Annotated in this window: 41 protein-coding genes (1 of these 41 running past the window's edge); 17 read left to right on the plus strand and 24 right to left on the minus strand. The window is 63.6% G+C overall.

The window, feature by feature from the left end; genetic code table 11:
- The coding region (locus tag AB6809_RS23135) for an integrase arm-type DNA-binding domain-containing protein (RefSeq protein ID WP_371027346.1) at nt 1-1105 on the minus strand (1105 nt) is incomplete at its 3' end.
- A 402-nt stretch (nt 1106-1507) separates the two neighbouring features.
- Between AB6809_RS23135 and AB6809_RS23140 the strand changes: the two genes are divergently transcribed.
- Nucleotides 1508-1960, plus strand: a complete 453-nt coding sequence (locus AB6809_RS23140; RefSeq protein WP_344676324.1) for a restriction endonuclease — start codon at nt 1508-1510, stop codon at nt 1958-1960.
- A 189-nt stretch (nt 1961-2149) separates the two neighbouring features.
- Here AB6809_RS23140 and AB6809_RS23145 read toward each other — a convergent pair whose 3' ends face one another.
- Entirely contained in the window at nt 2150-3904 is a 1755-nt protein-coding gene (locus AB6809_RS23145) for a methyl-accepting chemotaxis protein (RefSeq protein WP_029969531.1), read from the minus strand.
- 402 nt (nt 3905-4306) lie between these two features.
- Between AB6809_RS23145 and AB6809_RS23150 the strand changes: the two genes are divergently transcribed.
- The 4 genes from AB6809_RS23150 (at nt 4307) to AB6809_RS23165 (ending at nt 9963) form a co-directional block, all read left to right on the plus strand.
- On the plus strand, nt 4307-5836 hold the full coding sequence (locus tag AB6809_RS23150; protein WP_029969532.1) for a sensor domain-containing diguanylate cyclase: 1530 nt from the start codon (nt 4307-4309) through the stop codon (nt 5834-5836).
- 87 nt (nt 5837-5923) lie between these two features.
- The gene (locus AB6809_RS23155) at nt 5924-6547 is read left to right on the plus strand and encodes a DUF2239 family protein (protein ID WP_029969533.1); all 624 of its coding nucleotides are present in this window, start codon (nt 5924-5926) and stop codon (nt 6545-6547) included.
- A 375-nt stretch (nt 6548-6922) separates the two neighbouring features.
- The gene (locus tag AB6809_RS23160) at nt 6923-8488 is read left to right on the plus strand and encodes a methyl-accepting chemotaxis protein (RefSeq protein ID WP_310030093.1); all 1566 of its coding nucleotides are present in this window, start codon (nt 6923-6925) and stop codon (nt 8486-8488) included.
- A 167-nt stretch (nt 8489-8655) separates the two neighbouring features.
- A complete protein-coding gene (locus AB6809_RS23165) occupies nt 8656-9963 on the plus strand; it encodes a solute carrier family 23 protein (protein WP_029969535.1) in 1308 nt (435 codons plus the stop codon).
- Between the two features lie 19 nt (nt 9964-9982).
- Here the strand turns inward: AB6809_RS23165 and AB6809_RS23170 are convergent, their stop codons facing one another.
- Nucleotides 9983-11632: a Na+/H+ antiporter gene (locus tag AB6809_RS23170; protein WP_029969537.1), complete on the minus strand. Its 1650-nt coding sequence runs from the start codon at nt 11630-11632 to the stop codon at nt 9983-9985.
- A 287-nt stretch (nt 11633-11919) separates the two neighbouring features.
- Between AB6809_RS23170 and AB6809_RS23175 the strand changes: the two genes are divergently transcribed.
- Entirely contained in the window at nt 11920-13197 is a 1278-nt protein-coding gene (locus AB6809_RS23175) for an EAL domain-containing protein (RefSeq protein ID WP_006048190.1), read from the plus strand.
- 35 nt (nt 13198-13232) lie between these two features.
- The gene (locus AB6809_RS23180; RefSeq protein WP_029969539.1) at nt 13233-13925 is read left to right on the plus strand and encodes a copper homeostasis protein CutC; all 693 of its coding nucleotides are present in this window, start codon (nt 13233-13235) and stop codon (nt 13923-13925) included.
- Between the two features lie 81 nt (nt 13926-14006).
- Here the strand turns inward: AB6809_RS23180 and AB6809_RS23185 are convergent, their stop codons facing one another.
- The 9 genes from AB6809_RS23185 to AB6809_RS23225 all read right to left on the minus strand — a co-directional run bounded on the left by AB6809_RS23185 (nt 14007) and on the right by AB6809_RS23225 (nt 26219).
- A complete protein-coding gene (locus AB6809_RS23185; RefSeq protein ID WP_310030088.1) occupies nt 14007-17594 on the minus strand; it encodes an indolepyruvate ferredoxin oxidoreductase family protein in 3588 nt (1195 codons plus the stop codon).
- A 289-nt stretch (nt 17595-17883) separates the two neighbouring features.
- A complete protein-coding gene (locus AB6809_RS23190; protein WP_029969542.1) occupies nt 17884-18843 on the minus strand; it encodes an ion channel in 960 nt (319 codons plus the stop codon).
- Between the two features lie 138 nt (nt 18844-18981).
- Entirely contained in the window at nt 18982-19227 is a 246-nt protein-coding gene (locus AB6809_RS23195; protein WP_006048186.1) for a hypothetical protein, read from the minus strand.
- 65 nt (nt 19228-19292) lie between these two features.
- Nucleotides 19293-19523 (minus strand): hypothetical protein, encoded by a 231-nt coding sequence (locus tag AB6809_RS23200; RefSeq protein WP_006048185.1) that lies wholly within the window; start codon nt 19521-19523, stop codon nt 19293-19295.
- A gap of 123 nt (nt 19524-19646) precedes the next feature.
- Nucleotides 19647-20558: a carbohydrate kinase gene (locus AB6809_RS23205; RefSeq protein ID WP_310030082.1), complete on the minus strand. Its 912-nt coding sequence runs from the start codon at nt 20556-20558 to the stop codon at nt 19647-19649.
- Entirely contained in the window at nt 20555-21841 is a 1287-nt protein-coding gene (locus tag AB6809_RS23210) for an AGE family epimerase/isomerase (RefSeq protein ID WP_371027290.1), read from the minus strand. The genes AB6809_RS23205 and AB6809_RS23210 overlap by 4 nt, the downstream gene beginning before the upstream one ends.
- Nucleotides 21838-22824, minus strand: coding sequence for a LacI family DNA-binding transcriptional regulator (locus tag AB6809_RS23215; protein ID WP_006048182.1), 987 nt, complete (start codon nt 22822-22824; stop codon nt 21838-21840). Before AB6809_RS23215 ends, AB6809_RS23210 begins: the two co-directional genes overlap by 4 nt.
- A 220-nt stretch (nt 22825-23044) precedes the next feature.
- The gene (locus tag AB6809_RS23220; RefSeq protein ID WP_029969548.1) at nt 23045-24898 is read right to left on the minus strand and encodes a phosphodiesterase; all 1854 of its coding nucleotides are present in this window, start codon (nt 24896-24898) and stop codon (nt 23045-23047) included.
- Nucleotides 24899-25193: 295 nt separating this feature from the next.
- A complete protein-coding gene (locus AB6809_RS23225; protein WP_371027291.1) occupies nt 25194-26219 on the minus strand; it encodes a bile acid:sodium symporter family protein in 1026 nt (341 codons plus the stop codon).
- A 568-nt stretch (nt 26220-26787) separates the two neighbouring features.
- Between AB6809_RS23225 and AB6809_RS23230 the strand changes: the two genes are divergently transcribed.
- From AB6809_RS23230 to icmF, 4 genes are all read left to right on the plus strand, one after another.
- On the plus strand, nt 26788-27219 hold the full coding sequence (locus AB6809_RS23230; RefSeq protein WP_029969549.1) for a hypothetical protein: 432 nt from the start codon (nt 26788-26790) through the stop codon (nt 27217-27219).
- Nucleotides 27220-27806: 587 nt separating this feature from the next.
- Nucleotides 27807-28892: a porin gene (locus AB6809_RS23235; protein WP_006048177.1), complete on the plus strand. Its 1086-nt coding sequence runs from the start codon at nt 27807-27809 to the stop codon at nt 28890-28892.
- A 244-nt stretch (nt 28893-29136) separates the two neighbouring features.
- A complete protein-coding gene (locus AB6809_RS23240) occupies nt 29137-30072 on the plus strand; it encodes a LysR family transcriptional regulator (protein ID WP_006048176.1) in 936 nt (311 codons plus the stop codon).
- A gap of 66 nt (nt 30073-30138) precedes the next feature.
- Nucleotides 30139-33528 carry a fused isobutyryl-CoA mutase/GTPase IcmF gene (gene icmF / locus AB6809_RS23245; RefSeq protein WP_371027292.1) on the plus strand — a complete coding sequence of 1130 codons (3390 nt, stop codon included), beginning with the start codon at nt 30139-30141 and terminating at the stop codon, nt 33526-33528.
- 17 nt (nt 33529-33545) lie between these two features.
- Here the strand turns inward: icmF and AB6809_RS23250 are convergent, their stop codons facing one another.
- Nucleotides 33546-34505 (minus strand): nitronate monooxygenase family protein, encoded by a 960-nt coding sequence (locus AB6809_RS23250; RefSeq protein WP_006048174.1) that lies wholly within the window; start codon nt 34503-34505, stop codon nt 33546-33548.
- Between the two features lie 285 nt (nt 34506-34790).
- Between AB6809_RS23250 and AB6809_RS23255 the strand changes: the two genes are divergently transcribed.
- A complete protein-coding gene (locus AB6809_RS23255) occupies nt 34791-35681 on the plus strand; it encodes an alpha/beta fold hydrolase (protein WP_053857410.1) in 891 nt (296 codons plus the stop codon).
- A 28-nt stretch (nt 35682-35709) separates the two neighbouring features.
- Here AB6809_RS23255 and AB6809_RS23260 read toward each other — a convergent pair whose 3' ends face one another.
- Complete coding sequence (locus AB6809_RS23260) at nt 35710-36180, minus strand: Lrp/AsnC family transcriptional regulator (RefSeq protein WP_192699987.1); 471 nt, start codon at nt 36178-36180, stop codon at nt 35710-35712.
- A gap of 114 nt (nt 36181-36294) precedes the next feature.
- Between AB6809_RS23260 and AB6809_RS23265 the strand changes: the two genes are divergently transcribed.
- A complete protein-coding gene (locus tag AB6809_RS23265) occupies nt 36295-37194 on the plus strand; it encodes a DMT family transporter (protein WP_307251236.1) in 900 nt (299 codons plus the stop codon).
- A 375-nt stretch (nt 37195-37569) separates the two neighbouring features.
- Here AB6809_RS23265 and AB6809_RS23270 read toward each other — a convergent pair whose 3' ends face one another.
- From AB6809_RS23270 to AB6809_RS23295, 6 genes are all read right to left on the minus strand, one after another.
- Complete coding sequence (locus tag AB6809_RS23270; protein ID WP_371027293.1) at nt 37570-38508, minus strand: MBL fold metallo-hydrolase; 939 nt, start codon at nt 38506-38508, stop codon at nt 37570-37572.
- A complete protein-coding gene (locus AB6809_RS23275; RefSeq protein WP_029969556.1) occupies nt 38505-38978 on the minus strand; it encodes a MaoC family dehydratase in 474 nt (157 codons plus the stop codon). The genes AB6809_RS23270 and AB6809_RS23275 overlap by 4 nt, the downstream gene beginning before the upstream one ends.
- Nucleotides 38975-39202, minus strand: a complete 228-nt coding sequence (locus AB6809_RS23280; RefSeq protein WP_114155719.1) for a DUF1289 domain-containing protein — start codon at nt 39200-39202, stop codon at nt 38975-38977. Before AB6809_RS23280 ends, AB6809_RS23275 begins: the two co-directional genes overlap by 4 nt.
- Before the next feature lie 5 nt (nt 39203-39207).
- Nucleotides 39208-39729 carry a YbaK/EbsC family protein gene (locus AB6809_RS23285; protein ID WP_006048167.1) on the minus strand — a complete coding sequence of 174 codons (522 nt, stop codon included), beginning with the start codon at nt 39727-39729 and terminating at the stop codon, nt 39208-39210.
- A gap of 62 nt (nt 39730-39791) precedes the next feature.
- Nucleotides 39792-40718: a hydroxymethylglutaryl-CoA lyase gene (locus AB6809_RS23290; RefSeq protein ID WP_371027294.1), complete on the minus strand. Its 927-nt coding sequence runs from the start codon at nt 40716-40718 to the stop codon at nt 39792-39794.
- Nucleotides 40719-40754: 36 nt separating this feature from the next.
- Nucleotides 40755-41696, minus strand: coding sequence for an NAD(P)-dependent oxidoreductase (locus tag AB6809_RS23295; RefSeq protein ID WP_171800149.1), 942 nt, complete (start codon nt 41694-41696; stop codon nt 40755-40757).
- A gap of 320 nt (nt 41697-42016) precedes the next feature.
- Between AB6809_RS23295 and AB6809_RS23300 the strand changes: the two genes are divergently transcribed.
- Both AB6809_RS23300 and AB6809_RS23305 read left to right on the plus strand, forming a co-directional pair.
- Complete coding sequence (locus tag AB6809_RS23300; protein WP_006048164.1) at nt 42017-42619, plus strand: alpha/beta hydrolase; 603 nt, start codon at nt 42017-42019, stop codon at nt 42617-42619.
- 125 nt (nt 42620-42744) lie between these two features.
- Complete coding sequence (locus AB6809_RS23305; RefSeq protein WP_029969561.1) at nt 42745-43776, plus strand: sulfate ABC transporter substrate-binding protein; 1032 nt, start codon at nt 42745-42747, stop codon at nt 43774-43776.
- Between the two features lie 6 nt (nt 43777-43782).
- Here the strand turns inward: AB6809_RS23305 and bioB are convergent, their stop codons facing one another.
- From bioB to bioA, 4 genes are read right to left on the minus strand one after another with little or no spacing between them, the layout of a single operon-like run.
- Complete coding sequence (gene bioB, locus AB6809_RS23310; protein ID WP_006048162.1) at nt 43783-44877, minus strand: biotin synthase BioB; 1095 nt, start codon at nt 44875-44877, stop codon at nt 43783-43785.
- A 35-nt stretch (nt 44878-44912) separates the two neighbouring features.
- The gene (gene bioD, locus AB6809_RS23315; RefSeq protein ID WP_371027296.1) at nt 44913-45641 is read right to left on the minus strand and encodes a dethiobiotin synthase; all 729 of its coding nucleotides are present in this window, start codon (nt 45639-45641) and stop codon (nt 44913-44915) included.
- Nucleotides 45638-46822 (minus strand): 8-amino-7-oxononanoate synthase, encoded by a 1185-nt coding sequence (gene bioF, locus AB6809_RS23320; RefSeq protein WP_371027297.1) that lies wholly within the window; start codon nt 46820-46822, stop codon nt 45638-45640. Before bioF ends, bioD begins: the two co-directional genes overlap by 4 nt.
- A complete protein-coding gene (gene bioA, locus AB6809_RS23325; protein WP_114155725.1) occupies nt 46822-48183 on the minus strand; it encodes an adenosylmethionine--8-amino-7-oxononanoate transaminase in 1362 nt (453 codons plus the stop codon). Before bioA ends, bioF begins: the two co-directional genes overlap by 1 nt.
- 425 nt (nt 48184-48608) lie before the next feature.
- On the opposite strand from bioA, the gene AB6809_RS23330 reads away from it, so the two are divergent.
- Complete coding sequence (locus AB6809_RS23330; protein ID WP_371027298.1) at nt 48609-57629, plus strand: hemagglutinin repeat-containing protein; 9021 nt, start codon at nt 48609-48611, stop codon at nt 57627-57629.
- Nucleotides 57626-57671: the 5' end (the start) of a hypothetical protein gene (locus AB6809_RS23335; protein WP_371027299.1), read on the plus strand. It continues 221 nt past the right edge of the window; only the first 46 of its 267 coding nucleotides appear in the window; its start codon is at nt 57626-57628; its stop codon lies beyond the right edge, outside the window. Before AB6809_RS23330 ends, AB6809_RS23335 begins: the two co-directional genes overlap by 4 nt.

Consider the following 57671-nt stretch of genomic DNA (forward strand, 5'->3'; position numbering starts at 1 on the left):
TAACCGTATACGCAGGTGTATCAAATTCAAATTGCGTTTGCGTCCGAAGCTGTATCAACTTGAGATTGCGTTTGACATTCAGTCGTTGAAGGCTCAACAATAGGCTCGCTAAGTACGGAGTGAGCGGAATCGTCCGACCGCCGGTACCTTCCACTTTGTCGTTCATCGTTAGGCTCCGCCACCTGAAGTCCACGTCGTCCCAGCGCAATGCGGCCAGCTCCTCACGACGAGCTCCAGTAATTAGAAGTCCTTGCAGGTATGCGCTGATGACTGGATTCGCGATGCCACGTACCGCGCTAAACCAAACAGACAGCTGCTCGCGCTGCAGGCAGTCGTCCTTCGCGGCGCTGCGAGGGAGAATGCCCTTGACCTTTGGCGAAGCATAGGCATCTGGTGGGATGATGCCCGCGTAGGTCTCGTGAGTGTCGCACCACCGAATGAACGCCTTGAAAAGGCCGAAAGCGTGGCCGGCATTCGTCGCCCCCCGGGGTATTTCGACCTCGAGCCATTCGGACATGGATGTCGCCGTGATCTCGGTTAACCTACGTGGCATGAGCGGAGCTAATGGTCCACGCACTTTTTCTTTGCCGCCGCGTTTTGCGATACCTCCGCCGGGCGACGAGAGGTTGATATGGTCGAGGATGTATCTCTCCGACCGCGGTTTCTTGGTTTTTGGCGAGATCTTTGTTCGAAGATGCTCCAAGTAATGCTCCCACGCTTCGCCGACAGTTACATCCTGACGGCGCTTCGCTGCCTGGCGGGCTTCGTGTGCGGCCTTCTGCTCTGCCTCTCGTTCACGCGGATCAACACCGCCGTCAATAAGCGTCTGGAGACTACGCGCTCGTTCCTGAGCGCGGTCGATCGTCCAGCTCCTCGGATCGCCAATCGTAATCCGCACGGTCGAGCCATGGATCTTCCCTTGGAAAATGTAAGCCTTGGCTCCGCCTGCTGTGGCTCGCAAGCCGAGCCCAGGAGTCTTGCTGTCCCAAAGAAACGACTGCGACTTACCCTGTTCGCAGCGATGCGCCTCTACCCGGGCCGCCGTGAAGTTTACCTTTTCATCAACACCTTCGGTTTGTTGATTCCTGATGCTCAGGCCGTCTATAAGCTGAGTGCAGACGGCTCAGGCTTTCTCGAAAGCAATCCTACGGTACTGAGGAAGCTGGACGAAGAAGAGGGATTGCCCCCGCTTCTCTCGATTCTTGCCGCCCATTCACCAGCGAAACGGGGCGACCTGCTCGATGAATGGGCCGAGTTCCTGCTTGAAAACTCAAACTACCGCACCATTTCGACGTTCAAGGAAACTTTGCGTCGCCGTCTGCTGAATCTTGTTGAACGCGGATATGTGGCGCGGGAAGGCAACACCTACACGATCACCGATAAAGGCATCGCATACTCTGCCCCGCTAGGTCCGGAAGAAATTCAACGCCCCCATCTCGCGGTACTGGGCGCAATCAAAAACTATAACGACACACAAACCAAAGAGCTTCGCGAACGGTTGGGGAAAATGAATCCATACCGATTCGAATCGCTTATCAAGGACCTTCTTGAAGCAATGGACTACGAGGATGTCGTGGTCACGAAGCAAAGTGGTGACAAAGGTGTGGATGTTGTTGCGAGCTTCCAGTTTGGTATCACGCAGATCAAAGAAGTGGTCCAGGTAAAGCGGCACAAGGGCAATATCACCCGGCCGGTACTCGATCAGTTGCGTGGTGCGCTCCCTTACCACGGTGCGATTCGCGGAACGATTATTACCACCGGAGGCTTTGCTCAAGGTTGCAAGGATGCTGCTCTATTTCCAGGCGCTGCTCCGATTACCCTGATCGATGGCGACAAGGTCATCGAGCTGCTACTAAAGCACGGCGTTGGCGTGAAGAAGAAGCCGCAAACGCTAATTGAGATCGACGAAAGCTACTTTGCAAGTGACGATCCTGAAACTGAAATCACTGAAGAGCAGTAACCGTTTATATCTATCTGCACTACCATCAAATCGATCCGACACATCATGCGCAAGATGTCGCCGTCGATGGGGACGCGCAGCGCATCTTCCTCAAGATCTACGACGACGAGCCTCACAAACCCCAGCAGCCTCAAACTGCCGGGGGTTTTTCTTCACCCGCCCTCGCAACCCACCCACCGAAGCATCCACTCAAAACTTATCACACCCGTCATCGCCACCGACGGTAGCAACCGGCGACGCCAACCCCTTCGCCGGCACAGGCACCGGTTCAGCCTTGACCCCAGCGCGAACCGCACTCACCGGCTTGTCGCAAGCCACATTGGCTAGCTTACCCACCTTAGCCACCCCAGCCCCCGCGTCTTCCCTCAGCACGAGGTCAACCCCCACCCCCACCCGAAAAAACCCCACAGTCTCACTCAACCGCTCCCCCTGTTCCTCCATCGACCGCGAAGCCGCCGCCGCCTGTTCCACCAGCGCCGCGTTTTGCTGCGTGACGTTGTCCATCTGCGTGATCGCGAGGTTGATCTGCTCGATGCCGCGGCTCTGTTCGCTCGAGGCCGCCGCAATCTCCGACATGATGTCCGTCACGCGCGCCACGGCATGCGTGACTTCCGTCATCGTCTTGCCCGCTTCGCCGGCAAGCGACGAGCCGTCGCGAATCCTTCCCACCGAATCGGCGATCAGATCCTTGATCTCCTTCGCCGCGCTCGACGAGCGCTGCGCGAGACTCCGCACCTCGCTTGCGACCACCGCGAACCCGCGTCCCTGTTCGCCCGCGCGTGCCGCTTCCACGGCTGCGTTCAGCGCAAGAATGTTGGTCTGAAACGCGATCCCTTCGATGATGCCCGTGATGTCGGCAATCTTCGTCGAGCTATCGCTGATGTCCTGCATCGTGCTCACCACCTGGCCGACCACGGCGCTGCCTTTCTGGGCGACAGACGAAGCATTCGCGGCGAGCGTGCTGCCTTGCTGCGCGTTATCGGCGTTCTGCTTCACCGTCGACGTGAGCTGCTCCATGCTCGACGCCGTCTCCTGCAACGACGCCGCCTGCTGTTCCGTACGCTGGCTCAGATCCATGTTGCCCGCCGCGATCTCGCGAGCCGCGCCCGCGATGCTCGTGCTGGCGTCGCGCACGCGTCCGACGACCGTCGTCAGACGCTCGTTCATCTCGCGCAGCGCGCCGAGCAGTTTGCTGGTCTCATCCTTGCCGTCGACGCGAATGCGCGTGCGCAAATCGCCTTGCGACACGGTCCGCGCGACGTCGATGGCAACGCCCAACGGCCCGCTCACGGCACGCGTGATCGCGACACACGCGCCGACTGCAAGCGCAACCGCGAGCAGCGAAATGGCGATCAGCATATTGCGCTGGTTCTCGTAATGCGCCGCGTAGTCGGCGATCATCGTCTCCTGCCGCGCATGCGCGTGCCCGGCATACGCGTCGGTCGCGCGAATCAGCGCCGCGAGGAGCGGCCGGCACTGATCGTCCATTTTGACAATCGCCTCGTCGCGCTTGTTGGCGAGCGCGAGGCCGACAATGTCGGTCGCGACCGGGCCATACGCGGTCTCCACGCGATTGATTTCGGCCACGAGGCTGCGCGCCTTGTCGTCGGCGCCGGCGTCCCTGACCATCTCGTTCAGCTTCTTGAGATTCGCCGCCACGTCTTCGTGTGCACGCGTGACCTGCGCTTTTTCGATCTCGAGATCCTCGGGCTTGACGACGAGCACGAGATTGCGCGCCGCGATCGCGCGGCGATCAACCGCGGTTCGCACCTGAACCGCCATGTCGGCGCGCGCGTTGATGCCGCGCACGAAACTGGAAAAGCCATCGGTGGAATCGGCGAGCGACTTGAGCGAAAGTCCCGCGACCGCAACGACGATCAGGGACAGCATGCCGAAGCCGGCTATCAGCTTCGCTTTAATGGTGAACTGGTTCAGAGCGGCCATGTATCTGTATTTCTCCAGGGACGAAACGAGCGCTTCGTAATGGACTCTCAGGTCCGGGAATGGGAGCGTCTATGCGGCCGCCGGACAGTCGACGACCTCGCGCGGTGTTGCCGCTTCGTGCGAGCACAAAAAGCGGCATCCCATTTATTGGTTATCGGAGCTTCGCAGATGGACTTGAGAGAAGCCGCGTAATCCACGACCCCGTAACAGCCGCCGCCGTCTAAACTTCCACCCAACTCTCACCGCCAACCAAAGACAACCAAAAGACAACCGTAAGCCCCGCGCAAGCCGCCAAACCCCCGTCTTTTCCACGATTTGGGCCGCGGTTCCCTCTGTTACGCTACCGGCTTGCCATACGTGCCCACGGGCGCGTCCTTTCCCCACCGCGCGCCAAGGCAGCGCATGTCCGAACCGAACAACATGGTCACGCGTCGTCCCAACCTCATCATCGCGATCAGTGGCGTGCTGGCGAGCGCAATCCTCGCGCTCGCCGTGTGGGTGCTCGCGCAGATGCACGACGACGCGTTGCGGCGCGCGCAGGACTCGGTCTTCAACGTTTCGCTGCTGGTTGAGCGCGACGTCTCGCGCAACCTGGAAATTTACGATTTGTCGATCCGAACGGTGATCGACGGGCTCAAGCAGTCGCGCGTGATGCAACTCGATCCGGCGCTGCGTCAGATGGTGCTGTTCGACGGCTCGGCGTCGGCGAAAGACATGGGCTCGATTCTCGTCATCGATGAAACGGGCTATATCACGATCGATTCGCAGTCGCTGCCGCCGCGCCACGTTTATCTCGGCGACCGCGACTACTTCAAGGTCCATCGCGATTCGCCTAGCGTCGGTTTGTACGTGAGCCGTCCGTTCATGCCGCGCACGACGGGCGCTGACATGAGCATTGGCCTCAGCCGGCGCATCACGCGGCCGGATGGCAGCTTCGGCGGCGTCGTCGTGGGCACGATGCGCCTGAAGTATTTCCGCAGCCTGTTCGACGGGATGAACCTCGGCGCGGGCGGATCGATGGCGCTGATGCTGAGCGACGGCACGATGTTGATGAGGCGTCCGTACGATCCGAAGACGATCGGCATCAATCTGATGGGTACAGCCAACTATTCGCGCTTCGTCCAGCAGCCGAGCGGCGACTTCTTCGGAACGGCGGCGATCGACGGCGTCGAGCGCTGGTACGCGTTTCGCCACATCGACATGTATCCGCTGATTCTCGACGTCGCGCTGTCCACGCGCGATATCTACGTCGGCTGGCGGCGGCGCGCATGGATCATCGGCTCGCTGATCGGCGCGCTCAATCTCACGATGATCGCGCTCGCCGTGCTGTTCGCGCAGCAGATACGGCGGCGCCTCATCGCCGAGGAAGAGCTGCGCCTGCTCGCGAGCACGGACGGTCTCACGGGCGTCGACAACCGCCGCACCTTCGAGCAGTCCGCGGAGAACGAATGGCGCCGCGTGCACCGCAACGGCGGCTCGCTTTCGATGCTGCTGATCGACGTCGACAGTTTCAAGGGATTCAACGACCTGTACGGCCACTCGGCCGGCGACGATGCGCTGATCACGGTGGCTCGCTGCATCACGCAGAACGTGCAGCGTCCGGGCGACACAGCGGCGCGCTACGGCGGCGAAGAGTTCGCGGTTCTTTTGCCGGACACCGACCAGGCCGGCGCAATGTCCATTGGCGAGAAAATCCGCGCGGCCGTGGAGGCAATTGGGCTCGGTCACGTGGCCAGCTCGCACCATGTGCTGACCGTGAGCATCGGCGTCGCGACGATGCAGGGCGAGGCGTTCACGTCGAGCCGCGCGCTCGTCGACGCCGCCGATCAGGCGTTGTATGCCGCGAAGGATGCGGGCCGCAATCGCGTGTCTTCGTACGGGCCGGGCGTGCCGGCGGCGGAAGGCAGCGCGACAACTGTCGTTGGTCGATAGCGCTGCCTCAAAATAATACCCGGATAATATGTTGCGCTTTTATTTAACCCGGATATAATTCGACAACTTCCCGAACCGGAGATTGTCGTGACCACGTATTCCCGCACCTGTACGGCCTTTGAGGGCCATCGCCTTATCGCTTCCGGCGAATTGCCGCGGGTCGCGCTCGCCGTCAAAGAAGTCCTCGCGCGGGGCGAACAGGCGCCCGTCCTCGTTTTCGACGACGCCAGCGCGGCTCCCGTCGAATTCGATTTGCGCGGCAGTGCGGAGGACATCGTCGCGCGCTTGAACGAGGCTGAGCGCGCCGCATATCCCACCACCGACGCAACCACCGCCGCCGCCGCCGACACCAGCACGCCACGCGGTCGCGGACGGCCGAGGCTTGGCGTCGTCGCGCGCGAAGTGACGTTGTTGCCGCGTCATTGGGATTGGCTGAATGCGCAGCCGGGCGGCGCGTCGGTCGCGCTACGCAAGCTGGTCGAGACGGCGCGCGCAACCGGCGAGCATGTCGACCGCAGACGCGCAGCGCAGGAAGCGGTGTATCGCTTCATGACGGCGCTGGCGGGCAACTTGCCGGATTACGAAGATGCGACTCGTGCGCTCTATGCCGGCGACCGGCCGCGCTTCGAAGAAAGAATCGCGCAATGGCCGGAGGATGTCCGCACTTACACCTTGCGGCTCGCTGAGAATGCGTTCGAACCGCACGCCTGAACCGAAGCAAGGCGAAAAAAAACCGCTCACACCCGGAGAGCGTGAGCGGAAAGTCGGAGAGTTACAACAACATCGCATGCGTTAATTGGGGTCAACGCAGCGGGGCAAGTCTAAGAGCCCAATCGCTGCTTCGCTATCGGACGAATCTCAAACGCGTAGCTCGTTTGCATCTGCCAGGCATTCCTTACATTATCCTGTCCCGCTTATTCCGGGATTCATTGCATCAAGTCCGCGCGCTGCGCGCCGTAAAACGAACTGAACGCTGCTGAGCCGCTGCGTCGCCAACGCGCCTTCTTACTCCTGATGCGTCGTTGGCACGTTCCGGCCGTGACGCGGCAGCGAGCATTTTTGTTGCGACTTGTGAAGGATAGGCCAATGAAGTGGTTCGACCGCATGACCGTGTTCAGGAAACTGCTGCTGGCATTCGCCGTGGTGATTGCGTTTTGCGTGGTGATCGGCGGCACCTCGCTGAAGACGCTGTCGTCGATGCATGACATCACGGATGCCATCTGCGATAAATATATGGACGGCCTTTACTGGCTCGAAGAAGCGAACCGCCACAAGATCGATTCGGATCTCGCCGCCGCGAACCTCGGCTATGTGAGCGGCGAAGCCGGCCGTCAGAAGCTCAAGGACAGCATCGTGGCGTCGCTCAAGCGAATGCACGAGGGCTACGACAATTATCGCGCGACGATCGTCACCGCCCAGGGCCGCCAGATGTTCGACGACGTGCTGCAGAAGTCCGCGGTCTGGGAAGGCATCGTGCAGCAGCAGATCGGCCTTGCGCCGATCCCGGCCGGCGTCGACAACGACGAACTGGTGCGCCGTGCGATCGCGTCGAGCGAGGCATTACGCGACCGCATCACGGCGCTGATCGACTATCGCCGTCAGCAAGGCAACGACGCGCAGGCCGAAGCCGCCACCAATTATCAGCGCATGCGCATGGCGATGCTCGTGCTCGTGCTGGGCGCGATCGCCGCGGGCGGCGTACTGGCCGCGATCATCGCGCGGCGCCTCGCGCGTCAGTTGGGCGGCGAACCGGATTACGCGATGCATATCGCGAACCGCATCGCCGACGGCGACCTCAGCGTGCGCGTCGAAACCCGTCCTGGCGACACACAGAGCATGCTCTTCGCACTGCGCAACATGCGCGAGCGGCTCTCGGGCATCGTTGCAGGCATCAGCGAATCGAGCGAATCGATCCTCACTGCATCGGGCGAAATCGCGCAGGGCAACACCGACCTGTCGCAACGCACCGAAGAGCAGGCCGCGGCCTTGCAGGAAACCGCGTCGAGCATGCAGCAACTGACGTCGACGGTGAAGCAGAACGCAGGCAACGCGCAGCAGGCGGGCGGCGTTGCCCACGGCGCTTCGGAAGTGGCGGCGCGCGGCAGCCATCTCGTCGGCGATGTGGTCGAAACGATGCGCGAACTCGCGGCCGGCTCGAAGCGCATGACCGACATCATCGCGGTGATCGAAGGCATCGCGTTCCAGACCAACATTCTTGCGCTGAACGCCGCGGTCGAGGCGGCGCGCGCCGGCGAGCAGGGACGCGGCTTCGCGGTCGTCGCGGGCGAAGTGCGCTCGCTCGCGCAGCGCAGCGCGGTGTCGGCGAAAGAGATCAAGGAGCTGATCGAAAACTCGACGGCGCGCGTGGACAGCGGCGCGGAACTCGCGGAGCGGGCCGGCCAGACGATGGCCGAAGTGACTCAGGCGATCAGTCGCGTGACGGACTTGATGAACGAGATTTCCGCGGCGTCGCAGGAACAAAGCACGGGCATCGAAGGCGTGAATCGCGCGGTCGCGCAAATGGACGACGTGACCCAGCAGAACGCCGCGCTCGTCGAGCAGGCCGCGGCCGCGGCGTCGTCGATGGCGGATCAGGCGAGGCAGTTGCAGGCGGCGGTGACGGTGTTCTCGCTCGAGCCGAAGCACGCGTGACGAACGTCGCGTCATCGCGCGCGTCGCGTTTGTGCCTGGCCGCGCGCGATATTGTCCGCGCTTGCCACCTCCAATCGCACTCCGTACACTCGCGCGTAATTCCCGCACGGCGCTACTTTTGCGCGCCGTCGTCCACGAAAAACGCCGAATAGAGGAGAACCCCCGCGATGGCCGATTCCTATTTTCCCCGCTGGCGCGCACAGCCAGATGCCGTCGAGGGGCGCATCGTCGGCACCGACGAACGCCTTGCCTGGCCGCAGATGTTTGCGATGGGCATTCAGCACGTCGTCGCGATGTTCGGCTCCACCGTGCTCGCGCCGTTGCTGATGGGCTTCGATCCCAACCTCTGCATCTTCATGTCGGGCATCGGCACGTTGCTGTTCTTTGTGCTGGTCGGCGGCCGCGTGCCGAGTTATCTCGGCTCGAGCTTCGCGTTCATCGGTCTCGTGATCGCGGTCACCGGCTACGGCGGCCACGGGCCGAACATGAACGTTCCCGTTGCGCTGGGCGGCATCATCGCGTGCGGCGTGGTGTATGCGGTCATCGGGCTGATCGTGTCGGCGGTCGGCACGCGCTGGATCGAAACGCTGATGCCGCCAGTCGTGACCGGCGCGATTGTCTGCGTGATCGGTTTGAATCTCGCGCCGATTGCCGTGCGCGGCGTGAGCGGCAGCAACTTCGATTCGTGGATGGCGCTCGTCACCGTGCTGTGCGTCGGCGCGGTCGCCGTGTTTGGCCGCGGCATGCTGCAACGCCTGCTGATTCTCGTCGGCCTGCTGATGGCCTACGTGATCTATGCCATCGTGACGAACGGCCTCGGCATGGGCAAGCCAGTCGACTTCTCGATCGTTGCGAACGCTGCGTGGTTCGGCATGCCGCATTTCACCGCGCCCGTGTTCAACATGCAGGCCATGACGCTGCTCGCGCCGATCGCGGTGATTCTCGTCGCCGAAAACCTCGGGCATATCAAGGCGGTTAGCGCGATGACCGGACAGAACCTCGACCGCTATATCGGCCGCGCTTTTCTCGGCGATGGACTCGCGACCGTCGTTTCCGGGTTTGCCGGCGGCACGGGTGTGACCACCTACGCGGAAAATATCGGCGTGATGGCCGTGACCAAAATCTATTCGACGCTCGTGTTCGTGATCGCCGCGTTGATCGCGCTCGTGCTCGGTTTTTCGCCGAAGTTTGGCGCGGTGATCCAGACCATTCCGGGCCCTGTGCTCGGCGGCGTTTCGATTGTCGTGTTCGGCCTGATCGCGGTGACCGGCGCGCGCATCTGGGTCGTCAACAAAGTGGACTTCTCGGACAACCGCAATCTGATCGTGGCCGCGGTCACGCTCGTGCTCGGCGCCGGCGACTTCTCGCTGAAGCTCGGCGGCTTTGGTCTTGGCGGCATCGGCACGGCCACGTTCGGCGCGATCATTCTTTACGCGCTGCTCAGAAGGAAGCCGGCGCAAGGGCCGGTAGCCTGATCGTTTTCAGGAGACGACGTTACTTCCAGCGCGCGGTCAGCGCCGTCTCCGACAAATCCACTTCATGCATGAGCTTGTTGAACGTTTCGTCGTTGATGGTCTGATTGCTGCGCAAGCTGAGCAATACCTGGCGCTCGGCACGCATTGCGGAGAGCTTCATGCGAAATTCCAGTGCGTCCGCGCGCCGCGCCATGTCGCGCGGTTCCTGATCTCCGGCGAGTGCCGTCAGCCTGCGGCGATAAATATCCATGACGCGCGCGGTCACGTCGGCGGCATAGGCCGAGGCCGATTCATCGAGATTCGCGCACTCCTTGTCATGCAGATCGTCGACGGCGCGGATCGCCGCTTGCGCCGCCATCGTGCGCGCAAGCGCTTCTTCCGCGGCGTGCGGGTCCTTGCCGCGGCGCCATCCGCGCAGGAGCAACGGCAACGCAATCACGCCGACGACGAGCGACACGAGAATCACACCCGACGCGATAAAGATCGCGAGGTCGCGCCCAGGCAACGCAGCGCCGTCCGGCAAGGTCTCGGGCAACGACAACACGCCGGCAAGCGTCACCGCGCCGCGCACGCCGGCAACTGTCGTAACCGCCACGGTGCGCAGCCCCGGCACCGCGTTCACGAGGCCATGCCGCGCTGCGCCGCGGCTCGAGAACCAGCGCAGCAGCCACACCCACGTAAAGCGCAACGCATACAGCGCGACAGCGACGACCGCGATATAGCCGATCAGGCGTCCCACTTGCGCGTCGCTCGTTTGGTGCGCGTCGAGCAATGCGCGGCCGAGAATGTGCGGAAACTGCAGCCCCAGCAGAATGAACACCATGCCGTTGAAGACGAACTCGATCATCATCCACGTATTGTTTGCGCGCAGGCGCGACGAGACCGATCCCGACGTGGCGAGCGTCGTGTAGTTCATCATCATGCCGGCGGCGACCGCCGCGAGAATGCCCGAGAGCTCGAAACGTTCGGCGATCAGGTAGGCGGCGAACGGAATCAGCAGCGTCATCACGACGCCGGGCGCCGGGTCGCCTTCTTCCGTCAGATTGAGAAAGCGCACGGACACGAAGCTGAACAGCCAGCTCACCGCCGCGCCCGTCGCGAGACCGCCGACGGCGATGATCACGAAACTGATCGACGCATCGCGCAATGAAAACACGCCGGTCAACGCGGCGGCGATCGCGAACTTGAGCGCGACGAGGCCGGACGCGTCGTTCATCAACGCTTCGCCTTCGAGAATATGCATCAGCCTGCCCGGCACCTTGCCCTTGCCGGCGATACCCGAGAGCGCGACGGCATCGGTCGGCGACAGCACCGCGGCGAGTGCGAACGCGACCGGCAGCGGCATCGACGGCACCAGCGCGTGCACGAAGTAGCCGATGGCCAGCACCGTCATGAACACGAGGCCGAGCGCGAGCATCAGGATCGAGCGGCGCGCCATGAAAAATTCGCGTTTCGGAATGCGCCATCCGTCGGCGAACAGCAGCGGCGGAATGAATAGCATCATGAAGATTTCAGGGTCGAACGTGACATGCAGCCCGAGCTTCGGCCATGCGAGCATCGCGCCCATCGCGATCTGCACGAGCGGCAACGGCAAGGGCAGCAAGCGGGTCACGACACCGGAGGCGGCCACGGCAAGCAGAAGAATCAATACGGTGAAGACGATATCCATCGGTACAGGGCTTAAATAGACAACGGGGATTATCCGACGGATCGGCGCATCGGAGCCAGGGCGCGCACACGCACGTCCATCGCACCTTAACGGTGCGCGCTCGCCCTCTGGTGGCGCACGCGCCATACCGTCGGTGCAATCTTTCACGCGAGTTACATCGCTATGTGCGCAAGCGTGCGCATGGAGCTTGCTTAAGCCATATCGATGACGCACATTTTGGAGCAATGGCGCCGTGGGTTGTTCGCATCCGCGTTCTGACCGGCCCGGCTCTCGCGTGAGAGGATTGCATGACGATTGCGCAACAGGAAAGAACGGCCGCCGCGCCTCATGGCTTCGACGTCGAAGTGACATCGGGCCTCGAACGATTTTCGGTGCAGCACGGCGAGCTGACGCTCACGAGCGTGTTTCAACCCATCTTCAGTCTGTCGCACATGCGGGCTGTCGGCTATGAAGGGCTATTGCGCGCGCACGACATGCTCGACCGGCCGGTGTCGCCGCTCGACGTGTTCGGCGAGGCGGCGCGCGTCGGCGACGTGTTGCAACTCGACCGGCTCGCGCAGACGCTGCATCTGGAAAACTTCAAGGTGCTCGGCGCCGAACGCGAGTGGCTTTTTCTCAACGTGCATCCCGGCGCGTTGACCGATCCGTATCTGTCCGCCGCATTGCTCGCCACGCTCAAGCGTCTCGACTTGCCGCCGCGGCGCATCGTGCTCGAGGTGCTCGAGCAGCGCGCGGAAGACCTCGAGCGTCTCGCGGATGCCGTGCGTCAATTCCGCGAGCGCGGCTTTCTGATTGCACTCGACGACTTCGGCGCGGGACACTCGAACGTCGAGCGCATCTGGCAACTCAACCCGGACATCGTGAAGCTCGACCGCATCATGCTGTCGCACGCCGCGCATCGCGCCGACATGGCGACGATCCTGCCGGGCCTCGTCGCGCTGTTGCACGAAGCGGGCAAGCTCGTGCTGATCGAAGGCGTGGAAACCGAGCACGAAGCGCAGATGGCGCTCGCCTGCAACGCCGACTTCGTGCAAGGCTTTTTCTTTGGCCGCCCGAATCCTGGCGCGGCCGACGCGACGCATGCGGCCAGTTGCATCGGCGAACTCACCGAGCGTTATCGCGACCAGACTGAAGCGGGCGAACGCCGCAATGCGACCCGCCTCGCGCCGTATCTGCGCGCCTTCGAACGCGCGGCCGAGCGGCTTGCGGCCGGCGAGCCGCTGGAAGAAGTGTGCTGGAATTTCCTCGCGCTCGATCACGCCGCGCGCTGCTTTCTGCTCGACGCGAAAGGGCGGCAAGCGGGCCGCAACGTCGTGCTGCGCGCCGACCGCGCGGCGCATGAAACGCGCTTCTTGCCGCTCGCCGACGCGCAAGGCGCGAACTGGCTGCGTCGTCCGTACTTTCGCGATGCGATCAATGCGCCGGAGCGCGTGCATGTCACGCGTCCGTATCTGTCGATCAACGAGGCGTTGCCGTGCGTGACGTTGTCGGTGGCCACGCAGGTTGGCGGACAAATCTGCGTGCTGTGCGGAGATATCGACTGGGTGGACGAAGAGCGCTTCTGACATCATGTCGTTTTCAACGACACACGGTTGCGCTCATGTCCGTTCTGCTCGAAGTCATTGCCACTACCGTTGCCGACGCGCGGCTCGCCGCGCAGGCGGGCGCTGACCGTCTCGAACTCGTCACCGCGATGGGCGAGGGCGGGCTCACGCCGAGCATCGGTCTGATCGAAGCCGTGGTGAACGCGGTCTCCATTCCCGTCAACGTGATCGTGCGTCCTCACAGCCGCTCGTTTGTCTACGATGCCGACGATCATGCGCTGATGCTGCATGACGTGCGCGCCGTGAAAGCGGCGGGCGCGAACGGCGTGGTGATCGGCATGTTGAACGTTGACGGCGAGATCGATCGCGAACAACTGGCGCGCGCAATCGACGCCGCCGATGGCCTTGCCGTCACCTTCCATCGCGCGTTCGATGAAGTGCGCGATCAGCGAAAAGCGCTGGACGTGCTGCTCGGTTTCGATGCGGTGACGAACGTGCTGACGTCAGGCGCACAGCCTTCCGTACTGAATGCCGAGGCGACGATTCGCGCGCTCGTGCGCCAGGCGGCAGGATCACATTGCACGGTGCTCGCGGGCGCGGGTCTGACAGTCGATGCAGTCGCCGGCTTCGTGAGCCGGACGCAAGTGCAAGCGGTGCACTTCGGCTCTGGTGTGCGTGTGGGCGGCAACGGACTTGCGCCGATCGACATCGACAAAGTTGCGCGAGTCAGGGCATTGCTGAACGCGTAAAAAAGCCGCTTCATGTCGACACATGAAGCGGCTTCATCGTTTGCGCAGCAGCAAGCGTTGCGCCGGTTTCTACAACGCGTGCTACTTCGCAACCACGACCGGAATGCCGCGCAACTGGCCCGCGCCTTTAACATCCTCCAGCGATTTCTTCACCGACACTCCCGTCGACGCTTCAATCTGCAAGCGCGCCGCGAGTTCGCGTTCGCCGCGCTTCACGCCTGCGAGATTCGCGACCTTCACATGACCATAACCGCGCACGCGAGCATGCAGATCGGCGAGCTTCGCGACGTCTTCGAGATTGCCCGCGTCGAGCTTGGCAAGCGCGCGCTGTAACGTGGTTTCGTAGTCGTCGGCGAGTTCGCGTTCCATCTTGCGCTCGAGCGTGCGGCCAAACGGATCGAGCATCGTGCCGCGCAGTCCACGCACTTTTGCTAGCACGCCGAGAACCGGCCACATCCATTGACCGAAGGTTTTCTTGGTCGGATTCCCACCGGAATGCGGGCGCGTGAGCGTCGGCGGCGCGAGGTTGAACTTGATGCCGAAGTCCTTGCCCGCGACGCCTTCGAATTGCGCTTCGAGTGCTTCGCGGAACGCGGCGTCGGTGTGCAGGCGCGCGACTTCGTATTCGTCCTTCACCGCGAGCAAGCGATAAAACGTCGTCGCCACTGCACGCGTCACGCGTTCGCTGCTTGCATCTACCGCATGTTCGGCGCGACGCGCGGCGTCGACCAGCGCGCGATAACGCTTCACATAGCTCGCGCCGCCGTAAGTCTGCAGACGGCCTTCGCGATGCGCGATCAGTTCATCGAGCGTATCGACGCGCACCGTTTGCTTCGCCGCATGCCGCGCCTGCCACAGCGATTCGAGCGCGGCGGGATCGTCGGCGGCAAGACGGCCGATCGAAAACGCGAGTTGATTCATCTGCACCGCGACGTTGTTCAACTCAATCGCACGCATCAACGCGCCGAACGACACGGGCACGAGGCCGAGTTGCCACGCGAAGCCGAGCATCAGAATGTTTGCGCCGATCGTGTCGCCGAGAAAACGTGTGGCGAGCGCCTGCGCGTCGCAGGCGGACATGCGTTCGGCTCCGGCCGCATGACGCATCTTGTCGATCAGCGCGTCGGCGTGCAGCGTCGCGTCCGGGTTCGTCACGAACGTCGCGTTCGGAATTGCATGCGTGTTGACGACGATGCGCGTGCGGCCATGACGTACCGTTTGCAATGCGTCGGCGCTTGCGCCCACCACCATATCGCAGGCGAGCAGCACGTCGGCCTGTTGCGTGTCGATGCGCACCTGGTTCAGCCATTCGTCGCGCGCCGCGAAGCGCACGAACGACAACACCGAGCCGCCCTTTTGCGCGAAGCCCATGAAGTCGAGCACCGACGCGCTCTTGCCTTCCAGATGCGCAGCCATGCTGATCAATGCGCCGACCGTCACGACGCCCGTACCGCCGACGCCCGTCACGAGAATGTCGTACGGCGCGGCATCGAGCTGCGTGGCGGGCAGCCGCAATGCGTTGACGCGTTCGGCCAGCGCTTGCGGATCGAACGCGACGCCTGCGGCTTTCTTCAGCTTGCCGCCTTCGACCGTCACAAAGCTCGGGCAAAAGCCGTTCACGCACGAATAATCTTTATTGCACGACGATTGATCGATGCGGCGCTTGCGCCCCAACGCCGTCTCAACCGGCTCCACCGACAAACAGTTCGACTGCACGCCGCAATCGCCGCAACCCTCGCACACTTCCTCGTTGATAAAGAGCCGCTTGTCCGGATCGGGGAATTCGCCTTTTTTCCGGCGACGCCGTTTTTCGGCGGCGCAGGTCTGGTCGTAGATCAGCACGGTCACGCCGTCGGTGTCGCGCAGTTCGCGCTGCACGGCATCCATTTCGCTGCGGTGATGGAACGTCGTGCCCTTCGGGAAAAGATCGTGATGGCCGTCGTATTTCTCCGGCTCGTCGCTGACCACGACGAAGCGCGATACGCCTTCGGCTTCCACCTGACGCGCGATCTGCGGCACGGAAATGCTGCCGTCGACCGGCTGGCCGCCCGTCATCGCGACCGCGTCGTTATAGAGAATCTTGTACGTGATGGTGGCTTTCGCCGCGACGGCCTGGCGGATCGCGAGAATGCCCGAATGAAAGTACGTGCCGTCGCCGAGATTCTGGAACACGTGGCGCGTTTTCGTGAACATCGAATGCGATGCCCAGTCGACGCCTTCGCCGCCCATCTGAATGAGACCGGTGGTGTCGCGCTCCATCCACGAAGCCATGAAGTGACAGCCAATGCCCGCCTGCGCAATCGAACCTTCAGGCACTTTCGTCGATGTATTGTGCGGGCAGCCCGAGCAGAAATACGGCGTGCGCTTAACGCTGTCGGCGGCGTTCGAAAGAATTTGCGGCGCGACGAGATCGACCACGCGCTCGCGGCGATCGAGCGCGGGCTTGTGCTTCGCGAGCCAGTTCGCGAACACAGGCAGAATGCGCGAAGGCCGCAATTCACCGAGCGACGACAGCAGCATGCTGCCGTCTTCCGCGTGCTTGCCGATCACGGCCGGCCGCGCGCCTTGCGTGCGGTTGTACAGATAGTCTTTGATCTGCTGCTCGATGACCGGGCCTTTCTCCTCGATCACGAGCACTTCGGAAAGACCGTCGACGAACGTATCGATGCGCGTCATTTCCAGCGGAAACGACAAGCCGACCTTGTAGATGCGCACGCCGGCCGCGTCCAGGTCGGCGACGGTCAGATCGAGGCGGCGCAACGTCTCCATCAAGTCGAGATGCGCCTTGCCGCAGGTGACGATGCCCACGTTCGCATGCGGACTCGGCGCGATCCATTTGTCGATGCTGTTGGTCCTGGCGAAATGGCGCACCGCGTCGAGTTTCGCGTGCATCCGCGATTCGATGGTGAGGCTCGGCAAGTCGGGCCAGCGGTTATGCAGGCCGCCTGCCGGCACTTCGAAATCGTGCGGGACGGTCCAGTCGGTTCGCAGCGCATCGAGATCGACGGTCGAGCCCGATTCGACGGTTTCGGAGATCGCCTTGTAGCCGACCCACGCGCCCGAGAAGCGCGACAGCGCCCAGCCGTACAGCCCGAACTCGAGCATGTCGGCGATGTTCGACGGATTCACGACCGGCATGTGCCACGCCATCATCGCGAAGTCGCTTTGATGCGGCATCGACGACGACACGCAGCCGTGATCGTCGCCGGCCACGACCAGCACGCCGCCATGCGGCGACGAGCCGTACGCGTTGCCATGCTTGAGCGCGTCGCCCGCGCGGTCGACGCCTGGGCCCTTGCCGTACCACATCGCGAACACGCCTTCGACCGTGCGTTCCGGGTCCGCTTCCACGCGCTGCGTGCCGAGCACGGCGGTGCCGCCGAGTTCTTCGTTGATCGCGGGCAGAAAGCGCACGTCGCTCGCTTCGAGCAGTTTCTTCGCCTTCCACAATTGCTGATCGACCATGCCGAGCGGCGAGCCGCGATAGCCGCTGATGAAGCCGGCGGTGTTCATGCCGCGCGCCTTGTCGAGCGCGCGCTGCATCAACGCGAGGCGCACGAGCGCCTGGGTGCCGGTCAGAAAGATGCGGCCGCGGGTCGCGGTGAGATTGTCGGACAGCTTGTAGTCGGCGAGAGCGGGCGTGCCGTCGATGGGCAGGCGAGCGGTCATGGGTGAGTCTCCGTAATTTTGCATTCGCGCGCGCGATGGGGACCGGTGGGAACCACGAAGCCCGCGCAGCGAAAGAGACTCTATTTTTTAGCGCCAATCAGAGTGGATTTTTTCTACTTTCCGCGCATGCACGCGAATGCGCGCGAAGAGCGCCGCATTTTGACGCGGTTTTGAGATGGATATGCCACGCGAAGGATGGCTTCGGGTATGCCCTGGGTGCTTCGCCGGGTTATATCGGGCGATTCCCGCCCGCGCTTCGCGTGTTGCTGCTTTGGCCGTTTATCGCCGCTTATGGCCGCACGCTCGCCGCGACAGGCGCTTCGTCGAGCGGCACGATCTCGTCGAAATGCGAGTAGTCGATATGGCTCACGCCGTCGTGCTCGCTCATGATGTCGACGAAACGGTGATGCCAGAAGATTTCGTCGCACGACCACATGTGGCGCGCCTGCATGGTTTGCGACGTCGATTCGTCGACGCCTTCGAGCGTCAGCAGCAGCGAGGTGTCGCGCGCCTTCAACGTTTCGGCGGTTTCGCCAAACAGCGGACTTTCTTCGTCGATCACATGCATCAGACTCCAGCCGAGCTTGAACACCGGATGTTGATCGCGCACGAGCGTCAGGTCATGAAGCCGCCGCAATGTGTAGCCTTCGGCCGTGGTTTCGCGCCGCAGAATGCGCAGCCGCGCATGCGCTTCGGCGATCACGTTCTGACGTCCGTTGGCCGAGCGCACGATCAGCGTCATGTGGCCGTCGAGCGGCCGGATGACCGCGTAGCGCGCGAACATGATCTTCGCGTGCGGGCGAGAGAAGCGCGCGAATATCAGCCCCGTTGCCAACGCAATGCTCGACATGCCGACGAAGATTTCGAGCGTGGCGATCCAGTGCGCGTAGACCGTTTGCGGATGCATGTCGCCATAACCGACGGTGGCGAGCGTTTCGACACTGAAGAAAAACGCGCCGCCGAAGCCCGTTGGATACAGGTTGGCAATCGGTGCGTCGCCGAGCATGTAGAGCGCGGCGAAGCTTGTGTTGAGCAACATGAACAGCACCGCGAGCGAGACGAAAAACGTCGGCCAGCGAACCGTCAGCGCGCGGTGATAGAGATCCTGCCAGAACCGCATCGGCATGCCGTGCGCGACGACCACCTGATCCTCGATACGCAGTTCGCGGCTGCCGCGCAAGCGGCGTTTTCGCGCGCGCTCTTCAGCGTCGCCGATGCCGGGAAAACGGTCGGTCGGTTCGGTAGCCATCGCGTGCTCGAGGAATGAAAACGGCGCAAGCGTAGCACGGCGCCTGGCTCGCCGAACGCGGCTTGCGAGTGCGAAGCGCGGCGCGCCCGAAAGCCGCACGCCGCGCCGCGCTTCGCACTCGCAAGCCTTAATGCCGCTTTATGGAAACGCCCGCGGCTTCGGAATGCCCGCGCCGTGTTCGATGTCCTCGACCGCTTGCTGATGCGCGGCCGCGATCGCCTCGGCGGAGTCGCCATAACCGTTGTCGCCGCCGACGGTCGTCCACGGCTTGACCGCTTTCTCGCGATGCCGGATTTCGTACTCGGCGTCCCAGCGCGCGCCGCTGAGTTCGATCGGGCGCACGTGAATCGAGTACACGCCGTAGAGGAACAGTTGTTCAGCCATGATCGCCTCCAACCATTGCGTTCAGGCGGCGCGGCGCGGATGCACGAGCGCGGGCGCCGGTCTGCCTAGAGTTCGATTTCCCCGAGTATGCGATGAGCGAGCGCCTTCGCTTCTTCCAGTGCCTCGCCTGGCGTGGACGACGTAGCCTCGACTTCGTAGACGGTGGTTTCCTGGTCCTCGCTCGCTTCGCCTTCGTCGCGCGCGAGTGTGACTACGCCTTGCCAGGTGTCCCGATCGAGTTCTCTTACCGACGCAGTGGCCGTGTAGATGCCTTTGGTGTAGGTGATGTCCTCCATGGCGTCGCTCCTCGTTCCAAAGGTTGCCGTGTTTTCATGCTAGCACGGCCATCGCGCATCGGCAGAAGCGGCGACGTGCCGCAGGGCGCAGGCCGCGCGCAACGCCAACATAAACCACCCGCGTTACAACAGCGCGACGACTTCATCCAGCGACGGCGCATGCGCGCCCGCATGCCGGCACGCCGCCGCGCCCGCCGCCAGCGCGAACGCCAGATGCTCGGGCCACGCGCGTTGCGAAGCGGTCATCAGGCTGAACAGCAAGCCGCCGATCGACGCGTCGCCCGCGCCGACCGTATCCACCACCTCAACGCGCGGCGGCCGCGCTTCGACCGTCATCGCGCCGTCGATCAGCAGCGCCGTTTCCGGTCCGCGAGTGACGAGGACCGTGGCGCTCGGGTTCATCGAACGCAATTGGGCGAGTGCTTGCGCTTCGTCGTCGGTCTTGAACAGCAGGCGCAGGTCTTCGTCGGAGACCTTGATGAGATCGGCGAGCGCGGCCATTTTGCGCAGCGTGGGTTCGTAGCCATGCTCCATCAGGTTGCGGTAGTTCGGATCGAAGCTGATCTTCACGCCGCGCGAGCGCAACTCGGCGGCCAATGCCGCGAGCGTATCGCCAAGCGGTTGACGCACGAGACTGATGCAGCCGAAGTGCGCCCACTTCACGCGCTCCATCCAGCCGGCCGGCAGGTGCGCGGGATCGAACGCGAGATCGGCGCCATTTTCGCCCATGAAAAAGTACGCGGGCGGATGCGTGCGATGAACGATCGCGAGCAAGGGCGGGCGCTCGACGCGCTGCATGAAGCGCATGTCGAGGCCGGCCGCGACGCTCGCGTCCCACAGCTCGTCGGAGAAATTGTCGACGCCTAGCGAGCCCGCGCACGCGGTCGGCAAGCCGAGCCGCGCCACGCAGCGCGCCACGTTCCAGCCGGCGCCGCCCGGACGCGACAGCCATTGCGAGGCGCCCGTGCGCACGAGGTCGGTGAGGATGTCGCCTGCCGAAACGAAAACCGGCAGTTCATGGTTTGCGTTGCTCATTTTGCCAGCTCCGTTTGAACGGTTGCAGTGGCTGTGGCCGCGCCGTTGGGCAGCGCGTGCGCGAGCACCTCGTAGCACGCGCCCATCGTGTGATAGTCGGTCTTGCCGGCCGGGCTCTTTTCGTCGCTGTATTTGCGGTTGTCGCAGGTGAGTATGCGATACCAGGCGCCGTATTTGTGATCGACGAAGTGCGTCCAGCTATAGCGCCAGATCTCGTCGTACCAGTCCCAGAAGCGCTCGTTGCCCGTGCGCTTGCCGAGCAGCGCGGCGGTCGCGAAAGTCTCCGCCTGGACCCAGAAGTATTTGTCGTGATCGCAGACGGTGCCGTCGGGGCCGAAGCCGTAGTAGAGGCCGCCGTGGTCTTCGTCCCATGCGTGCGTCATCGCGGCGTCGAACAGTTCGATTGCGCGCGGCAAGAGCCACGGCAACGGACGGTAGCGCTCGAGAATCAGCAGCAGCTTCGCCCATTCGGTTTGATGACCCGGCTGAAAGCCCCACGGACGAAAAATGTTCGAGCTGTCTTCCTCGTTGTAGTGCCAGTCCACCGACCAGTCCGCATGAAAGTGCTCCCACACCAGACCCTGCGAGAGTTTCGCCTGACGCAGCGTGATGTTCGACGCGACGCGCTCGGCGCGATCCAGATAGACGAGGTGGCCGGTCGCTTCATGCGCGGTCAGCAAAGCCTCGGTGGTGTGCATGTTCGCGTTTTGCCCGCGATAGGAACTCACGCGCCAGTCGGGCGATGCTTCGTCGGCATAGAGACCCGCGGCGGCGTCCCAGAAGCGGTGCTCCATCAGTTCGAAGGTCGCGCCGATCATCGGCTTGGCTTCCTCGATGCCGGCCATGGCCGCATGCGAATACGCGAGCAGCACGAAGGCCAAGCCGTAGCAATGACGCGTGGCGTCGAGCGTGCGCTTTTTGCCGTCGCGCCACTCGATCTCCCAGTCGTAGCCTTCGTGCTGCGCGTCCCAATGGGCGTCGTGCAGAAAGCGCAGACCGTGGCGCGCGTATTCCAGATGCTTCGGGTCGCCAAACTGGCGATACGCCATCGCGTAGTTGAACACGTAGCGGCAACTGCTCACCAGATGCCGCGTGGTTTTGTCGTAGACGGAACCGTCGTCGCGGAAAAAGTGGAAGAAGCCGCCGCTCGGATCGAGCACGTTCGGCGCGTAAAAGCGCAGCGTGTCCTCGATATGCGAGAGCAGAAACTCGCGGCTTCTGAAACTGGCGACGGGCGGCACGGCAGGGCCGTTCGCGGAGTGAGGCGTGGCGGATTGCGTCATGGCGTTTTCACCAAAGTACTGGCACGGGCGATGAGATGGACGGGCAAGCGGACTTCCGTTTCGGCGGGCGCGTCTTCGAGCAGCAATTCGACGCCGCGCCGGCCGAGCGCTTCCTTGTCGACGGAGATAGTGGAGAGCGGCGGCGTGGCATGCGCGGCGGCGGGAATGTCGTCAAAGCCGATCACCGCGATGTCCTCCGGCACGCGCACGCCGCGCGCGAAGCAGGCGCGCAGCGCCGCGAGCGCGGCGGCGTCGTTGTAGGCGAATACCGCGTCCGGACGCGGACCGGGCGCATCGAGCAGTTGCTGCATCGCGCGGGCCGCGCCGCTGTCGGGGTCGAGGCCGGCATCGATCGTCACTTCCAGCGACGGGTCGAACAGCAGCCCCGCTTCGAAAAACGCGCGCCGGTAGCCGAGCGCGCGCTGCGCGATGCTGAAGTGCGCAAGCGATCCGCCGATGAACGCGACGCGCTTGCGCCCCTGTTCGAACAGATGGCGCATGGCGAGCGCGGCGCCCGCGGCGTTGTCGAGATTGACCGAGCGCAGGCCGGGCGCCCACAGGTCGATCAGCACGAGCGGCCGCTGCATCGCGACGAGCGTGGCAAGCGTCTCGGGCTCGACGAAGCCGGCGATGGCGACGGCGTCGGGCGCATGCAGACGCATCTGCTCAATCACGTCTTCGGTCGGTCCCGCAGTCAGCACGGACGGCACGATGCCGCGCTCGCGGCACGCGTCTTCGACACCATGCAGAACGTGCGAGAAGAACGGGCTGACGGCGAAGTTGTTGTGCTGCCGATGCAGCAGGAAGGTCAGGCGGCGAATACGCGGACGCAGTTGCGCGGCGTCGTAGCCGAGTTCGCGCGCGGCCTTGACCACGCGCACGCGGGTGGCCTCGGAAAGCCCTGGCTGGTTTTTCAGTGCGCGCGACACGGTGCCGATCGACACGCTGGCCGCGCGCGCGACGTCGCGAATGGTTATCGCCATCGAAGCAGGCGGCCGTGCAAAGGCGGCCGCGCGGTGTTTGGGTCCGGGCGATTGTATAGTAAAACGAAGCCGAAACAGCCTGAAAAAAGCGCTGGCCACACCCGTAGATACCCGTATATACGGACTATTTGTGAGTTTTTGGTGTTTAGTAAAACTAGCTAAACACGCCCGGGGAAAAGCATTCCGCGGCGCTCTCGCCTCTATGAGCGCTATCAGTCCGTCAGTCTGCGTGCAGCGCGGCTTCCGACTGTCCGCGTAACAAAGCCACGCTTTCCTCGGCGCCGATCAGCACGAAGCCGCTCGCTTCCAGCTTCGCGCGCCGCTTGGCCAGCGCCGCGACCGTGGCGATTGCCTCGCTGTTGTAGAGCGACACGCCGTCGGCGGAGTCCGGCTCGACGCGCACGCAGCCAATCGCCATCGTCACGAAGCCGAAGAAGGTCGGATTGCCGCGCCTGTCCTCGCCGTGGATGCCCCCGGCCAGACGGTCCGCGGGCGCATAGAAACGCTGCGCGCCTTCGTTGAACGCATGGATCGCGCGCAGCACACGCTCGCGCCAGTCGTCGCTCTGGAACAGGATCAGGAAGTCGTCGCCGCCGACGTGGCCGAGAAAGTCGCGCGTCGGGTCGCAGACGTCGGCGAGCACGGCAGCGGCGAACTTCAGCACTTCGTCGCCTTGCCAGTAGCCGTATTGATCGTTGAAGGGCTTGAAGTGGTTCAGGTCCACATAGCACGCGTAGAAACCCGCGTGGTTGCCGACGAGCCGCGCAATGTGCGAACTGATCGGAATGTTGCCGGGCAGGAAAGTCAGCGGGTTCGCGTAGCGCGCCGCTTCGATGCGCACTTCGGTGACCGCGCGCACCAGGTTTTCGCCGGTGCCGAGCCCCGCGTACTTGCCGTTTTCGGTGATGACGAAGCCATCGGCGAGATAACGCTGGTCGTCGCTTGCGAGCAGCTTGGCCATTTGCTCGACCGTCATGGATTTTTCGATCACGACCGGCGACGCATTCGCGAACAGCAGGCACGGCCGCTTGCCGAACAGCTCGCGGTGATAGGGCAGCGCGTAGCGGTCCATGAAGCTGCGGCGGTTGATCAGCGCGACCGGCTCGTCGTGTTCGACGACGGCCACCGCGTGCAACTCGGGCAGCCGGTTGAAGAGTTCGAGCACGTCGTTGTTGGTCGCGTGGCGCGGCAGCGCGGGCGCGTGCACGAGCATCTTTTCCGACGCCATGCCGCCCGACGGCGACGCACCGCCGAGCGTGCGCGTCGCTTCGGGAAACACGGCGATGTGACCGGCGCGCAGCGCGTCGCGGGCGTCGTCGGTGACCTTGCTCGCCGGCTGCGCATGCGGACGGCCGAAGAAAAAGCCTTGCCCGCAGCCGATTCCCATATCGCGCACGACGATCAGATCCGCTTCGTTCTCGATGCCTTCGGCGACCAGCCGCGCGCCGCTCGCGCTCGCAAAGTGCTGCATCGCGCGAACAGCTTCGAATTTCAGCGGATCGCAGGCGATGTCGTGAATGAAGAAGCGGTCGATCTTCACGACGTCCGGTTGCAGCCGCACCCACAGATTCATGCTGGCGTTCGCGGTGCCGTAATCGTCGAGCGCGAATTGCGCGCCGGCCGTGCGCAGGCAGGCGATCACGGGCAGGAAGGCGCCGACGTCGGGAATCGTGCTTTGCTCCGTCAACTCGATCACGATGCGCTCCGGGTCCACGCCGCGGTGGCGCAACAGCGCGAGCGTTTCGTCGGGCGCGTCGGCCAGGCGCCGCAGCGCGCCCGCGCTGAAGTTGAGGAACAGCTTGCCGTCGCGGCCGAGCTGCGCGAACGCGTCGATGCACGCGCGCGCGGCGGCCTGCTCGAGCTCGATCGTGCAGCCTTCGGCGAGCGCCTGCGAAAAGAGCGCGAACGGCGCTTCGAGCGGCGTGCCGGCGGGGCCGCGGATCAGGCCTTCGTAGCCGAGAATCGCGCCGTCCTCGAAGTCGATGATGGGCTGGAACACGGCGGACAGCTCACGCCGGGCAATCAGTTCGTTGATGCGCGGCGCGGCGGATCGGGAGGGCGAGCGAAGTTGCATGGCAGGTCGGCGTAGCGATGGACCTGCGGCTTAACGACCGCCGATGCGAAGAATTAAGTGAACTTTTGATGAAGCGTTGCACTTGAGTGGTGCGCGAGCGCTGTCCCAGGAATTTTGCAGAATCGGCCTATGCCATCCGGCCGAGGCGACAACCGCGGCGTTTGCGCGTGAAATAGCAAAAAGCCGCGCAAGGCGGCTTTTCGAAAAACGACGCTCAGGGAGGGCGCTTATGAATGTTTTATTTGCATTGCGCGCGTATTCAACGGCGAACTCAGCGGCGAACTCAGCGGCGAGTTCAACGACGAGCCACGGCGGCGGCAGTTTGCCCGCGCGAGGCGGCGCGCGTTTCGCCGCTCATGTCGCGGGCGCCCCAGCGCTGCGCGAGCGCGGCGCACACCATCAACTGGATCTGATGGAACAGCATGAGCGGGAGAACGACTGCGCCCACCGCCTGCGAGGCGAAGATGACCTTGGCCATCGGCACGCCGGCGGCCAGGCTCTTCTTCGAGCCGCAAAAGATGATGGTGATCTGGTCCGCGCGCGAAAAGCCGAGCCGCTTGCTCCCGAGAATGGTGACGCCCAGCGCGAGCGCGAGCAGCACGACGCTGATAAGCAGCACGCCGCCGAGGGCGGAGAGCGGAATCTGGTGCCACAGGCCCTCGGTAACGGACTCGCTGAACGCGCCGTACACCACCAGCAGAATCGAACCCTGGTCGACGAACTTGAGCACGCTGCGATGCCGCTCGATCCATTTGCCGATCAGCGGGCGCAGCAGTTGCCCCGCCACGAACGGCACCAGCAATTGCAGCACGATATTGCCGACGGTGTGCCACGGGGAGCTACCGCCCGCCGCCTGATTCGTGACGAGGACGCTGACGAGCGCTGGCGTGACGAAGATGCCGAGCAGACTCGAGGCCGACGCGCTGCAAACGGCGGCCGGCACGTTGCCTTTGGCAATGGACGTGAACGCGATAGAGGACTGAACCGTCGACGGCAACGTGCAGAGGAAGAGGACCCCGGCATAGAGCGCCGGCGTGACAAGTGGCGAAAGGAGCGGTTTAAGCGCGAGGCCGAGCAGCGGAAACAGCGCGAACGTGCTGAGCAGTACGACTATATGCAGACGCCAGTGCGTGGCGCCCGCAACAATCGCTTCCCGCGAAAGCTTCGCGCCGTGTAGGAAGAACAGCAGGCCGACCGCGACGTTCGTGACCCAGTCGAACCCGACGGCGGCCTGCCCGTGAACCGGCAACAGGCTGGCGAATATCACGGTGCCGACGAGGCACAAGGTGAAGTTGTCGGGAAGCAGTTTCGGGCGGGCCATGTCGGATTCTCGAAATCGGTAATGCGGGACTGCACGCAAGGCGCGTGCGCGAAGCGCCGCGGATCAGCGCCAGGGAAAACCAGTATTGTCCTGCGAAAACGATTGAAAACGCAAATTCATTTGCCGAATCGATTGATGAGTGATGCGCATTCGGAGCCGCGTGCTGTCCACGGTTGGCCGTGAATTCGCAGGCGGTTGTGCATGCGCGAGGCGCACGGTTTTGGCTTTGTCGGTCCCGACATCATGCGCGCATAACAGACCCTTGCCACCCGGTTTCCGCTACGCGTTCCGCGAATGCCAGGAGCGCGATCCGGAACCGCCATAAGGCGGTTTCCGCAAGGGTTATGTCGTAGAAAAACGTCGCAGTAACAAGGTGTTACAACAGCGGGCGAGGCCTAACACTTTTTGGCTCGACACCCTCTGCCGACGCCCATAAATTACCGTTCAAAGGCCGTCGGGAATGCCCCGCGCCGCGAGCTTTTCCGCGGCGCCCGCGCCAGTCCCTCAACAAGTCCGCCGCAGCTCGAACGGTGGGCTTCAGGCAAGTCTTCGGGCAAGTGAGTCACGGGTGGACGGGTTGTCGAGAACGAAGCACTGGCTGTGGGGCGCGCTTGTTGTCGCGCTGTGCTCGTTCGCCTATGCCAAAGGGCCGGGCGTTGCCGGTTTCGCCGTCGACAGCTACGGTCATGGCAATTACGTCAATCGCGACGTGGGCGGTGCCTTCCACCGCTCGGGCGCGCCTGTCTCCAATATTCGCCGTGTCGCCGGACCGGGCTCTTATCCCGGCGAAGGCCGCGGCGGAATTCCGTACCCCGGCGTGATCACGCCCGTCAGCGCCGAATCGCGTCCCGGACAGCGGCCGCAGTCCAACCCGCCGGTTCGCTCGGGCTCGATCCGCGCCGACGTCGCGCGATATAACGAAGAACGCAGCTCCATCCGCTCGATCCAGCGCCAGGGCGACGACAGCCGCCCGCCCGAAGCTTCGCCCTACCGTAACTAACTTGCGCTGACGTTGGCCGCTTGCAGCCGGTTTGGCCCGAGGCGTTTTCACGCGCACGTCGCATGCGCATACAACGTCCGTTGCTCCACGACGTATCCCGCGCATTTCTCAAGCAACTCCGCCTTTCAATCCGCTTCGCATCCGCATTACATCTCAATTCTCTTGTCACAAGCATTGAAACGCCTCCGCTCTAGTTGACGTTTCGACGCCACACTTTTTTGAAAACACTCGGCAGCAGACCGTCTCCCGTCGTCAAATCGGGGCGGTTATGCGGCGCTGCGTCATCGGGATGTCATGTGAAGCGTTATTAACCGGCTGGCGTGCCGCGAGCGCTGCCTGGCGCGATTCATTGCGTCTGCCGCGGCACCGCGAAATGGCTTGCACAACGGTCTTTAACAGGCCGATAAACGACGAACCTAATCAGACCGATATACCGGCAATAACGAGCCATGTTTTTGTTTATAAAAATGGTCCGCAAAGATGGTCCCGCCCAGATTGGCTCGATGATCGGACGGACAACAACAATGGTTCGCGCGAGCTTGCCCTTTCGCACAGCCACACCCTTTTTGACAAAGACTGGAGAATCCATGAAAACAAACATCAGCCGTGCGCTGAAGACCACCCTCAAGGCGACCGCATGTGCTGCTTTGCTGGCCGGCGCATCGTCTGCTTTCGCGCAATCGAGCGTGCAGCTTTATGGCCAGGTCGACGAATGGGTCGGCGCGCAGAAATTCCCCGGCGGCAAGACCGCAGTTGGCGTGTCCGGCGGCGGCATGTCGACGTCGTACTGGGGTTTCAAGGGGGCTGAGGACCTGGGCAACGGCTACAAGGCGATCTTCACACTCGAAGGATTTTTCCGCGCGCAAAACGGCCAGTACGGCCGCTTCACCGGCGACAGCACGTTCTCGCGCAACGCCTACGTCGGTATCGAATCGCCGTACGGCACGGTCACGGCCGGCCGTCTGACCACCCATCTGTTCGTGTCGACGATCCTCTTCAACCCGTTCATCGACTCGTACGTTTTCTCGCCGATGGTCTACCACGTCTATCTCGGGCTCGGCACGTTCCCGACGTACTCGACGGACCAGGGCGTGACCGGCGACTCCGGCTGGAATAATGCGGTGCAGTACCAATCGCCGAATTTCAACGGACTGTCGGCAAGCGCGATGTACGCGCTCGGCAACACGACGCAGAACGGCGCGAAGAAGTGGAGCGGCCAGGTGCTGTATTTCCACGGCCCGTTCGCCGCGACCGCCGTCTACCAGTACGTGAACTTCAACAACACGCCGGGCGATCTGGGCAGCTTCGATTCGTCGGGCGTGCCGGGCCTGAAGGCGCAAAGCGTCGCGCAACTCGGCCTGTCGTACGACCTGAAGTACGTGAAGCTGTTCGGTCAGTACATGTACACGCATAACGACCAGACGCTGACGAGCTGGCATGTGAACACGGCGCAAGGCGGCGTGTCGGTGCCGTTCGGGCCGGGCACGGTGATGGCGTCGTACGCGTACTCGCGCGATGGCGGCGGCTTCGACCAGACCCGTCAGACGGCCGCGGTCGGCTACGACTATCCGCTGTCCAAGCGCACCGATGTTTATGCGGCTTATCTGTACGACCACATCAGCAATCAGTCGAGCGGCAACACGTACGGCGTCGGCTTGCGCGCGAAGTTCTAGGCGCGGCTGAAACGCGGGGCGCGGCGGCTCGCTTGTGTCGCTGCGCGCCGAGCGATGTTCGGCGCAGTTAACGTTGCAGTCGAAGTCGCAGCCAGGCTCGCAGTAACCACAAAGCCCGCGTTCTCACCGAACGCGGGCTTTCGTCGTTTTAGCCATCCCGCATTGCTCGCCCGCCGCCTTTCCCCACCGGCTCTTGATAAACCATGCAAAATGACGCCGATTAATTCCTTGAGCGAGCGATTCGATGGACACCCTCGTCAGCATGAAAGTGTTCCGGCAAGTGGTCGAGGTGGGCAGCTTCGTCGGCGCGGCTGAGCGGATGGAAATGTCGGCGGCGATGGCGAGCAAGCATGTCATGCATCTCGAGCAGCAGCTCGGCGCGCGCTTGCTCAATCGCACGACGCGCCGCGTCGCGCCGACCGAGGCGGGCCGCGAATACTACGAGCGCCTGAGTCAGGTGCTCACCGAACTAGAGGAAGCCGAGCAGGTGGTCGGCGCGGCGAGCGTGGTGCCGCAAGGGCGCTTGCGCGTGTCGTCGTTGTCGGCGTTCGGGCTCAGCCACGTGATGGCCGCCGTCGCCGACTACGCCGCGCAGTATCCGCAGGTCACCGTCGACATCACGTTGTCCGACCGCGTGGTCGAGCTGATCGACGAGGGCTTCGACGTCGCGATTCGCGCTTCGCCGAGCGGCATGAAGTCGTCGTCGCTGATTGCCCGGCCGATCGCGATGGCGCATCTGCTGCTGTGCGCGTCGCCCGATTACTTGCGCCGGCGCGGCACGCCCAAAACAGCCGCCGATCTCGCGCGCCACAACTATCTGCAGTACGCGGGCGTGTCGGCGCTCGATGTCATGCAAACCACGGGCGAGGCGGCGCGCGTGCGCTTGTCCGGCAATCTGATCGTCAACCATCTCGAGGCGCAACGCGTGATGGTGCTGCATGGTGCGGGCATCGCGCTGCTCGGCACCGAGGTGATCGGCGCCGATCTCGCGGAAGGGCGTCTCGTGCCGCTGCTCGTCGATGAAGTGCCGCCGCGCGAGCTGCCGATCCATGTCGTCTACGCAAGCCGCCGCCATTTGTCGGCGAAAGTCCGGTCGTTCGTGGATTTTCTGGCTGACCGCTTCGCGAACGAATCGCTGTGGCCGTCGCTTGAGCAGATCAAGGCGATGGCGGTGAGGTAGCGCCCCCTTTCGCTATACTGGTTGCCAGCACCCGCACACGCAAACAGCGTAACGATTGGGGGAGACATGACCGATCTGTCCTCGCCGCAGCGCGCCGCCAGCCACGAGCTGCCCGCCGGCCGGCGCTTGCGTTTCGTCACTGCCGCAGCCTTGTTCGACGGCCACGACGCGTCGATCAACATCATGCGGCGCATTCTGCAAGCAAGCGGCGTGGAGGTCATCCACCTGGGCCATAACCGTTCCGTCGATGAAGTCGCGACCGCCGCGCTTCAGGAAGACGCCGACGGCGTCGCGGTGTCGAGCTACCAGGGCGGCCACAACGAATACTTCCGCTATCTCGTCGATCTGCTGCGCGCGCGCGGCGGCGAGCGCATCAAGGTGTTCGGCGGCGGAGGCGGCGTGATCGTCCCCGAGGAAATCGTCGCGCTGGAACGATACGGCGTCGAAAAAATCTATTCGCCGCACGACGGCCAGCGGCTTGGCCTGCAAGGCATGATCGACGACATGATTGGGCGGTGCGCGGCGCTTGCGCGCGAGAGCGCCGCGGCGCCGGGGGGTACAGCCGGCGCAGTTGGCGAATGGATCGACGGTTTGACGGCTGGACGCACCGCACAGCCCACCACCATCGCGTTCCGCCACCTCGCCCAACTCATCAGCGCATTCGAAACCGGCGCCGTCACCGCCGCCGAGCGCAGCAAAATCGCGACCCTGGCGCAAGCCGCGCAGATTCCCGTGCTGGGCATCACCGGCACGGGCGGCGCGGGCAAATCGTCGCTGACGGATGAACTGATCCGCCGCTTCCGCCTCGATTACGGCGACGCGCTCACCATTGCCGTGCTCGCCATCGACCCGTCGCGCCGCAAGTCGGGCGGCGCGCTGCTGGGCGACCGCATCCGCATGAACGCGATCGGCGATTGGGACGGCGGCGCGCGCGGCGGTGCGCGTGTCTACATGCGCTCGATGGCGACGCGCGAGGCGTCGAGCGAAATCTCGAACGCGCTGCCCGACGCGCTGATGCTCTGCAAGGCGGCGGGCTTCGACCTGATCGTCGTCGAGACGTCGGGTATCGGTCAGGGCGACGCCGCCATCGTGCCGTTCGTCGACGAATCGCTGTACGTGATGACGCCTGAGTTCGGCGCGGCGAGCCAGCTCGAAAAAATCGACATGCTCGATTTCGCCGACTTCGTCGCGATCAACAAGTTCGACCGCAAGGGTGCTGCCGATGCGCTTCGCGATGTCGCGAAGCAGGTGCAGCGCAATCGCGGCGAGTTCGCGAAGCCGCCCGACGCGATGCCGGTGTTCGGCACCATCGCTTCGCGTTTCAACGACGACGGCGTGACCGCGCTCTACGTGCATCTCGCGAACGCGTTGCACAAGCATGGCCTGCGCGCGGACGGCGGCGGACGTCTTGCCGCGCGAGCCGACCTGCGGTTTTCGAGCGGCCGTCATGCAATCGTCCCGCCGGCGCGCGTGCGCTATCTCGCGGAAATCGCGCAGACCGTTCACGTTTATCGCGAGCGCGCCGATGCGCAGGCGCGCATCGCGCGTGAACGCTGGCAACTCATCGAAGCGCGCCGAATGCTCGGCGAAGCCGACACGAATGACAACGACGCAAACGCCAGCGACGCAAGCGCCAACGCACCCACAGCCCAACTCGACACAATAATCGAGCAACGCACAGCCGCATTAGGCGAACACGAACGCAAACTACTCGACGCCTGGCCGCAAACCGTCGCCGCGTATTCCGGCGACGAACACGTCATCCGCATTCGCGACCGCGAGATCCGCACGGCGCTCACGGTCACCACCTTGTCCGGCACACCGATCCGCAAAGTTGCGCTGCCGAAGTTCGTCGATCACGGCGAGATTTTGCGCTGGCTCATGCTCGAGAACCTGCCCGGCTACTTCCCGTTCGCCGCAGGCGTATTCCCGTTCCGCCGCGAAAACGAAGACCCGACGCGTATGTTCGCGGGCGAAGGCGACCCGTCGCGCACCAACCGGCGTTTCAAGCTGCTGTCCGAGGGCATGCCGGCCAAGCGTCTTTCCACTGCTTTCGATTCCGTCACGCTGTACGGCGAAGAGCCGCACGAACGGCCGGACATCTACGGCAAGGTGGGCAATTCGGGCGTGTCGGTGGCGACGCTCGACGACATGCATGTGCTCTACGACGGCTTCGATCTGTGCGCGCCGGAAACGTCGGTGTCGATGACGATCAACGGCCCCGCGCCGACCATCCTCGCGATGTTTTTCAACGTCGCGATCGATCAGCAGATCACGCGCAAGCAACACGAACTAGGCCGCGCACTCACCGACGACGAACTCGCCGCGACGCGCTGCATCGCATTGGAAAACGTGCGCGGCACCGTGCAGGCCGACATCCTCAAAGAAGACCAAGGCCAGAACACCTGCATCTTTTCGACGGAATTCAGCCTGAAAGTGATGGGCGATATTCAGGCGTACTTTGTCGAGCACGGCGTGCGCAATTTCTATTCGGTGTCGATCTCCGGCTATCACATTGCCGAGGCCGGCGCGAATCCGATCTCGCAACTCGCCTATACGCTCGCCAACGGCTTCACCTATGTCGAGGCGTACCTCGCACGAGGCATGTCGATAGACGACTTCGCGCCGAACCTGTCGTTCTTCTTTTCGAACGGCATGGACCCGGAATACACGGTGCTCGGCCGCGTCGCGCGACGCATCTGGGCAATCGCGATGCGCGAACGCTACGGCGCGAACGAGCGCAGCCAGAAGCTCAAGTATCACGTGCAGACGTCGGGGCGCAGCCTGCATGCGCAGGAGATCGACTTCAACGACATTCGTACCACGCTGCAAGCGCTGATCGCGATCTACGACAACTGCAACTCGCTGCACACCAATGCCTTCGACGAGGCCATCACCACGCCCACCGAAGAGTCGGTGCGTCGCGCGGTGGCGATTCAGTTGATCATCAATCGCGAATGGGGACTCGCGAAGAATCAGAACCCGAATCAGGGCAGTTTTGTGATCGACGAATTGACCGATCTCGTTGAAGAAGCGGTGCTCGCCGAGTTCGACCGGCTCACCGAGCGCGGCGGCGTGCTCGGCGCAATGGAGACGGGTTATCAGCGCGGACGCATTCAGGACGAGTCGATGCTGTACGAGCATCGCAAGCATGACGGCTCGTATCCGATCGTGGGTGTGAATACATTCGTGAGCGCGCATCCGCATGAGGCGCCGCAGCCCATCGCGCTCGCCCGTTCCACCGACGAAGAAAAGCAAAGCCAGCTAAAACGCCTGCGCGATTTTCAGGCGCGGCATCGCGAGGCCGCGCCTGCCGCGCTGGAGCGTCTGAAGCGCGCGGTGATCGACGATGAAAACGTCTTTGCGGTGCTGATGGATGTGGTCCGCGTGTGCTCGCTCGGGCAGATCACGCACGCGCTGTTCGAGGTAGGCGGGCAGTATCGGCGGAACATGTAGGCGGGCGAAGCCTGGCGTCAGCGCGCGATGCCGAGGCGCGCCTTCGCGTCGTCGTATTCCTTCGACAACCGCGCGACCAGTTCGCTCACGCTCGGCACGTCGTCCATCAGGCCGACGCCCTGGCCCGCGCCCCAGATGTCTTTCCACGCCTTGGCCTTTTCGTTGGCAAAGTTCATCTTGGTCTTGTCCGATTCCGGCAGCGCATCTGGATCGAGCCCGGCGTTGACGATGCTCTCGCGAATGTAATTGCCATGCACGCCCGTGAACAGGTTCGTATAGATGATGTCCGACGCCGACGAGCTCACGATAGCCTGCTTGTAGCTCTCCACCGCGTGCGCCTCTTTGGTCGCGATGAAGCGCGTGCCCATGTACGCGAGGTCTGCGCCCATCGCTTGCGCGGCGAGGATCGAGCCGCCGTTCGCGATCGCGCCGGACAGCACGATCGGGCCGTCGAAAATGCGCCGCACTTCGCCGACCAGCGCAAACGGCGACGTGGTGCCCGCATGACCGCCCGCGCCCGACGCCACCAGGATCAAACCGTCGACGCCCGCTTCGAGCGCCTTCTGCGCGTGACGCAGATTGATTACGTCATGCAGCACGATGCCGCCATAGCTGTGCACGGCGTCGACGATCTCGCGCGCCGGCGCGCGCAGGCTCGTGATGAAGATCGGCACCTTGTGTTCGACGCACACGCGCACGTCGTGTTCGAGCCGCGTATTCGATTGATGAACGATCTGGTTGACGGCAATGGGTCCGATGCGCGCGTCGGGATTTGCAGCTCTATGTTCGGCTAACTGCGCCTGAATCTGCGTGAGCCATTCGTCGAGCAACTCGGCAGGGCGCGCATTCAGCGCCGGGAACGAACCGACGATGCCGGCCTTGCACTGCGCCAGCACGAGCTCGGGATAGCTGACGATGAACATCGGCGAGGCGACGACAGGCAACGCCAGATTTTGCAGAACGGCGGGCAATGCCATAGTGCGAGTCTCCTGATTGACGAGCCGGTGTGCGCGAGGCGCCCGGCTATTTGATGAGTTTAGCGGCATGCGGCGCGCCGCGTTGCAGCCGACAGCATGCATAGATGCAGGAACGTTTAAGAACGGTCGTTCGATTATAGGCGAAGCGCTCGCGCCGCGTTCGCCGCATCGTTTAGAACGGTTGGAAGGAGTGTTCAGGTTCTATGCTTGCGTGGGCTATCCCACCGCGTGCGGACACATTGGGCTTTTACAATGCACGCACTCCAAACGACAAGAGACACGGCCATGGCCTTCGAGAATTTCACGCCCTTTCGCGTCGCCGCGGGCGATGCCGATATCTTTGGAGTGAAGGGCGGAGCGGGGCCGCCGCTTCTGCTGCTGCACGGCCATCCGCAATCGCATCTGATCTGGGCGCGCTGCGCCGAGCGACTGGCTCAGCACTTCACGGTCATCGCCACCGATCTGCGCGGCTACGGCGCATCGGGCAAGCCCGCGAGCGACGCGGCGCACACGCCGTATTCCAAACGCGCGATGGCCGCCGATCAGGTAGCCGTGATGCGCCACTTCGGCTTCGAGCGGTTTCTCGTTTGTGCGCACGATCGCGGCGCGCGCGTCGCGCATCGCATGGCGCTCGATCACGCGGATGCCGTCGAGCGTCTGATGCTGCTCGACATCGCGCCGACGCTCGCGATGTACGAAGCCACCGACCGCACGTTCGCCACGCATTACTTCCACTGGTTCTTCCTGATCCAGCCCGAGCCGCTGCCGGAGACGCTGATCGGTGCGAATCCCGCCGCGTATGTCGATGCGGTGATGGGCAGCCGTCATGCTGGCCTCGCGCCGTTCGAGCCGGCCTCGCTCGACGCGTATCGCGCGGCGCTCGCGCAACCCGGCGCGGTGCACGCGATGTGCGAGGACTACCGCGCGTCGGCGAGCATCGATCTCGAACACGACCGCGCCGACATCGAACGCGGACATAAGATTGCTTGCCCATTGCGTGTGCTGTGGGGCGAAAACGGCGTGATCGAAAAGTGCTTCGACGCGCTCGCCGAATGGCGTCATGTCGCGCGCGACGTGAGCGGGCGTTCGCTGCGGTGCGGCCACTATTTGCCGGAAGAGGCGCCGGACGAATTGCTCGCCGAAATGCTGTCCTTCTTTGAAGCGATAGAGCGGTAAAGCACGAAGGCGGTTGTGCTTCGCGCGCCTAACCAAGCGGCGGCAGCCGTCGCGCCAACGGCGTCGACTTGACGATTGCCGTGCTCGTCTCCGCGCGCTCGGTGACCTTCGACAGAATCTCGTCAAGCTGATCGATCGTCCGCAGATAAAGACGGCAGATGAAGCAATCGTCGCCCGTCACCTTGTCGCATTCGACGAACTCCGGAATTCGCCGGATCACTTCTTCCACCAGATGCAACTGCCCCGGCAGCGGCTTGACACGCACGATGGCTTGCAGCGTGAAGCCGAGCGCGCGCGGATCGAGTTGCACCGTGAAGCGCTCGATCACGCCTTGCGCCTCGAGTCTGCGGATGCGCTCGGCCGTGCTCGGCGCCGAAAGTCCGACGAGCCGCGCCAGTTCGCTGACCGGGCGGCGCGCATCTTCGGCGAGCGCGGCGAGCAGCGCGCGATCGGTTTCGTCGAGCGGGACAGGCGCTAACGGAGTAAGGCGTTTCGTCATGACGGCCTTCGAATTTTAGGTGGTATGGCGGTATGGCTTAAGTTTATCCATGTATTCGCTCGACCGGATTATTTACACTGCTTGCCATACAGGAATCCATTCGAGGATCGAATCATGGCTCCAAACGACATCCGCCGCGGCGCGGCGGAGATGAGCGTGGCAATGCTGATGTCGGGCACGATCGGCTGGCTGGTCGTGTCGTCGCAGCAAAGCGCATTTAACGTGGTGTTCTTCCGCTGCATTTTCGGTGGCGCGACGCTCGCGCTCGTATGCGCAGTGCTCGGCCTGTTCAGGCGCAAGCTGTTCTCGTGGAAGATGGTTGGCCTCGCGCTGCTCGGCGGCGCGGCGATCGTCGCCAATTGGGTGCTGCTGTTCGCCGCGTATTCGCGTGCGTCGATCTCGATGGCGACGGCCGTCTACAACACGCAACCTTTCATGCTGGTCGCGCTCGGCGCAATCGTGTTTCGCGAGCGGATCAGCGCGTCGACGGTGCTGTGGCTCGTGCTCGCGTTCATTGGGCTCGTGTTCGTCGTGAAGGTCGAGCCCGCGGTGCTCGCCGTGCCGGGGCAGTATCTGGTCGGCATCGGGTATGCGGTCGGCGCGGCGGCGATGTACGCGGTATCGTCGATCATCACCAAGCATTTGAAGGGCACGCCGCCGCATCTGATCGCGCTGATCCAGGTGTCGCTCGGCGTGGTGATGCTCGCGCCGCTCGTGCGTTTCGACGCGCTGCCGGCCACGGGCGTGCAGTGGCTCGAGCTGGTCGTGCTGGGCGTCGTCAACACCGGGCTCATGTATGTGCTGCTGTATGGCGCGATCCAGAAGCTGCCGACTTCGATGACCGGCGCGCTGTCGTTCATCTATCCGGTGGTGGCGATCATCGTCGACAGAATCGCGTTCGGGCAGACGCTCGCGTGGATTCAGGTGCTGGGCGCGGTGCTGATTCTGCTTGCCGCCGCGGGCGTCAATCTCGGCTGGCGCATCGTGCCGCAAAGACGCGCGCCGTCTGTTTGAACGCGCGGCGCTTTGCTGTTTCAGCCGATGCAGCCGATGCAACCGCCCAAATGCTACGGATTGCAAACGAACCACGTTTGTTCATATCAGCGGACTAATGGTTCGCAAAGCTAATGTCGGCGCCGGTTTGCGCGCGCCGGCGTGTATGCGGGTTAACAGCCGCCGTCATGCATCTGTAGGGAAATCACTGATGCGGCCGAAAATCGCGCGCGCGTATCATTCGGGCAGACGCTGATCACGTCCGACAGAATTTCCGCCGCTCGCCTTCACAGGTTGAGCGGCTTTCTTTTTGTGGCGGCGGTTTTTGCGTGAGCGCTGCTGCTGCTGCACGTCGCTGCCTTACTTCACTGCACGACTGCATTCCCGGTTGCAGCGCTATCGCGCGACGATCTTTTCACCATCCACCGTAAGCGGCCCGTTCCCGGCAGCCAGCTCGTCGACGATCGCTTTGACAAGCGCGGGCCACTCGCCGCGCGGTCTCAGCATCAAGGCTGCCGCGCGCATTGCCGCTGCGCCGTCGAGCATCTCCAGCAATGCCGCGAAGCTCGTTGCGCGCACATCGAGCAGCTTGAAGACGATCAACACCTTCAGCGCATTCTTTGCATTGCGCGCCGGATCGGCCCGCAGCCACGCGAGCCGCGAGAAAGAGCGCTCCAGCGCCTGCTCGACGTTCGTAAAGGGCGCGCCATGACCGGGGATCACGACGCGCACGTCGAGCGCGGCAATCGCCTCGAGCACCGCCTGCTGCTCGGCAAAACCGCTGTCGCCTTCGAGCTCCGGAAAGATCACGCCGAAGCCGTTTTCCCACAGCGCGTCGGCGCTGATCAGCAGGCGCTCGGCCGCGCAGTACAGCATCAGCGAATGCGGATCGTGGCCGGGTGCGCCGAGCACCTGCCAGTCGAGTGCGCCGAGGCGCAGCATCGCGCCCGGCGCGATCGTGCCGGTGAACACAAAGCGCTCGCAAGTCTGCGCGGTCGCGCGGAAAGTCAGACGCGCTTCGTCCCAGTCGCGCACCGCGCCGGCTTCGCAGGCGGGAATGAGCGTGCGGCACGGCCACGTCGTTTGCAACAACGCGTTGCCGCCGCAATGATCCGAATGCAGATGCGTGTTGACGATCAGATCGAGCGGCCGCTCGCCCAGCGCCTGCTGCACGAGCGCGCGTGTTTGCTGCGCATGCGTCGCGTAGCCGGTATCGACGAGCGCGGCGCAGTCGTCGTCGATGAGCAGCACATTGTTCGACGACAGCCAGCCGCGCTCGAACACGCGCACCGATGCGGGCAATGCGATGGGCAATGTGGTGGTCAACTCGGTCATAGCGTGCCCGTGTTGATGCTCGCGTCGACGGACGCTTCGGGCTTCGGCATCACGAGAATGGTCGATGCGCCCACAACGGTCACTTCGCCGCGCTGATTCTTGACCGTGCCTTCCAGATGCGTCAGGTCGCCGTGCAGGCTCGGCTTCCAGTAAGCATCGCGCACGCGCCATGTCATGACGAGCGTGTCGCCGGCGTGCGCAGCCTTCTTCAGCTTGATGTCGAACTCGAGTCCGAGCGGCTGCGCGTAGGTCGAAAAATGCGTGGCGAGAAGCGCCATGAAATGCGCGGTGGGCTGCGTGCCCGACGCGATGAGACCGCCGAATCGGCTTTGCGCAGCATAGGCCTCGTCGTGATGCAGCGGGTTCAGATCGTTGACGAGCGTCGCGAACGTTTTCACCGAATCCGCCGACAGCGCGAGCGTCGCGCTAAACGTCTCCCCGATGGTGACAATGCGCGGCGCCGCGTTCATCGTTGCACCTTCGCCTGGCGGGCGATCAATTCGGCGCGGCGCGCTTCGAGCGCGTCCCACACCGCGCGTTTTTCGTCGTCGTCGTAGAGCGACCAGCCGGCGATTTCGTCGATGGTGCGCAGGCATCCTTCGCACCAGCCGCTCGACGCGTCCATCCGGCACACGTTGATGCACGGCGACGGCACGCCGCCGCCTGTCGCTGCGTGATCGATTCGCGCTGTCATCGGATTCAGGCCGTCTCGCGCAGCGCCACGTCGACCACCGGCGCGCCCGTCAACGCAATCAGTTCCTGCGCGGTCAGATTGAACACCGCGTGCGGATGACCCGCGGCGGCCCACAGGCTGTCGAGCGCGAGCAGGTCTTCGTCGATCAGCGTGACGGGTTCGACCGCATGCCCGACCGGACACACGCCGCCGATCGCATAGCCGGTTTTTTCGCGGACGAACTTCGCATCCGCGCGGCCAATCTCGCCGACCTGCGCCGCCACTTTTTTTTCATCGACGCGATTTGCGCCGCTCGCGACCACCAGCACCGGCGCGTCGTCTTCGCGGCGGCGAAACAGAATCGACTTCGCGATCTGCGCGACCGAACAGCCGAGACCCGCGGCGGCCTCGGCCGAAGTCTTGCCGGTTTCCGGCAGCATCACGACCCGTCCCGCGTGACCGCGTTCGCGCAGCAGCAGCGCGACACGGCGTGCGGAATCCGGCAATGCGGTGAGGTCGTCGGAGTCGAGAAAAGCGTGGTCCGTCATCGTTTCAGGTCCTGATGGTTTGAGTATCGGTGTTGCGCCTCAAGCATTGCGTTACGTTCGGCTCACACGCAATTGGCGGCTTCGCTGCGTGCCTTCGCAAGCAACGCCTTGCCCGCGCGCGACACGTTCGGCCGGCCGATTGCCGTCGAAATGAAATCGCCGATGCCCACGACTTGCGCGAGGTCGATGCCAGTTTCGATGCCAAGGCCGTTCATCAAGTACAGCACGTCTTCGGTTGCGACGTTGCCCGTTGCGCCCTTCGCATACGGACAGCCGCCGAGCCCGGCCACCGACGCGTGATAAATCTCGATGCCTTCCTGCAACGCCGCGTAGATATTCGCGAGCGCCTGGCCGTAGGTGTCGTGAAAGTGCCCGGACAGACGCTCGCGCGGAAACACGCGGGTCACGGCTTCGAACACTTCGCGCGTGCGCTTGGGCGTACCCACGCCGATCGTATCGGCGATATCGATCTCGTCGCAACCGAGCGCCGCGAAACGTTGCACCACGTCGACCACCGACGCCACCGGCACTTCGCCCTGATACGGACACCCGAGCGCGCACGACACGCTGCCGCGCATGCGCAAGCCGTACTGCTTCGCCGCCTGCGCGACCGGCGCGAATCGCTCGATACTTTCCGCGATGCTGCAATTGATGTTCTTCTGCGAGAACGCTTCGCTCGCCGCGCCGAAGATCACGATCTCGTCGGCGCGCGCGGCGAGCGCACCTTCGAAGCCGCGCAGATTCGGCGTGAGCACCGAATAGATCGTGCCGGGGCGCCGCTCGATGCCGGCCATCACGTCGGCGCCGTCGGCCATTTGCGGCACCCATTTCGGCGACACGAACGACGCCGCTTCGACGTTGCGAAAACCCGCTGCCGCGAGCCGGTTGATCAACTCGACCTTGATCGCCGTCGGCACGAAATCCTTCTCGTTTTGCAGACCGTCACGCGGACCGACTTCGACAATTTTCACTTGCTGGGGTACGGCCATGTTGTGTCTCCTTGACGTGATTGTGACTCCACGCCGTCAATATCCGCGCTCGATATTCACCACGCCGCCGACGGCTTCGCCGCGTTCGAGCGCGAGCATTTTTTGCGCGATCTGCGCGACGCTTTCTTCGCGCAAGGTCAGCGCCGACATGTGCGGCGTGACGGTAATGCGCGGCTCCTGCCAGAACGGATGATCGGGCGGCAGCGGCTCCTCCTGAAACACGTCGAGCGTGGCTGCGGCGAGTTGACCGCTTGCGAGCGCGTCGAGCAGATCGGCTTCCACCAGATGCGCGCCGCGTGCAACGTTGATCAGATACGCACCGCGTGCGAGCTTCGAAAACGTCCGGGCGTTCAGCACGTTCGCGGTATCCGGCGTATGCGGCAGCAGATTGACGAGCACTTTCACGCCGTCGAGAAACGCGTCGAAACGCGCTTCGCCGGCGAACGTCGTGATGCCTTCCACTTGCTTCGCGCTCCGGCTGTAGCCGCGCACCGGCATGCCGAATCGCGCGACCGTTTGCGCGACGTGGGCGCCCAGCACGCCAAGCCCGAGCACGCCGACCGTGAACGTGTCGCGTGGATGCGGATCGAGCACTTGCCAGCGGCGCTCGCGCTGCAGCGCTTCATATTCGTCGAAGCGCCGCAGATAACGCAGCACCGCGTGCGTCACATACTCGGCCATTTGCGGCGCCATGCCGGTGTCTTCGAGACGGATCAACGGCGCGTTGGGCGGCAAGGTGCCGGGCTGCTCGCGTTCGAGCGCGAGAATCGCATCGACGCCCGCGCCCAGATTGAAGATCGCGCGCAAATCGGCGCGGCCGGCCAGCATCTCGCGCGGTGGTCGCCAGACGACCGCGAAATCGGCGGGCGCGGTGTCGCCGGGTTGCCACTCGCGCAGATCGGCTTGCGGCAGCGCGCGCGCAAAGTCATGCAGCCAGGCTGCGGCTTCGGCGTTCGGCATATAGAAGAGGACTTTCATGCGGCCTCACCGTTGCACGCGCAACGGTCCCGGTTCACGCCGCGCGCGCGGTGCGGGCGCGGCGGGCGGCGGGACGGCTGCAAGGCTCGCGACGGCTGCGGCGCGGCGCGCGACGCTGACGACATGAGGGCTCCTCCTTTTATGGGCAGGCTTCATTCTACTTTTTCGCTGACGATCCCGCGCGCTTGCGCACGACCGTCCGTTTTCGGCTTCGCGCTCCGCGCAGATTCAACCGATAAACAAAGCACAAAAACTTGGTTCGTCCGCGCGACGGGCGGCGGGACAATGACTACCCGGTTTTCCCTTTGCGAGGGACAGACATGCTTTCATGCACCAGATCGCCGTGGCCGCCGCGGCTCGTGACCGTTCCGGGTCTGCACGGCAGCGAGGGCGCACATTGGCAAACGTGGCTCGAACGCCAGTTCGCGCGCTCGTTGCGCGTCGAGCAGGCGGACTGGGATGCACCGGACGTCGCCGGCTGGGCCAACTCGCTGCGCGAGCTGCTCGCGCGCGAACGCGGGCCGTTCGTGCTCGCCGCGCACAGCTTCGGATGTCTTGCGGCCGCGCACGCGTTGCAGCAGGCGTCGTATGCGAACGAAGTGGTCGGCGTGCTCCTCGTCGCGCCCGCGAGCCCGCAAAAGTTCGCCTTCGCCGGATCGTTCGAGGCACGGCGGCTGGGCGTGCCGTCCATTCTGATCGGCAGCGAAACCGATCCGTGGATGCCGCTTGCCGGCGCTCGCGAACTCGCGCAGCGTTTCGGCAGTGCGTTTGTCAATCTCGGCGACGCGGGGCACATCAATACCGCAGCCGGATTCGGACCGTGGCCGCGGGCCAAGTATTTCATCGACACGCTCGTGCACTGCGCGGCGCCGCTGCGCTTTCGCGACGAAGCGCTCGAGATCGGGCAGCACGCGCTGGTTTAACGCGCGGGCTCGAGTGCGTTGCTCGGGCCAGCCCGGCTCGCCGCGTATAAGCGATCCGCTAGAATGCCGCTTGATGCTGCGCGTTCGCGCGGCCACAGGTTTTTATCATCGATAGCGGGGACAAGATGGCAGGCAAGACGGGGACTTCACGCTGGCTGGCGGCCGGCTTTACGGCGCTCACGCTCGGCTTCGGCGCTGGCGGCATATCGGCGGCGCATGCCGAGACGTCGTTGATGAATGTGTCGTACGACGTAACGCGCGAGTTGTACAAGGACATCAACGCGGGCTTCATCGCCGCGTATAAGCAGAAGAGCGGCGAGACGGTGTCGATTCGCCAGTCGCATGGCGCGTCGAGCGCACAGGCGTTGTCGGTATTGCAGGGCTTGCAGGCCGACGTCGTGACGATGAACCAGCCGAACGACATCGACCTCCTCGCGGAAAAAGGCCAACTGGTGCCCGCAAACTGGCGCACGCGTCTGCCGGACGACAGCGCGCCGTACACGACGACGATGGTGTTCCTCGTGCGCAAGGGCAATCCGAAGCACATCAAGGACTGGGACGATCTCGCGAAGCCCGGCGTGCAAGTGGTGATCGCGAATCCGAAGACGTCCGGCAACGGACGCTACACGTACCTCGCCGCGTGGGGTTATCGCAAGCAGCACGGCGGCACCGATGCGCAGGCGCTCGACTTCGAAAAGGCGCTGTTCAGGAACGTGCCGGTGCTCGACACGGGCGGCCGCGGCGCGACGACGACGTTCACGCAACGCGGCATCGGCGACGTGCTGGTCACGTTCGAAAACGAAGTCGCGCTGATGAACAGCGGCGTGGGCGGCGGCAATTTCGAGGCGGTGTATCCGTCGGTGAGCCTGTTGGCCGCACCGCCGGTGTCGATCGTCGACAAGGTGGTCGACAAGCGCGGCACGCGCAAGGAAGCGCAGGCGTATCTCGACTATCTGTGGTCGCCGGCCGCGCAGGAGATCATCGCGCAACATCATCTGCGTCCGCGCGACAAGAACGTGCTCGCGAAACACGCCGCGGAGTTCAAGCCGATCAAGACCTTCACCGTCGAAGAAATGTTCGGTAGCTGGCAGAAAGCGCAGCAAACCCATTTCTCCGACGGCGGGACTTTCGATCAGATCATCGTCGACAGGAAGTGATGCGCTTTACGCGTGTTCGCAGCCGTGCTCGCAGCCGCTCTTGTCGAGCGGCATCTGCTGCGCGGCTTCGGCGCGAATGCCGAGGCGCGCGAGCAGCTTGCGGTCCGCTTCGGCCTGCGGATTGCTGGTAGTCAGCAACTGATCGCCGTAGAAAATCGAGTTCGCGCCCGCGAGAAAACACATCGCCTGCAACGCCTCGTCCATCTGCTCGCGGCCGGCGGACAGGCGCACCATCGCGCGCGGCATCGTGATGCGCGCAATCGCGATGGTCCGCACGAATTCGAACGGATCGATCGCTTCGGTGCCGGTCAGCGGCGTGCCTTCCACTTGCACCAGATTGTTGATCGGCACCGATTCCGGATACGGCTCCATGTTCGCCAGTTGCGCGATCAGGCCCGCACGCTCGCGGCGCGATTCGCCGAGGCCGACAATGCCGCCGCAGCACACGTTGATGCCCGCATCGCGCACGCGTTCCAGCGTGTCGAGACGATCCTGATACGTGCGCGTCGAAATGATCTGGCCGTAAAACTCCGGCGACGTATCCAGATTGTGGTTGTAGTAGTCGAGGCCGGCCTCGCGCAACGCTTGCGCCTGATGCGTCTCGAGCATGCCGAGCGTCACGCAGGTTTCGAGTCCCATCGCCTTCACGCCGCGGATCATGTCCTTGATCGGCTCGAGATGGCGGTCCTTCGGATTGCGCCATGCGGCGCCCATGCAGAAACGCGTCGCGCCGTTTTCCTTCGCGGCTTTCGCGGCGGCGAGCACTTCGTCGACCGGCATCAGCTTGTCGGCTTGCAGGCCCGTGTCGTGATGCACCGACTGCGGACAGTACGCGCAATCTTCCTCGCAGCCGCCGGTCTTGATCGACAGCAGCGTCGACAGTTGCACGGTGTTGGCGTCGAAATGCTCGCGATGCGTTTGCTGCGCGCGAAACATCAGGTCGTTGAACGGGAGTTCGTACAACGCGACGATGTCGGCGACGCGCCAGCGCGCGAGCTGTTTGCCCGCAGCGTCGGCGTTGGCATTGGCGTTCGCGTTGACGTTGGCATTGTTAAGGGCAGCCGTATCAGCGGATGCAGCAGCGATGTTCAGTTGCGTCATGTGGTCGATCCTCATGAGTGGACGTGATGTTCAATTCAGCGCTGCGCGTCGCGCAGCGTTTGCAATAGCCGGTGAATGTCGAGCCGTTCAGCCGCGAGTTCGGGCGATGCCGGGCTCATATGCGGCACGATGCCGAGCAACGGCGCGTGATGTTCGCGCGCGAGATGCTCGCGGATCGACGCGATGTTTTCGTCGGGAAAAGTCATGTCGGGATCGACGCGATTCGCGACCCAGCCCGCAAGCGTGAGTCCGCGCGCGGCGATGGCCTCGGCGGTTAGCAACGCGTGGTTGATGCAGCCAAGGCGCATGCCGACCACCAGCACAACGGGCAGCTTCAAGGCGACGGCGAGATCGGCCGTGTCGTGCGTCGCCGTCAACGGCACACGAAAGCCGCCGACGCCTTCCACCACGACGACGTCTGCGCGTGTCAACGCTTCGCTATGACACGCGACGATGTGGTCGATGTCGAATGCAACGTTTTCCAGCGCGGCGGCAATATGCGGCGCGGCCGGTTCCTTCAGCAGATACGGCGTGCGCATCGCAGGCGGCAACAGCACGTTCGACGCCGCGTCGAGCTGGTCCGCGTCTTCGTTATGCAGTTCGCCGTTCACCTCGAACGCGCCCGCTGCGATCGGCTTCATCGCGGCCGCTTGCAGTCCCTCGCGAACGAAGCCTCGCAATAATGCCGACGACACGAAGGTCTTGCCGATTTCCGTGTCCGTGCCGGTGACGAAGAGTGACAGTGCGGTATTCGTCGACGTCATGCGCTTTGCTCTCCCGCGGCTTGCAAGCCCGCTTCGAGCCGGTCGAGATCCGCATGCGAATGCGCGGCGGACAGCGAAATGCGCAGGCGCGATGTGCCGGCGGGCACGGTCGGCGGCCGAATCGCGGGCACCCACAAACCCGCGCGATCGAGCGACGCGGCAATCCCGAGCGTCGCGTCGTTCGCGCCGATAATGAGCGGCTGAACGGCGGTATGCGAATCGACGGGAAGCCACGGCGTGGTCTTGAGCATGGCGCGCGTGCGCTCGATCAATTGCCGAAGATGCGCGCGCCGCTCATCGCCTTCGTCGCCGCCGATAATGCGCAGACTCGCCGACACCGCATGCGCGGCAGCCGGCACCGAAGCCGTGGTGAAAATGTACGGACGCGCGCGTTGCACGAGCCACTCGATCACGGTCCCGTGCGCCACGACGAATGCGCCCGACACGCCCGCCGCTTTGCCGAGCGTGCCGATGGAAATCAGGTTCGGCGAGCGCAACGCGGCTTCGGCGATCGCGCCACGGCCTTGCGGACCGAGCACGCCGAAACCGTGCGCATCGTCGACGATCAGCCATGCGCCGTGCCGCTCCGCTAGTTCGAGGAGACGCGGCAGCGGCGCGATGTCGCCGTCCATGCTGAACACCGTATCGGAGACGATGACCTTCTCGTCCGCGTCCGACGCATCGAGCATCGCGCTCAGCGCTTCCATATCGCAGTGCGGGTAGATCTGCACGTCGGCTCGCGACAGACGCGCGCCGTCGATCAGCGAAGCATGGTTGAGCGCATCGGAGAACAGGGTCGTGCCGCGGCCCGCGAGCGCGGTGAGCGTCGCGAGATTCGCCATGTAGCCGGTGCTGAAGTACAGCGCGCGCGGCGCATCGACGAATTCGCCGACGAACTCCGCGAGATCGTCCTCGAGTTGCGCGTGTGCGCGCGAATGGCCGCCGAGCAGATGCGAACCGCCGCTGCCCGCGCCATAGCGTTGTGCGCCTTCGGCGATGGCCGCGATCAACTGCGGATGCGCGGCGAGTCCGAGATAGTCATTGCTCGCAAAGCCGACGATCTCGCGGCCGTCGACCGTCATATGCGCTGCGCACGGCGTGTCGACGGTGCGGCGGCGACGGCGCAGACCGTGTTCGTCGATCTCTTTGAGTCCCTGCGAAAGTTTGTCGAGCAGATGCATTAGCGCAGCTCCGCGAGCGTGGCGTCGAACGTTTCGCGCGTGCGCGAGGCGAGCAGCGCGATCTCTTCGTCGTCGAGAATGTATGGCGGCATCAGGTACACGGTGGTCGAAATGGGGCGCAACAATAGCTCGCGCTGCAAGGCATTTTCGAAGAAGCGGCGCGAGAACGTTTTGGCATGCTGAGCGTTTTCGATGACTGCGTCGAACGCGAAAATCGTTCCGCACTGGCGAAGATTGCGCACATTCGCGTGTTCCGCGAGCGGCGCGAGTGCGGCCTTCAGCGTTGCCGACTTTTGCGCGTTGACCGCGAGCACGTTGTCGCTCGCGAACAGGTCGAGCGTTGCGAGCGCCGCGCGGCACGCGAGCGGATTGCCGGTGTACGAATGCGAATGCAGAAAGCCGCGAGCCGTGTCGTCGTGATAGAAGGCTTCGAAGATTTCGTCGCGTGAAAGCACGATGGAAAGCGGCAGATAACCGCCGCTAATGCCCTTCGACAGACACAGGAAATCCGGCCAGATGCCGGCCTGTTCGCAAGCGAAGAAAGTGCCCGTGCGGCCGCAGCCGACGGCGATTTCGTCGGCGATCAGATGCACGCCGTACTGATCGCACAGCGCACGCAAACCGGCGATGTACGACGCGTCGTGCATCGCCATGCCGGCTGCGCATTGCACGAGCGGCTCGACGATCAGCGCGGCGATTCTGGTGGCGCGTGCTTCGAAGAGCGAACGCACAGCTTCGAGCGCGCGACGCGCGACGTCGGCGGCTGTTTCGCCGGGTTGTGCAAGACGCGCGTCCGGCGAAGCCACGACGTGAGCGTTGCGGATCAGCGGGTCGTAGGCGTCCTTGAACAACGCGACGTCGGTCACGCCGAGTGCGCCGATCGTCTCGCCGTGATAACTGTTCGCAATGCAGACGAATTCCTGCTTGTCGGCGAAGCCGCGATTGCGCCACGCGTGGAAGCTCATTTTCAGCGCGATTTCGACGGCGGATGCGCCATCCGATGCAAAGAACGCGTGGCCCAGCGTGTGATCGGTGAGCGCGTTGAGCCGCTCGGCGAGTTCGATTGCGGGCTCGTGCGTGCAACCGGCGAGCATCGCGTGCTCGAGCGTGTCGAGCTGATCCTTCAGCGCCGCGTTGATGCGCGGATTCGCGTGGCCGAACAGGTTGACCCACCACGAACTGATCGCGTCCAGATAGCGATGACCGGACTGGTCATAGAGCCACGCGCCTTGACCGCGCGCGACGGGTATCAGGGGCAGACGCTCGTGATGCTTCATCTGCGTGCAGGGATGCCAGACCGCGCGCAGGCTTCGGGCGATCCAGTCTTCCGTGGATGTGGGTGATGTTGCTGACATTTCCAAGGCGTACTCCAGGGTGCTTTTTTGCGGCCGCCGTGGGTTCTTTTTGTCAGGTTTTTGGGGCGCGGTGCGTCGCGTTTTTTAGCGATGCGCGACCCTACGGCTAGCGTGCGGGTCGAGATTAGCGGTTTCTTCGGGGCTTTGCACTAGCGGTTTGGCGGCGAATTTACGCTGCCGGCGCGGGGTTCCGCGCTGTTCGCGGCAGGTGATTTGCGTTTTGCCGTGAAGGGCGCAGAAGGGCGGAATTAGCGACGGAAAAGTATTGGGGGGTAGTGGAGCAAAAGATGGGCGCTCGGGGGCCTCGCAATCAGATATGACCTATTTTGTGGCAATCGTTGTGTCGATGCTGACCTTGACGAATCTTGACACATCTGCCTTGCGCGGTTCGGTACGTTACGGCCTTCTTACCAATCCGCAACAGAAAAACGATGAACCGCAGGGCATTCAGGCTGGTATTCAGCCGGCTAAGGGCAATGCTGGTTGCCGTCGAGGAATCGGCCACGGCAACAGGCAAGGGTAATGGCGAGACCGCTGCAACGAGGCGCGTGCTCGCGACTCCATCCAGCACTCAACAGCACAGCTTCGCGCTGCGAAGCATCGCACTCGCGGCCCTTGTGCTGCTCGGCGCGGCTCCGGCTTTCACCGTAGCGCAGATCGTGCCGGGTGGCCCGAACGCGCCAGGCGTCATCACGACGCCGAACGGGCTGAATCAGGTGAACATCAACCGGCCGTCCGGCGCGGGCGTGTCGGTCAACACGTACAACCAGTTCGACGTGCAGCAGCGCGGCGCGATCCTGAACAACTCGCCGACGATCGTGCAGACGCAGCAGGCCGGCATGATAAACGGCAATCCGAACTTCGCGCCGGGACAGTCCGCGCGGATCATCGTCAACCAGGTTAATAGCAGCGCGGCGAGCCAGATCAATGGCTATCTGGAAGTCGCTGGACAGAAGGCACAGGTCGTCATCGCCAACGGCTCGGGGATCAGCGTGAATGGCGGCGGCTTCATCAACACGTCGCGCGCGACGCTCACCACCGGCACGCCGAACTACGGCGCGGACGGCAGCCTCACCGGGTTTAACGTGAGCGGCGGCAATATCACCGTGCAGGGCGCAGGGCTGAACGCGGGCGACGTCGATCAGGTCGATCTGATTGCGCGCGCCGTGCAGGCGAATGCCGCGATCTACGCGAAGAACCTCAATGTCATCACGGGCGCGAACAGTGTCGATTATGGGACGCTGAACGCGACGGCCATCGCGGGTAGTGGCGCTGCGCCGGGTGTTTCCATCGACGTGAGCAGTCTTGGTGGCATGTACGCGAACCGGATCGTTCTGGTGGGCACCGAGAACGGTGTGGGCGTGTCGACGAAGGGCGTGCTCGCTGCGCAGGCAGGCGATGTGACGCTGACCACGCAGGGCAAGCTGGTCCTCGGCGGGCAGACGAACGCGAGCGGGAACATCGCGATCAATGCGCGTGATGGGATCGACAATAGCGGGACCACGTATGCGCAGCAGAATGTCAGCGCGAGTACCGCAAGTACGCTGAGCAATAGCGGCACGTTTGCCGCGCAGCAGAACACGACCGTCAACGCGGGCAGCGTGGCATCGACGGGTACGCTCGGCGCGGGCGTGAACAGCGATGGCAGCCTGGCACGCTCCGGCGATCTGTCGGTGACGGCGGGCGGCGCGCTCGCGGCAACCGGGCGCAATGCAGCGGGTGGGAATGCGAATCTGCAAGGCACGTCGGTCACTCTCGCCGGCAGCAGTACGTCGGCGAACGGCAGCATCGGGTTGACTGCGACGGGCGGTGACGTGAATACCGCAGGCGCGACGACAACGGCCGGCAGTACGCTCGCGGTCAAAGCAGCGGGCACGCTGGTCAATGATGGCGGTGTACTGTCGTCAGGTGGCGCGCAGACGGTCAATGCGGGCGCGCTCTCGAACAGCAACGGCCAGATCGTTTCGGGCAGTGTTTTAAATGCAAACGTCGTGGGGGCCATGTCCAACACGGGCGGCACGATGCAGGCCGCGGGTGCGTTGACGGCGAACGCTGGGTCATTCGACAACACCGCGGGCCATATCGCATCGCTCAATGCGGACGGCCTGACGCTCTCCGCGGCGGGCACGTTGAATAACGGCGCGGGCGGCACGGGTCTGGGCACCATCGGCGGCAACGGCAATGTGACCGTGCAGGCCGGACAGATCGCGAACGCGGGCTCGATCACCGTGGGGCAGAACCTGACTGCGGGTGCGGCGCAAAGCCTGTTCAGCAACGGCACATTGGCCGCCAACGGAAACGTGAACGCATCGGCCGGCACGACACTCGCGAACGCAGGCACATTCACGGCCGGCCAGCAGGCAGTCATCAGCGCCGCGACCGTCGATAACAGCGGCGGCTCGACAAGCGCGAACCAACTCACACTGCACGCGACGAACCTCGTCAATCACGGCGGCACGATCACGCAGACCGGAACGGGCGCAACGACGGTCGATGTATCCGGCGCGCTCGACAACACAGGCGGCACGCTTCAGACCAACGCCGCGAGCCTGACGCTCGCGCCTGCTGTCGCGCTCGTCAACGACAACGGCACCATCGCTAACGCCGGGACCGGCGCGCTGACCGTCAGCACCGGGACGCTGTCCAACAGGGGCGGCACGATCGCCAGTAACGGCCAGACCGCGCTCCAGGCCGGAGCGCTCGACAACACGGCTGGCTCAATCATCGGCCAGAACGGTCTCACGGCAAGCGTCGGCGGCACGCTGGACAACACCAACGGCAAGCTGCTTTCGAACACGGACCTGAGCCTTGCCAGTGGCGCGCTGAACAACAACGGCGGCCAGATCGGCGCGGGCGCAAACGAAACGATTCGCACGGGCTCGCTGACCAACAGCGGCGGCTCGATTGTCGCGCCGGCCCTGGCGCTCACCATCGGCTCGACACTGGACAACAGCGGCGGCGACATCCAGGCGAACCAGCTTGCGCTGAACGCGACGGACCTGCTGAACCACGGCGGCACGATCACGCAATACGGCGCGTCGTCGATGGGCTTTAACGTCAGCGGCACCTTCGACAATTCAAGCGGCGGCACATTCCAGACCAACAGCACCGACCTGACGCTCGCGCCTGGCGCGCTCGTCAACGACGGCGGCGCGATCCTCGACGCCGGCACGGGCACGCTGACGATTGCACCGGGCAATGGCGCGGGTGCCTTCTCGAACGTCGGCGGCCGCATCATCACGGCCGGGCAACTCGCTGCGCAGGCCGGCAGCCTGAACAACGCGAACGGCGTGCTCGCCACGCAGGGAAACATCGCGGCAAACATCGCGGGCGATGTGAACAATACGCAAGGCTCGGTTCGCTCGCTCTCGTCGCTGACGCTCGCGAGCGGCGGCACGCTGACCAACACGAACGGACAGATCCAGTCCGGCACGGGCGCGGCTGGCGACGCGAGCACGCTCGCGATTCAGGCCGCGTCGGTCAACAACACGAACGGCCTCGTCGGCAATCTCGGCACGGGCGACATGACCGTGCAAGGTGGCAGCCAGACCGTGAACAGCGGCGGCGTCATGACGGGCAACGGCAATGTTGCCGTCGATACGTCGGCGCTCGTCAACACGCAGAACGGTCAGATCAGCGGCGCGGGCGTCACGGTGCGAGGCGATACCGTTGACAACAGCGGCGGCCAGATTGGCAGCCTGGCCGGTACGAATGGCGATGTCGCGATCACGACGACCGGCTCGGTCACGAACACGAACGGCCAGATTGGTGCAACACACAACCTGGCCGTCAATGCCGCGACCCTTACGGGCGGCGGCAGCTACAGCGCAGCCAACGACGTAGCGGTAAGCGTACAGGGCGACTTCACGCCGACGCCCGATCTGCAGTTCGCCGCAGGCCATGACCTCAGTTTCACGCTGCCGGGCACGTTCAGCAACGGCGCGACGCTGGAAGCGGCGAACAACCTGAACATCAACGCGGCCGACGTGCAGAACAGCGGTGTCATGATGGCGGGCGGCACGCTCACGACGCACTCGAATACGCTCAAGAACACCGGGACGATGGTCGGCGGCAGCGTCTCGCTCAACGCGACGCAATCGCTGACGAACACGGGGCCGACGGCGCTGATCGGCGCAACCGACAGTAACGGCACGCTCGAACTGCTGTCGAACGACATCGAGAACCGCGACGACACCACGGCGACCGACACGCAGGCGACCACCGCGATTTACGGTCTCGGCAAGGTGATACTGGCGGGCGGCAAGAATGCAGACGGCAGCTACACGAACGCGGCCCTGATCCGCAACCAGTCAGCGCTGATCGAATCGGCCGGCGACATGGAACTGCACGCCGCCCAGGTGACGAACACGCGCACGACGATGACGACGACCGGCCTGAACCAGCCGGTTGCTCCGGCGCTGCTCGACGAACTTGGCATCAGCCTGTCCGGCCGCACTGGCCAGGTCGGCATACAGGACCCGAACAGCATCGGTGGCGTCTTTACCGATCCGCCACACGGAGGGCAATGGAATTCGACCTACCAGTACACCACCTACACAGGCGTCGCGCTGGCGAACCTGATCGCAGGTATCAGCCCGCAGGCGCAGATCATCGCCGGCGGCAATCTCGACGCGTCGAAGGTGGGACTGTTCCAGAACCACTGGAGCGCGGTCGCAGCAGTCGGCAACATCGCCGCGCCCACGACGCTCGACCAGAATAGCTGGCAGGGTCAGACAGCGCCCCAGGTGCAGGTCACGTATTCCGGCGAGTACCACTACAACAACTACGACAACAGCGAACACGACTGGCAATTGCCGTTCGGCGATGCGCCGTTCGTCGGCAAGCGGCCAGGCGGCTACACGCAGGCGGCGCCGGCCGACATCCGCTATTACGCGCTGCCGGGTTACGAATCGAGCTTTGTCGCGGGCGGCACGCTTTCGGGCACGGGCATCAGCATCAACAACACCGCGGGCAACGCGGGCATTCCGTCGATCGGTCTCGCACCTGGCCAGGCCATGTCCGGGGTGAATATCAGCGGCCTGAGCGGCAACGCGAGCGGCACGAAGTCCGGCGCGGCGTCGGTCAACGGTGGCGCGGGCATGGTCAATCCGGTCATCGCGAGTGCGACGGCGCAGACCGTCCTGCAAAACCTGACGGTTCCGCAGGGCGGACTGTTCAGACCGGCGAGCGCACCGGGTGCCGGTTATCTGATCGAAACGAACCCGGCCTTCACGAACCAGGAGACGTTCATTTCGAGCGACTACTACCTGCAACAGCTTGGCGTGAATCCGCAGACGACGGAAAAGCGTCTCGGCGACGGTTTCTACGAGCAGCAGCTCGTGCGCAACCAGGTGACGTCGCTGACTGGCAAGGCCGTGCTCGGCCCTTACACCGATCTCCAGTCGATGTACCAGTCGCTGCTTGCTGCGGGCGCCTCGCTCTCGCAGTCGCTGAACCTGCCGCTCGGCATGAGCCTGTCGCCCGAGCAGGTGGCCGCGCTCACCAGCAACGTCGTCATCATGCAGACCGAGATGGTCGACGGCCAGGCCGTGCTCGTGCCGGTCGTCTATCTTGCGAAGGCCAGTCAGCAGAACATGAATGGTCCGCTGATCGCCGCAACCGACATCGACATCCAGAACGCGCAGACCTTCAGCAACAGCGGCACGGTGCAGGCAGGCAATACGCTGTCAATCCAGGGCAACCAGATCAGCAACGCATTCGGCACGCTGCAAAGCGGCGGCCTGATGTCGCTGAACACAAAGGGCAATATTGACCTGACTTCAGCGACCGTGAATGCGGGCAGTCTCGCGCTGAAGGCGGGCGGCGACCTGCTGCTCAATACGGCGGTCAAGACGGTTGACCAGGTGAGCGCAACCGGCGCCACGCGCACGACGACCACCCTCGGCCCCATTGCGAACCTGAACGTGGCGGGTAACGCCGTCATCGTCACCGGCGGCAACGTCGAGCAGAACGCGGGCAATCTGAACGTCGGCGGCAACCTCGGCATGGCCGTGGGTGGCAACTATGATCTTGGTTCGGTGCAGACCGGCGAACACAAGATTGTCGAGCGCGCGAACGGTGTGTCGAACACCGACTTTAACCAGACGACCGGCAGTTCCATCAAGGTCGGTGGCGTTTCGCAGATTGGCGTGCGCGGCGACCTGACTGCAACCGGCGCAGACATCAGCCTCGCGGGCGGCGGGACGCTCGCTGCGACCGGCAATGTGACCTTGCAGGCTGCAAAAGCCACATCGACCACGAACAGCAACAGTTCAGGCAGCGATAGCCACGGCAGTTATTCGGAGTCCTTGCACCGGTCGGACGACACGCTTACTGCGACGACGCTTAATGCCGGCAACTCGCTGACGGTCGCGTCAGGCAAGGATATCAACGTCACGGGCAGCGCAATCAGTCTCGACAAGGGAACCGCGACGCTCGCGGCGACAGGCAGCGTCAATATCGGCGCGGCGACGGAAACGCACGTCGACAATTCGCAGGAGCAGCACAAGCACAGCAATGTGGTGAGCGGCATGCAAGTGTCGAGTTCGAGTAACAGCACGACGACGTTGTCGCAGGGCAGTATGGTTTCAGCCGATGCCGTGACCATCGCAAGCGGCAACGATATCAACGTAAACGGCAGCACGATTGTCGGTACGAACGATGTCGCGCTGAGTGCTGCGCACGACGTGAACATCACGACGTCGCAGGATACGCAGACTACGTCCAGCAGCTATCGGGAACGTCAGTCCGGTTTCGGCGCGGGCGGCGGCATCGGCATATCGGTTGGCAGCCAGACGCAGACCAATACGGCGAATACGTCACAGGTGACGAACAACGGCAGTACGATCGGCTCGCTGAACGGCAACCTGAACATCGTCGCGGGCAACGATCTGCATGTGACGGGCAGTGACCTGGTCGCGGCGAAGAACGTCACGGGGACGGGTGCAAATGTCATCATCGACGCGGCGGCTGACACCTATCACCACGACGAAAAGCAGACGGTCAGCAAGAGCGGCTTTACGCTTGCAGTGAAGGCACCGGTTATTGATGCGATTACCAGCACGGTCGATCAGGCGCACGCGGCGAGCCACAGTCAGGATGATCGCGCGGCGGCATTGCACGGCATGGCGGCGGCAAGCAGCGCGATTGATTCAGTCGGTGCAGCCGGCGCGGCGTTGGGCTCGCTTGCCAGCGGTGGGACACCGTCGGCGAAGATCGAACTCAGCTACGGAAGCAGCCACAGCGAAAACACCTACATGGAAGACAGCACGACGCATCGCGGTTCGAGCGTCAGCGCGGGCGGCACGGCTGCGTTCGTTGCCACCGGCAACGGCACACCGGGAAGCGGCAACGTGACGATTGCAGGCTCCAACGTGAACGCGAACGATGTGATCCTCGCGGCAAAGAATCAGGTCAATGTCGTGAACACGACCGACACCGATTCGACGCGCAGCACGAACCAGTCGAGCAGCGCAAGCGTCGGTATTTCGTATGGCACGCAGGGTTGGGGCGTGGACGCGTCGATGTCGAAGGCGCACGGCGACGGCAATAGCGATGCGGCCATGCAGAACAACGCACACGTGACGGCGGCGAATACCGCGACGATCATCTCGGGAGGCGATACCAACATCATCGGTTCGAACGTCAATGGCCGTCAGGTGAATGCCGATGTCGGCGGCAACCTGAACATTGCGAGCGTGCAGGACACGATGACGAGCAGCGCGCATCAGGAGAGCACGGGCGGCGGTTTCAGCATCAGCCAGGGTGGCGGCAGCGCGAGTTTCAGTCACACGAATGCGAGTGCGAACGGCAATTACGCGGGCGTGAATGAACAGGCCGGCATTCAGGCGGGCGATGGTGGTTTCAACGTCAACGTCAAGGGCAATACCGATCTGAAGGGCGCGGTGATTGCGAGCGATGCCGATGCGTCGAAAAACAATCTCGCCACAGGCACGCTGAGCTATAGCGATGTACAGAACTCGTCGAGCTATAACGCGCATACGGGCGGCATCGGCGGAGGCGTGACGGCCGGCGACGGCGGCGCGAACTACGGCACGACCGGCAGCACGTCGGGCCACAACGCAGGCGGCCCCGCGCCGATGCTGAGTCAGAACGCCAGCGGCAGCGATAGCGCGACCACGCGCAGCGGCATCAGCGCGGGCACCATCAACGTGACGGATGTGGCTCATCAGACGCAGGACATCGCGAGCCTCAATCGTGATACGTCGAACGCCAACGGCACGGTCGCGAAACTGCCGGACGTGAATAATCTGCTCGACCGTCAGGGGGACATGATGGCCGCCGCGGGCGCGGCGGGTGAGGCGGTGTCCCGGCGTATTGGTGACTATGCAGAATCGAAGTACAAGGAGGCAAAGGCGAACGGCGATCAGGCCGGCATGGATGCGTGGAAGGAAGGCGGCTTAGCGCGCGCCGGAATGCAGGCCGCGGGCGCTGCGCTCGTGACCGGGCTTGCTGGCGGCAATGCAATTGGCGGCGCAGCGGGCGCAGGTATTGCGTCGATCGCAGCAGGCAGACTTAACGGACTGAGCGATGCGATTGCCGGTTCGAAGCCGAGCGGCAATGCGGATATGAATGAGGCGCTGGGCAATATTGTTGCCAATGCGATTGCTACTGGGGCGGGCGCGGTGGTTGGCGGTAATGCGGGTGCGTTTGAAGGCTATAACGTTGATCGGTTCAACCGGCAGTTGCATCCCGAAGAAAAGGCCGTAGCCAAGCAGCTTGCAGATAAGAGCGGTGGCAAGTACACGGAGGCGCAAACTGAGGACCAGATGCGCATTATGGGCGTAACCGTGAACGGGACCAACGAATCAGGCGCACCGACGACGCTGATTGGCCAGGCGCCCACGGATTCCGGCGCAAAGTGGATATCGGGTGGTACGACGGCGGACGGCAAACCGATTCTGACGCAGGTTACGGCGCAGGCGAATCCGGAGTTGCAGACATACATCCTGTCGAACTATGCCACGGACGTGCCGGGCACAGTTTCGTATGATCCGTTGTCCGGCTCAAAGTCATCAACTATAACGGGGCCGTTCACCAAGTTCGACAAGAGCGACGCGGACTTTATGCGTAACACAACGGCAGATGCAGCGGGGATGGTTTCGACTAACGCCGGACGTGTATCGTCACTTGCGGCAGCGGGTGCGTCAATAACGCCTTGCTCAGTAGTCTGTGAGGGTATTGCATACGGCGGAACAATCATAGCAATCGCCGCAGATGCGGTTGGGCAATTGGCTAAGCCGAATACGGGGCAGTACGTTTTTAATGGTTCTACGTCTATTGCATCGAACTACATTTCAGCGGCATCTCCCCTATTGACCCCTGCCGTGAATGAGTTGGTGAATCAAGTGAACGGTAGTGGCGTGGCTAAGAACGTGCAAGAAAAGATAGATGGCATTTTCGGGCCGCAAACTTCCAAGGGGAGAAAATGAAGATCAGATTCATCGACAACGGCAACCTAGCTTCATGGCTTC

The sequence above is a fragment of the Paraburkholderia sp. RCC_158 genome (assembly GCF_041355255.1).
GTDB lineage: Bacteria > Pseudomonadota > Gammaproteobacteria > Burkholderiales > Burkholderiaceae > Paraburkholderia > Paraburkholderia graminis.

Excerpts from the sequence above, each read along its gene's own strand:
- AB6809_RS23140 (WP_344676324.1), top strand. The coding sequence starts at position 1,508 with ATGAATCCATACCGATTCGAATCGCTTATCAAGGACCTTCTTGAAGCA.
- AB6809_RS23145 (WP_029969531.1), bottom strand. The coding sequence starts at position 3,904 with ATGGCCGCTCTGAACCAGTTCACCATTAAAGCGAAGCTGATAGCCGGC.
- AB6809_RS23150 (WP_029969532.1), top strand. The coding sequence starts at position 4,307 with ATGTCCGAACCGAACAACATGGTCACGCGTCGTCCCAACCTCATCATC.
- AB6809_RS23160 (WP_310030093.1), top strand. The coding sequence starts at position 6,923 with ATGAAGTGGTTCGACCGCATGACCGTGTTCAGGAAACTGCTGCTGGCA.
- AB6809_RS23165 (WP_029969535.1), top strand. The coding sequence starts at position 8,656 with ATGGCCGATTCCTATTTTCCCCGCTGGCGCGCACAGCCAGATGCCGTC.
- AB6809_RS23170 (WP_029969537.1), bottom strand. The coding sequence starts at position 11,632 with ATGGATATCGTCTTCACCGTATTGATTCTTCTGCTTGCCGTGGCCGCC.
- AB6809_RS23175 (WP_006048190.1), top strand. The coding sequence starts at position 11,920 with ATGACGATTGCGCAACAGGAAAGAACGGCCGCCGCGCCTCATGGCTTC.
- AB6809_RS23180 (WP_029969539.1), top strand. The coding sequence starts at position 13,233 with ATGTCCGTTCTGCTCGAAGTCATTGCCACTACCGTTGCCGACGCGCGG.
- AB6809_RS23185 (WP_310030088.1), bottom strand. The coding sequence starts at position 17,594 with ATGACCGCTCGCCTGCCCATCGACGGCACGCCCGCTCTCGCCGACTAC.
- AB6809_RS23190 (WP_029969542.1), bottom strand. The coding sequence starts at position 18,843 with ATGGCTACCGAACCGACCGACCGTTTTCCCGGCATCGGCGACGCTGAA.
- AB6809_RS23195 (WP_006048186.1), bottom strand. The coding sequence starts at position 19,227 with ATGGCTGAACAACTGTTCCTCTACGGCGTGTACTCGATTCACGTGCGC.
- AB6809_RS23200 (WP_006048185.1), bottom strand. The coding sequence starts at position 19,523 with ATGGAGGACATCACCTACACCAAAGGCATCTACACGGCCACTGCGTCG.
- AB6809_RS23205 (WP_310030082.1), bottom strand. The coding sequence starts at position 20,558 with ATGAGCAACGCAAACCATGAACTGCCGGTTTTCGTTTCGGCAGGCGAC.
- AB6809_RS23210 (WP_371027290.1), bottom strand. The coding sequence starts at position 21,841 with ATGACGCAATCCGCCACGCCTCACTCCGCGAACGGCCCTGCCGTGCCG.
- AB6809_RS23215 (WP_006048182.1), bottom strand. The coding sequence starts at position 22,824 with ATGGCGATAACCATTCGCGACGTCGCGCGCGCGGCCAGCGTGTCGATC.
- AB6809_RS23220 (WP_029969548.1), bottom strand. The coding sequence starts at position 24,898 with ATGCAACTTCGCTCGCCCTCCCGATCCGCCGCGCCGCGCATCAACGAA.
- AB6809_RS23225 (WP_371027291.1), bottom strand. The coding sequence starts at position 26,219 with ATGGCCCGCCCGAAACTGCTTCCCGACAACTTCACCTTGTGCCTCGTC.
- AB6809_RS23235 (WP_006048177.1), top strand. The coding sequence starts at position 27,807 with ATGAAAACAAACATCAGCCGTGCGCTGAAGACCACCCTCAAGGCGACC.
- AB6809_RS23240 (WP_006048176.1), top strand. The coding sequence starts at position 29,137 with ATGGACACCCTCGTCAGCATGAAAGTGTTCCGGCAAGTGGTCGAGGTG.
- icmF (WP_371027292.1), top strand. The coding sequence starts at position 30,139 with ATGACCGATCTGTCCTCGCCGCAGCGCGCCGCCAGCCACGAGCTGCCC.
- AB6809_RS23250 (WP_006048174.1), bottom strand. The coding sequence starts at position 34,505 with ATGGCATTGCCCGCCGTTCTGCAAAATCTGGCGTTGCCTGTCGTCGCC.
- AB6809_RS23255 (WP_053857410.1), top strand. The coding sequence starts at position 34,791 with ATGGCCTTCGAGAATTTCACGCCCTTTCGCGTCGCCGCGGGCGATGCC.
- AB6809_RS23260 (WP_192699987.1), bottom strand. The coding sequence starts at position 36,180 with ATGACGAAACGCCTTACTCCGTTAGCGCCTGTCCCGCTCGACGAAACC.
- AB6809_RS23265 (WP_307251236.1), top strand. The coding sequence starts at position 36,295 with ATGGCTCCAAACGACATCCGCCGCGGCGCGGCGGAGATGAGCGTGGCA.
- AB6809_RS23270 (WP_371027293.1), bottom strand. The coding sequence starts at position 38,508 with ATGACCGAGTTGACCACCACATTGCCCATCGCATTGCCCGCATCGGTG.
- AB6809_RS23275 (WP_029969556.1), bottom strand. The coding sequence starts at position 38,978 with ATGAACGCGGCGCCGCGCATTGTCACCATCGGGGAGACGTTTAGCGCG.
- AB6809_RS23280 (WP_114155719.1), bottom strand. The coding sequence starts at position 39,202 with ATGACAGCGCGAATCGATCACGCAGCGACAGGCGGCGGCGTGCCGTCG.
- AB6809_RS23285 (WP_006048167.1), bottom strand. The coding sequence starts at position 39,729 with ATGACGGACCACGCTTTTCTCGACTCCGACGACCTCACCGCATTGCCG.
- AB6809_RS23290 (WP_371027294.1), bottom strand. The coding sequence starts at position 40,718 with ATGGCCGTACCCCAGCAAGTGAAAATTGTCGAAGTCGGTCCGCGTGAC.
- AB6809_RS23295 (WP_171800149.1), bottom strand. The coding sequence starts at position 41,696 with ATGAAAGTCCTCTTCTATATGCCGAACGCCGAAGCCGCAGCCTGGCTG.
- AB6809_RS23300 (WP_006048164.1), top strand. The coding sequence starts at position 42,017 with ATGCTTTCATGCACCAGATCGCCGTGGCCGCCGCGGCTCGTGACCGTT.
- AB6809_RS23305 (WP_029969561.1), top strand. The coding sequence starts at position 42,745 with ATGGCAGGCAAGACGGGGACTTCACGCTGGCTGGCGGCCGGCTTTACG.
- bioB (WP_006048162.1), bottom strand. The coding sequence starts at position 44,877 with ATGACGCAACTGAACATCGCTGCTGCATCCGCTGATACGGCTGCCCTT.
- bioD (WP_371027296.1), bottom strand. The coding sequence starts at position 45,641 with ATGACGTCGACGAATACCGCACTGTCACTCTTCGTCACCGGCACGGAC.
- bioF (WP_371027297.1), bottom strand. The coding sequence starts at position 46,822 with ATGCATCTGCTCGACAAACTTTCGCAGGGACTCAAAGAGATCGACGAA.
- AB6809_RS23330 (WP_371027298.1), top strand. The coding sequence starts at position 48,609 with ATGAACCGCAGGGCATTCAGGCTGGTATTCAGCCGGCTAAGGGCAATG.